We start from the raw sequence: 55,268 nt of genomic DNA on the forward strand, positions 1-55,268 counted from the left end.
CGGCCCGACAGCGTGTGCTGTCGGGCCGGTTTGTCATCGGGCGGTGGCGAGATCAGAACGCGACGCTGACCCCGGCGTAGGCGCCGTCGGCGATGCTGCGGTCGCGCTGGCTGTCCTTGCGCTTCACTTCGAACACGCGGTAGCCGGCTTCGACGCCGACCAGTTTCAGCGGACTCCAGCGCAGGCCGACCATGCTGTCGCTGACCGACTTCACGCTGCCGCTGGCGGCCGACGACGGCGCGTAGAAGCCCTGCGCGAACAGCTCGGTGCTGGCCGGCAGGTCGATGGTCAGGCGGCCGCCGACCATGGCGGCGCTGGCGTAACCGGCCGACTCCAGGTAGGCGAGCTTGCCGCCCAGGTCCAGGCGCAGCAGCGCCGGCACCGGCAGGCCGAACATCACGCCGACGGCGCTGGCCTGCGGCTTGTCGCCCTGCGGCGCGGCCTTGCGCGCCACGATGTGGTCGAGGCTGATGCCGGGGCCGAGGCCGGTCGGCATGCGGGTGAGGAAGTCGTAGTCGCTGCCGCGGGCGAGGGTGGTATCGCCGGCAACGGCGGACAGCGGCAGGCAGGCGGCCAGCCCCAGCAGGACGGGTTTCAGCATGATGTTCTCCGGAAAAGGGGGGGCGATGTTACGCCTGTCCGGCGCCGCCTTCCAGCTCGGTGATGCGCTGCAGCAGGCTGGCGACGGTCTGTTCCAGCGCGCTGACCCGCTCGGCGAGGCTGTCGTCGCCGCTGGCGGGCATTGCGGCGGCGGCGGGCTGTGCCACCGGATGCAGGGTGTGCACCCAGCGCGCCTCGCGTTCGCCCGGCTGCCGTGCCAGCTTCAGCACCAGCGGCGGGTACTTGTCGGCCAGCGCATTCAGCGCGGTGTCGACCTCCTCGACGCTGCCAAAGCTGTACAGGCGGCCGGCGCGGGTGCGCAGCTCGGCGGCGGTCTGCGCGCCGCGCAGCATCAGCAGCGCCAGTGCGGCCAACCTTGCGCCGTCGATGTTCCACGCGTAGTTGAGGCGGTGCTCGTACTTGGCGACGCGGCTGCCGGCCGGCAGGCGCTCGTTGACCAGCTTGGCGGCGAGCAGGCTGTCCAGCGTGGCGCTCAGGTCGGCCTCGCTCAGCTGCAGTACCGGCTCGCGGCTGGTCAGCTGGTTGCAGGCGGCCAGCAGCGCGTTGAGGGTCAGCGGATAGCTGTCCGGGGTCAGTGCCTGTTTCTCGATCAGCGCGCCGAGGACGCGTACCGCGTGCGGTTCCAGTGTCAGGGTGTCCATTTTGTTCTCCTTGTGGCCATGGCTGCGGCCATCATCGCATCTTATGGTGGCACTGCGGCAGTCTTGACAGCCCGCGGCGCATTGCGCACCCTTGCCGCCCGATTGCCTGTTTGTGGAGTGCGCCTGATGCAACGTGTTGATTTGTTACTGGTCGAGCTGGGTCTGGCGCCATCGCGCACCGCGGCGCAGGCGCTGATCGCCGCCGGGCGGGTCAGCGTCGAGGACGGCGGCCAGTTGCGCGACATCGGCAAGGCCAGCCAGAAGCTGCCGGCCGACAGCCGTTTCGTGATCGTGCCGGACGAAGCCGACCGCTACGTGTCGCGCGGCGGGCTGAAGATGGCCGGCGCGCTGGCGCAAGCCGGCTTGCGGATCGATGGCTGGACGGCGCTGGATGTCGGGCAGTCCACCGGCGGCTTTTCCGATTGCCTGCTGCAGGCCGGTGCGCGGCGAGTGGTGGGGGTCGATGTCGGCCACGACCAGCTGGCGCCAAGGTTGGCCGCCGATCCGCGCATCGTCGCCTTCGAGGGCGTCAATGCCCGCGCGCTGGACCATGCGGCGCTGCTGGCGGCCAACGACGGCGCGCCGTTCGACCTGATGGTGTGCGACGTGTCCTTCATCTCGCTGGCGCTGGTGTACCCGTCGGCGCTGCCGCTGATCCGGCCGGGCGGCTACCTGCTGAGCCTGGTCAAGCCGCAGTTCGAGGTTGGCCGCGAAGGGCTGGGCCACGGCGGCATCGTGCGCGACGCGCAGCTGTACGCCGGGGTGGAGCAGAAGATCAGCGCGCTGGTGGCGGAGCTCGGCTTCCGGCGCCTGGGCTGGTTCGACAGCCCGATCAAGGGCGGCGACGGCAACCGCGAGTTCTTCATCTTCGCGCAGCGCCATCCCGCCTGAGCGCTCAGCCTATGCTCGGCAGCGGGTTGTCGTCGTCTTCCGGATTGCGCACCACCAGCAGCGGCAGCGTGGTCTTGCGCATGATGTCTTCGGCAAAGCTGCCCATCAGCAGGTGACGCCAGCCGCGGTGACCGTGGGTGCCGATCACCAGCAGGTCGCTGGCGATCTGGGTGGCGCAGTCGACCAGTGCCTGCGTCATGCTGCTGCCGCCTTCCGGTGCCTCCAGCAGGAAGCTGTCCGTCTGGCTTACCCCCATCTGCCGCGCGTAGTCGGCGGCCTCGTCGAGGATGGCCTGGCCGCGGCCGCGCGCCTCCGCCTGCAGCGCGCCGCTGTCGAGCAGGCCGACGCTTTCGATGGCGAAATCGTGCAGCGACACCACATGCACCAGGGACAGGCGGGCCTTGCTGGCGGCGGCAAGACGGACCGCCTCGATCAGGGCCGGGCGGGCGTTATGGCTGCCGTCCAGGGCAACCGTCAGATGCTGGTACATGCACTTCTCCTTTGCGGGTGAGCGTTCGGTTCTAGGCGGCAGTGTAGCGCGCCGGTCATGTCATTGGAATGGCTGGTGCGGCGACTGGGCGGCGCTGGCAAGACCGGCTCTCATGCCATTTATAGGTGTTTTCACGGATAGGTTGGCCAGCGATTGCAGATTAGAATTCTGTCATTATTACAGGAGGATATGCCGTGTTCGCTTGGTTCGCTCTCTCTGCATTATTGGTGTTTGCTGCCCTGTACTGGTTGTTCTTCGTCAAGCCGGCGCAGCAGCGCGCCAGCGCCAAGGCCGCCGCCCGTGCCGGCACCGTGCGCCGTGCGGTGTACGCGCAGACACAGCCGCTGCAGCACGATGTCCACCTCACTGGCCCGGCCTACGGCGCGCTGCTGCGGCTGGCGCGCGGCGACCGGCAGAAGGTCGAATTCTGGATCATCGAAGTGCAGCGCCAGATGCCGGGCCATTCGCGCAGCGACGCCATCGCGCTGCTGGCCGAGCGCACCGCGGTGCCGATGGCCGCCACCGCGTAAGCGCACTCCCCGTCTCGATCAGCACAGGCCACGGCATTGCCGTGGCCTGTGTCGTTTCCCGTCGCCGTCAGGCCAGCACGGACAGGTAGCGGCGCTCCCACGGCGTGATCTCGCCGTGAAAATGCTGCAACTCCACTTCCTTCACCGCGGCATAGGCCAGGCTGAACGCCTCGCCGAACAGGCGGCTGACGCTGTCCGCACCCTGCATCGCCGCCAGCGCCACGTCCAGCGTGTGGGGCAGCAACTCGCAGTCATCCTGCTTGAACACGTTGCCCTGTGCCGGCGCGCTCGGCTGCAGGCCGTCCTCGATGCCGAGCAGGCCGGCGCCGAGACTGGCCGCCAGCGCCAGGTAGGGGTTTGCGTCGCAACCGGGCAGGCGGTTTTCCACCCGTCGCGCCTCCGGGCCGCCCTGCGGGATGCGCAGCCCGACCGAGCGGTTGTCCAGCCCCCAGGACACGTTGACCGGCGCCGCCAGCCCCTTGACGAAGCGGCGGTAGGAATTGGGGCTCGGGCAGAACAGCGGCATCATCTTCGGCAGGTGCTGCTGCAGGCCGGCGATGAAGTGGTGGAACAGCGCGCTCTCGTTGCCGTGGCGGTCGCTGAACACGTTGCGGCCGTCGTGGTCGACGATGCTCTGGTGCAGGTGCATCGAGCTGCCCGGCTGGCCGGCCAGCGGTTTGGCCATGCACACCACGTTCAGGCCGTGGCGGTGGCCGGTTTCCTTGAGCAGGGTCTTGAACAAAAAGGTCTGGTCGGCGAGCGCCAGCGCGTCGCCGTGCTTGAGGTTGATCTCGAACTGGCTGGGGCCCATCTCGTGCACCCAGGTATCGGTGGCGATGCCGAGCTGCTCGCAGCCGCGGTAGACGTCGTCGAAGAACGCCTCCAGGTCGTTGAGGGTGGTGAAGCCGAACGAGTCGAAGCCGAGCTCGCGCCGGCCGCTGCGCAGCGCCGGCGTCTGGAACGGCTGCGCCGGATCAGGGTTGGCCGCAAAGATGTAGAACTCCAGCTCCGGCGCCACCACCGGCTGCAGCCCGCGCGCGGCGTAGCCGGCCAGCACCCGCTTCAGCGCCGAGCGCGGCGCGAACGGGGTCAGTTCGCCGTCCGGATCGACGCAGTCGCACAGCACCAGCGCGCGCGGCGTGCCGGCCCACGGCACCGGGCGCAGCGTGGACAGGTCCGGGTGCAGTGTGGCGTCGGGGTCGTTCTCGCCGTAGAAGCGGTAGTCGGGGAATTCGCCGACGCAGCTCTGGATCGCCACCCCGCGCGCGATGCGCAGCGTCTGGCCGCCGATGAAGGCCTCGCGCGGCAGCGTCTTGCCGCGGGCAAAACCGCTGACATCGGCGAAGCACAGCTCCACGTCACGACAGCCGCGCTCGCGCAGCCACTGGCTCTGTTCGGTATTGGGTACGACTGGGTGCATGCACGACTCCTGAACGGGATGGCGGGGCGCAAGCGCGGTGCCAACGGGCCAGACGATTATGCCTGTGCGGTAGGGCAGGGCAAGCATTTTGTTCCGCATGGCGGGACATTGTTTCGGTTTATGGAAATAAACTGCGCATGGCTGCCAAAAACGGGGTTTGCCCTGCCGGCTTGTCCACAGCCCCCTGTTTTCACTGTAGCACCGGGGCGGGAGGGTGCCTGCCGGTCGCGACCGGCCCGCCGGTGTCGGCAAGTGCTTGTCCCTAAAGCGCTTCCTGGTGCGTGGCGGCACCGGGGGGCTGGCGGCTGGCGCCGGCGGCGGGGTGCCTGTGGCTCGTGACCAGCCTTGTGCACAAGTTATCCACAGCGGGCTGTGGGTGAGTCGCGCTGCCGGCCGCGGTGCGGGGCAAGGAACGGCGGACAAGACAATGCGCCGCGGGCAGGGCTGCCGGCGGCGCATCGGGGATAGGACAGGCTGGGGCTTACTGGCGGATCTGGCCGTCGCCGAGCACGATCCACTTCTGGCTGGTGAGGCCGTGCAGGCCGACCGGGCCGCGGGCATGGATCTTGTCGGTGGAGATGCCGATCTCGGCGCCGAGACCGTACTCGAAGCCGTCGGCGAAGCGGGTGCTGGCGTTCACCATCACGCTGGCGGAGTCCACCTCGCGCAGGAAGCGGCGCGCGCGGCCGTAGTCGTCGGTGACGATGGCGTCGGTGTGGTGGCTGCCGTAGTGGTTGATGTGCTCGATGGCGTCGTCGATGCCGCCCACCACCTTGATCGCCAGCACCGGCGCCAGGTATTCGGTTTCCCAGTCGGCCTCGGTGGCGGCGACCACCTTGTCACCGAGGATGCCCTGGGTGCGCTCGCAGCCGCGCAGCTCGACGCCCTTCTCCCAGTACGCTGCGGCCAACCTTGGCAGGATGAACTCGGCAAACGCGGTGTGCACCAGCAGCGTTTCCATGGTGTTGCAGGTGCCGTAGCGGTGGGTCTTGGCGTTCAGCGCGATATTGAACGCCTTGTCCGGGTTGGCGGTGTCGTCGATGTAGACGTGGCAGTTGCCGTCCAGGTGCTTGATCACCGGCACCCGCGCCTCGCGGCTGATGCGCTCAATCAGGCCCTTGCCGCCGCGCGGCACGATCACGTCGACGAACTCGCTCATGGTGATCAGCTCGCCCACCGCGGCGCGGTCGGTGGTTTCCAGTACCTGCACCGCGTGCAGCGGCAGGTCGGCCACGCGCAGTCCCTCGTGCACGCAGGCGGCGATGGCCTGGTTGCTGTGGAAGGCCTCCGAGCCGCCGCGCAGGATCACCGCGTTGCCCGATTTCAGGCACAGGCCGGCGGCGTCGGCGGTCACGTTCGGCCGTGCCTCGTAGATGATGCCGACCACGCCCAGCGGCACGCGCATCTTGCCCAGCTGGATGCCGGACGGGCGGTAGGTGAAGTCGTCCATCTCGCCCACCGGGTCCGGCAGTGCGGCGATCTGGCGCAGGCCCTCGGCCATGCCGCGCACGGTTTTTTCCGGCAGCGTCAGGCGGTCGATCAGCGCCTCTTCCAGTCCGTTCTGGCGCGCGTTTTCCAGATCCACCATGTTGGCCGCAACCAGCCGCTCCAGATCGCGCTCGATGGCGTCGGCGATGGCCAGCAGCGCCTTGTTCTTCTGGTTGGTGTCGGCACGGGCGATGGCGCGGCTGGCCTTGCGCGCGGCCTGGCCGACGACGTTCATGTAGTGTTTGATGTCCATGGCTTTGTCCTGTCCTGCGGGCGTTTTCCTAGCGTGACAGCGTACCGCATCTGCCCCGCTTTCGGCCAGTGTCGCGCAAGGCCAGACGCCGCCGTGGCGGCAGGGCATGAGGCGGACGGCGGCGCCGGCTCGGCATTTCCGCAACGTCCAATTTCACGGCCACCGCCGGCAGCGGACACGCGCATTGACCTTGCCCGGCAAAGGGCTTAATTTGTCTGACAAGCAACCGCTTGGTTGCTTGACGCCAGACCGCGCGCCAGACGCGGCAGACACAAGAGAGACCCGACATGACCTCGTACCACGACTTCCATCGTCGCTCCATCGACGACCCGGCCGGCTTCTGGGCGGAGCAGGCGCAACGCATCCACTGGCACAAGCCTTTCGACCAGGCACTGCAGTACGACCGGCCGCCGTTCCGCGACTGGTTCGCCGGCGGCGAGACCAACCTCTGCTACAACGCCGTCGACCGCCACCTGGCCGAGCGCGGCGAGCAGGCGGCGCTGGCCTACGTGTCCAGCGAGACCGGCATCGAGACCAGCTACAGCTACCGCGAGCTGCACGCCGAAGTGGCGCGCTTCGCCGCCATCCTGCAGGCGCAGGGCGTGGAAAAGGGCGACCGTGTGCTGATCTACATGCCGATGATCCCGGAGGCGATCTTCGCGATGCTGGCCACGGTGCGCCTGGGTGCCATCCACTCGGTGGTGTTCGGCGGCTTCGCCTCCGCCAGCCTCGCCACCCGCATCGAGGACGCCACGCCCAAGGTGATGGTGACCGCCGACGCCGGCCTGCGCGGCGGCAAGGTGATCGCCTACAAGCCGCTGGTGGACGAGGCGCTGGCGCTGGCCGGTAGCAGCGCGCCGGGCAAGGTGATCGTGGTCAACCGGGGCCTGGCCGAGGCGCCGATGATGAAGCCGGGGCGCGACCTCGACTATGCCGCGCTGGTGGATGCGCACCAGGACGAGCGCGCCGGGGTGACGTGGGTGGAGTCCAACCACCCCAGCTACATCCTGTACACCTCCGGCACCACCGGCAAACCCAAGGGCGTGCAGCGCGACACCGGCGGCTACGCGGTGGCGCTGGCGGCGAGCATGGACTACATCTACGGTGGCAAGCCGGGCGAGTGCTACTTCTCCACCTCCGACATCGGCTGGGTGGTCGGCCACTCCTACATCGTGTACGGCCCGCTGCTGAACGGCATGACCACGCTGGTGTACGAGGGCCTGCCGATCCGCCCCGACGCCGGCATCTGGTGGCAGCTGGTGGAAAAGTACAAGGTGACGGTGATGTTCTCGGCGCCGACCGCCGTCCGCGTGCTGAAGAAGCAGGACCCGGCCTGGCTGCACAAGTACGACCTCTCCAGCCTGCGCGCGCTGTTCCTGGCCGGCGAGCCGCTGGACGAGCCGACCGCCACCTGGATCGCCGGTGAGCTGAACATCCCGGTGCTGGACAACTACTGGCAGACCGAGACCGGCTGGCCGATGCTGACGCTGTGCAACGGCGTGGAGCCCAAACCGGTGAAATACGGCAGCCCCGGCCTGCCGGTGTACGGCTTCAACGTCAAGCTGTTCAACGAGGCCACCGGCGAGGAAGTCGGCCCCGGCGAGAAGGGCGTGATCGGGGTGATCCCGCCGCTGCCACCGGGCTGCATGAGCACCATCTGGCAGCAGGACCAGCGCTTCGTCGACACCTACTTCAGCCTGTTCCCGGACAAGCTGGTGTACTCCAGCTTCGACTGGGGCATCAAGGATCAGGACGGCTACTTCACCATCCTCGGCCGCACCGACGACGTGATCAACGTCGCCGGCCATCGCCTCGGCACCCGCGAGATCGAGGAAGCGGTCAGCAGCCATAGCGCCATCGCCGAGGTGGCGGTGGTGGGGGTGGAAGACAGCCTCAAGGGCCAGGTGCCGAAGGCGTTCGCGGTGGTGAAGAACCCGGCGCTGCTGGACGATCCGGCGCAGCGTGCGGCGCTGGAGAAGGAAGTCATCGCGCAGGTGGCGGCGCAGCTGGGCGCGATCGCCAACCCGGCGCGGGTGTACTTCGTGAACCAGCTGCCCAAGACCCGCTCCGGCAAGGTGCTGCGCCGCTCGATCCAGGCGCTGGCCGAGGGCCGCGACCCGGGCGACCTGACCACGCTCGACGACCCGGCCGGCATCGAGCAGATCCGGCAGAGCATCGAACAGGCCTGAGCCGGCAGACCGGCGAGCCGCGACGAGTGGCCATACCGGCCGCGGTCGCAGCTTTTTGCTGCCCGGCGCCGGCCGTTTCTGCCGCGTGCGGCCAACGTTGGCCGCACAGCGGCGGCAAAACAGCGGATAATCGTTGCCCGATTCCCATTTTCCAGATTGCCACCATGTCCGACGACACCATCCGCCTTTCCAAACGCATGACCGAACTCGGCCTGTGCTCCCGTCGCGAGGCCGACGAATTCATCGAGCAGGGCCTGGTCACGGTCGATGGCGTGGTGGTCGACGTGCTCGGCAGCCGCGTGCGCCCGGATCAGCGCATCGAGCTGGCCGCGCGCGCGCTGAACGAGCAGGCCGAGCGCGTCACCCTGCTGTTGCACAAGCCGGTCGGCTACGTCAGCGGCGCGGCGGAGATGGCCGGCGAGCGCCCGGCGTGGCAGCTGATCAAGGCCGACACCCTGTCGCCGTCCGACCGCTCCGGCTACACCTTCCTGCGCAAGCACCAGCTGCACCTGGCCGCCGCCGGGCGGCTGGACGTCGATGCCTCCGGCCTGCTGGTGCTGACCCAGGACGGCCGCGTGGCGCGCAAGCTGCTGTCCGGCGACTGCGAGCAGGAACTGCTGGTGTGGATAGACCGCCCGCTGGACGACGCCGGCCTCGCCGCGCTGAAGGCCGGCGTCAACAGCGACGGCGACAGGCTGACCGCGCTGCGCGTCAGCCGCCAGAGCGACAGCCAGCTGTGCTTCGTGCTGCGCGACATGCAGCGCCGCCACATCCAGCGCATGTGCGCCGCGGTCGGGCTGCAGGTGAAGGCGGTGCGCCGCATCCGCATCGGCCGCGTGCGGCTGGGCGATCTGCAGCAGGGGCAGTGGCGCTACCTGGGCGAGAACGAGAAATTCTGACGCGGCGCCGCGCGCCGGCTGCATGACAAAACCCCCTGCGTGGCAGGGGGTTTTTGCTGGGTGCTTCGCGGTGGCGGGTACCGGAAGCAGCAGGGTTGGCCGCAACGCCGCTGCGGCCAACCTTGTGCGCGATCAGCTCAGTCCTTGCGTGCCAGGCGGTCTTCCTCGAACACGGCGAAGGTCTTCTTCGCCGGCTCCACCACTTCCCAGATGCCCTCGAAGCCTTCCGGGATCACGAAGTGCTGGCCGGCGACGATCTCGACCATGCCGCCGTTGTCGTCGTGCATGCGCACGCGGCCTTCCAGCAGGGTGCAGAACTCGCACTCGGTGTACTTCACCCGCCACGCGCCGACGCCGCCGGACCACAGGCCGGCGTGGAACTGGCCGGTCGGATCGCTGTAGTGCATCTCGACGGTCTGCTGGCACTCGCCGGCCAGGCGACGCTCCTGCGGTGCGGAAAACGAATCCGGGGTGATGTCCTGCTGATGGAACAGGACGATATCTTTGGCGCTGGACATGGCACGCTCCTCTGTAGTCTTATTTTCTACAACGTGTTGATTATGTTTGACACTTTGGCACAGCCGCGCCGCGGCGGCAAGCCGCGGCGCCCGATTGTGATCAAATTTGCCGGGAGCCTCAGCGCCAGTCGCCGCGCAATTCCGTTACCGTCTGCTGCAGCGCGGCGGCGCTGACCTCGCTGGCGGCCAGCGCCGGCGCCGCCTTCAGCGCGATGCGCGACCAGAAGCGGCGCGGCCAGCTCAGCATCGCCTTGCCGTAGCGGCGCGAGAAGAAGCTGCCCCACATGCCGCACAGCGCCAGCGGCACCACCGGCACCGGCGTGCGCGCCACGATCTCCTCGATGCCGGGGCGGAACGGGTTGATCTCGCCGTCGTAGGTGATCTTGCCCTCCGGGAAGATGCACACCACCTCGCCCTCAGCCAGCGCGGCGGCCACCTCGTCGAAGGCGCGCGCCTTGGCGTGCGGGTCTTCCTTGGCCGGCGCGATCGGGATCGCGCGCGCGGTGCGGAACACGAAGCCGAGCAGCGGCGTCTTGAAGATGTGGTGATCCATCACGAAGCGGATCGGGCGTCGCACCGCGCCGGCGAGGATCAGCGCGTCCATGAAGCTGACGTGGTTGCAGACCAGCACGCAGGGGCCGTGCTCCGGAATCTGCTCCAGGCCGTGGTGGCGCACGCGGTACAGGGTGTGGGTCAGCAGCCAGATCACGAAGCGCATCAGGAATTCCGGCAGCAGGCTGTAGATGTAGGCGGCCACCACCAGGTTCAGCAGCGCGGCGACCAGCAGCACCGTCGGGATGCCGACGCCGTTGGCGGCCAGCACCGCGGCAAACGCCGCCGACAGCACCATGAACAGCGAGTTGAGGATGTTGTTGGCGGCAATGGCGCGCGAGCGGAATTCCGGCGCCGAGCGCGACTGCACCAGTGCGTACAGCGGCACGATGTAGAAGCCGCCGAACACGCCGATCAGCGCGAAATCGGCCATCAGCCGCCAGTTGCCGGCGCCGGCGACGAAGGCCAGCCAGTTAAGCGTCGCGGCCGGGTGCGGCGGGGTGGCGAAGTACAGGTCGATGCCGAACAGGCACAGCCCCAGCGAGCCGAAGGGCACCAGCCCCAGCTCCACCTTGCGCCCGGACAGCTTCTCGCACAGCATCGAGCCGATGCCGACGCCGATCGAAAACAGCGTCATCAGCAGCGTGTACACGGTGGCGTCGCCGCCGAGCACGTCGGAGGCGTAGGTCGGCAGCTTGGACAGGTAGATGGCGCCGAGGAACCAGAACCAGGAGATGCCCAAGAGGCTCAGCCACACCGGCCGGCTCTGTCTGGCCTGCCTGATGATCTGCCAGGTCTGGCGCGCCAGGTTCCAGTCTATCGGCAGCGCGGCGGCGGTCGGCGGCGCCGGCGGCATCGCCCGCGCCGCGGCCAGGCCGGCCAGCGCGCAGCCCAAGAGCGCCAGCACGATGCTGACGCGGCTGTCGTCGGCATTGATCAGCACGGTGCCGGCCACCTGGCCGAGGATGATGGACACGAAGGTGCCCATCTCGATCAGGCCGTTGCCGCCGACCAGCTCGCTAGGGCGCAGGTACTGCGGCAGCACGCTGAATTTCAGTGGCCCGAACAGCGTGGAGTGCATGCCCATTAAAAAAATGGTGGACATCAGGATCACGCCGTCGTGGCGCCAGAAGCCCAGCGCCGCCAGCAGCATGATGGCGATCTCCATCTGCTTCACCAGCCGCGCGATGGCGGCCTTGTCGTACTTCTCGCACAGCTGGCCGGCGGTGGCGGAAAACAGGAAAAACGGCAGGATGAACAGCGCCGCCGCCAGCTGGATCATCAGCTCCGGCGCCAGCCCCAGCATCTGCATGCCGTGGAAGTTGATCAGTACGATCACCGCGTTTTTCAGCAGGTTGTCGTTGAAGGCGCCGAAAAACTGGGTGACGAACAGCGGCAGGAAGCGCCGGGTGCGGAACAGGTCGAACTGGTTGGGGTGGTGCGGCATGGTGCGGCGGGTCTCGGGTAGGCAATGACAGCATGGTAAGGCAGTCGCCGCGTTGCGGCCAACCTTTGCCGCCACCTGGCGGTGGCGGCCGCGGCTCACAGCGCGGGCGCGGGGAAGGCGATATCCGGCACCCGCCCGGCGATCAGGTCGGCCAGCAGCCGGCCGGAGCCGCAGGCCATGGTCCAGCCCAGCGTGCCGTGGCCGGTGTTCAGCCACAGCCCGCGGTAGCGGCTGGCGCCGATGAAGGGCACGCTCGACGGCGTCACCGGCCGCAGCCCGCACCAGAACTGCGGCGGCGCGCTGTCGCGCAGATCGGGGAACAGCTGGCGCGTGCGTCGCAGCAGCGCGTCGCAGCGCACCGGGTTGAGCGCGAGGTCGAAGCCGGCAAATTCGGCGGTGCCGGCGATGCGCAGGCGCTGCCCCAGCCGCGAGAACACCAGTTTGTACTGGTCGTCGGTGAGACTGGTCACCGGCGCGACGCTGTCGTGGGGCAGCGTCAGCGTGGCGGAGTAGCCCTTGGCCGGAATGACGGGCAAGGACAGCCCCAGCGGCCGCAGCAGCAGCGGGCTGTAGCTGCCCAGCGCCAGCACGAAGGCGTCGGCGGTGAGGCGCTCGCCGCTGGCGGTGTGCGCGGCGACGATGCGGTCGCCGTCGCGCTCCAGGCGGCGGATGACGGTATCGAGGCGGAAGCTAACGCCTCCGCGCCGGCAGAAGTCCGCCAGCTGGCTGCTGAAGCGCTGCGCGTCGCCGGATTCGTCCTCGGCGGAGAAGTCGCCGCCCACCAGCCGGCTGCGGGCGCTGGCCAGCGCCGGCTCGATCGCCACGCACTCGTCCGCCGTCAGCGGACGGCGGTCGCAGCCGTAGTCGCGCATGATGTCGGCGGCGTGCAGCGCCTGCTCGAACTCCTTCGCGTCGGTGTACAGGTGCAGGATGCCGCGCTGCAGCTGGTCGTAGTGCAGGCCGCCCTGCGGCGCGAGCTCCGCGCGCAGCGCCTGCAGGCAGCTGCGGCTGTACTGCGCCAGCGTGGTGATCGGGCCGATGTTGGCGCGGGTGCGCCGCGCGCGGCACTCCAGCAGGAAGCGCCAGCTCCAGCGCCACAGCGCCGGATCGGCACGCAGGCGCAGCAGCAGCGGCGCGTCCTCCTGCCCCAGCCACTGCCAGATCTTGCGCGGCGTGGCCGGGTTGGCCCACGGCTCGGCGTGCGACACCGCGATCTGGCCGCCGTTGGCAAAGCTGGTTTCCTGCGCGGCGGCACCCTGGCGGTCGATGACGGTGACCTCGTGCCCGTCGCGGGACAGATACCAGGCACTGGCGACGCCGACCACGCCGGCACCGAGGACGACGATCTTCATGAACGTTCCGGAGTGTAGAAGTGAAGAAAAGCCCGGCAAGCGGGCCGGGCTATGGTAACGGGGGCGCGCACTGGCGGCCAGCGCCTTGCGGCCAACCTTGTCACCAGCGCAAGCTTGGCCGCAAGCGCTTAGTCCATCAGCTGGCGGTACAGGTAGACCAGCACCCGCGCCAGCTCCTCGGCGGTCTGCTCCTGGCCGGTATTGCCGCCGTGGCCGCCGCCACTGGTTTCGAGGAACAGCACCTGGTGGCCGAAGGACTGCAGGCGCGCCACCATCTTGCGCGCGTGCGCCGGATGCACGCGGTCGTCCTTGCTGCTGGTGGTGAACAGCGCCAGCGGGTAGCGCGCGTCGGCGCGCACGTGGTGGTAGGGCGAGTACGCCGCCAGCGCCGCGCGCTCGTCCTCGTCCTGCGGGTCGCCGTACTCGTCGATCCAGCTGGCGCCGGCCAACAGCTCGGTGTAGCGCAGCATGTCCAGCAGCGGCACCTCGCACACCACCGCGTTGAACAGCTCCGGGCGCTGCACCATGCAGGCGCCGACCAGCAGGCCGCCGTTGCTGCCGCCTTCGATGCCGAGGCGCCGCGCGCTGGTGATGCCGCGCGCGATCAGGTCTTCCGCCACCGCGATGAAGTCGTCGAAGCTCACCTGGCGGTTGATGCCCTGCGCCGCCTGGTGCCAGGCGGGGCCGAACTCGCCGCCGCCGCGGATGTTGGCGACCACGAACACGCCGCCCTTTTCCAGCCACTGCGGGCCGAAGTTGTCCATGTAGTAGGGCATCATCGGCACTTCGAAACCGCCGTAGCCGTACAGCAGCGTCGGCGCGCTGCCGTCACGGGCGAGGTCGCCGCGATGGACGATGAAGTAGGGGATCTCGGTGCCGTCTGCGGCGGTCGCGTGCAGCTGCTCGGCCACATAACCGGTCGCGTCGAAGGCCAGCGGCTGCGAGCGCAGCACCTCCGGCTCACCGCCTGCCAGCAGGTCCAGCCGGTACAGCGCGGCCGGGGTCAGGAAATCGCTGTAGCTGTAGTACAAGAGGTCGCTCTGCCACGGCTGGTCGGCGAACTCGATCACGCCGCCGGTGGGCAGCGGGTTGGCGTGCGGCAGCCAGTCGTCGCCCTGCCGGCGTAGCGTCACGAGGCGGCTCTTCACGTTGTCGATCACGATGATGGCCAGCAAGTGCAATGTGGCCTCCCCCATCTCCACCGACTGCCGTGCGCCGGGCACGAACAGCTCGGCGATGCGGCCAACCTTGCCGCTGGCCGCGTCGCAGGCCACCGCCAGCAGGCTGCCGGCGGCGTAGTTTTGTCCATTAACCGTCCAGTCCTCGGCCAGTTTCACGATCAGGTCGCCGTGGCTGTAGGCCTCGATCTCGGCGCGCGGCGGCAGCGGCAGGGGCGTGAGCGCAAGGTTGGCCGCAACGTGATGGTAGGTCTTGCTGTAGAAGCTGTCGGAGGCCTCGATCATGTCGAACGGCGTGCCGTCGGCATCGAGAAAACGCCACGCCGCCGCCATCATCGCCTCGTCGTCCAGCCGCAGCAGGCAGCGCGCCTCGTCCCAACCCTGGCCGCGCGCTAGCAGCCACACCTCGCGCGGGTAGCCGGCGCGGGTCAGCTGCGCCTCCTCCCACGCCGGGCACACGAACACGCTGTCCAGGTCGCGCCACGCGATGTGGTTCTTGCCGTAGGGGAAGCTGAAACCGCCGGCGACGAAGGCCTGCGCCTCGACGTCGTACTCGCGGCTGACGGTGGCGTCGGAGCCGCCCGGCGTCAGGCTCAGCAGCGCGCGCGCCGGCTGCTCGGTGTAGTGCGCAACGCCGTCCAGATACCAGTCCACCTCTTCCGCCGCCGCCAGCGCGTCGATGTCCAGCACCGTCTGCCAGTCCTGCGAATTGGCGCGGTAGGCGTCCAGCGTGCAGCGGCGGTAGATGCCGCGCGGATGCTCGCCGTCCTGGTGGAAGTTGTACAGCCAGCCGTCGTATTCGGCAAAGAACGGGATCTGCCGCGTATCGCGCAGGTTGGCGAGGATGCTGTCTTTCAGCGCGTCAAAGCGCGGGTCGCTGTCGAGCAGGGTCTGGGTGGCGGCGTTCTGGCGCGCCACCCATTCCAGCGCGGTGGTGTCGTCGAGGCTTTCCAGCCACTGGAAGTCATCGGAAGTGTGATCGGTCATGTCGGGGCAGGCAAAGGTTGGCCGCAAGGGCAGCGATGGCCGGATTGTGCGGCAGAAGGGGACGGCGGTCACGCATCATCGCGTGCAGCCAGCGCCGCCCTGAGGTGGTCGATCCATAACCGCATCGCCAGCGGCAGGTGGCGACCGCTGGGGTAATACAGATGCAGCCCCGGCATCGGCGGGCACCAGTCGTCCAGTAGGCGGATGACGCGGCCTTCAGCCAGCGCCTTCGCGGCATAGCCTTCGAAGACCAGCGCGATGCCCAGCCCGGCGGCGGCCGCTTCCACCATCAGCGGCTGCTCGCCCAGTATCAGCTGGCCGTCGGGCTGGATCTGCAGCGCCTCGCCATCCTTTGCCAGTTCCCACGCATACAGTGCGCCGTTGCCGAAACGCTGGCGGATGCAGTTGTGCTGCGCCAGCTCGGCCGGGTGTTGCGGCGTACCGTGCTGTGCCAGATAGCCGGGGTTGGCAATCACGGCAAAGCGCATCGGCGGGCCGACGCGTACCGCCACCATGTCGGCCGCCAGCGTCTCGCCAAAGCGCATGCCGGCGTCGAAGCCGCCGCCGACGATGTCCACCAGCTTGTCATCGCAGACCAGGTCCAGGCTGATGTGCGGATAGCGCTGCAAAAAGGCCGGCAGCAGCGGCATCAGCAGCAGGTAGGCGGCGGTGCGCGGCACGTTCAGCCGCAGCTGGCCCTGCGGTTGGGCGCGGTAGTCGTTGACCGACTCCAGCGCGCCGTCGATCTGCGACAGCGCCGGCGTCAGCTGCGCCAGCAGTGCCTCGCCGGCCTCGGTGGCGGTGACGCTGCGCGTGGTCCGGTGCAGCAGCCGCAGCTGCAGCCGCGCCTCCAGCTGGCGCAGGCTGTGGCTGAGGGCGGACGGGGTGACGCCCAGCTCCAGCGCCGCCGCGCGGAAGCTGCGGTGGCGTGCCACACAGGCAAAGGCAAACAGTTCGGCAAGTGGCGGGATCATTGGTGAATAAAACTCATCAAACTATGAAAGATAAGGTGGATTGTTGCATGGAATCCGGCGCCGTAGGCTGCGTGTTCCCGCTGCCCGAGGCAGCCAGACCCCCTGGCCAAGGAATATCGTGATGCCGCCACTTGCCTATCAAGTCATTGCCCAGCTGGAAACCAATCCGGAGGTCGTGCCGCACGACGCGCTGCAGGCGTTGCAGCAGCTGTGCTGGCATGCACGGCGCGAACCCGGCTGCCTGCGCTTCGAGCTGCAGCAGGATCGCAAGCAGCCGCGGCAGTTTTTTCTGATCGAAAGCTTTCGTGACGAGGCGGCTTTTGCGGCCCATCACGCCGCCGAACATACCTGCGCCTATCAGGCGCGGGGGCTGACGCGGCTGGTGCAGCATTGGGTGACGCATGCGGCACCGCCGATGCCGCCTGCCGTGGAGGCAGATTCGGCGTACCGGCGCGGTTGGGCGCGCTTGCAGCAGGTGGATGGCCAGGCCGGCGAGCGTGTGATCGCGGCCCTGCAGGACGTGGCGCCCGACCTGGCGCAGTACACCATCGCCTTCCCGTTCGGCGAGGTCTATCAGGACGAGGTACTGACGCTGAAGGAGCGCGAGATCGCGACCGTGGCGGCGCTGGCGGCGCTGGGCTACGCCACGCCGCAGCTGAAGGTGCACCTGCACGGCGCGCTGAATGTGGGCTGCAGCCGCGACGAGGTGATCGCCATCCTGACGCAGATGGCGGTGTACGCCGGCTTCCCGGCCGCCATCAACGGCGTGCTGGCGGCCAAGGAGGTGTTTGCCGAGCGTGACATGGTTAATGCGTGATCATCCAGCGTGGTCTGCTTGTGAGACAGAAGGAGGGGGCCGTCTTGCGGGATGTGGCGGCGGGGCGGGCTCCTTCTTGATGCGCTCGCAGGTCGGCCTGGGCAATTGTTTTAGCGATGTTTCAGGGGGGGACCGCTGCTTGTGAAAAAGCCGCCTTATCTCGTGGCTTCCGGAGTCGGGAAAAACCAGCAGAGGCCACCGGGTACTCCGGGTGGTCGCTGGCAGATATTCTTCGGGCGGGGCTGGCCAATGGAAGTCATCAAACGCTAGTCGTGCTGGATGCTTCCTCCTCCGCTCTTGGCACGGCTAGCTCTTTCTCTTGTTGAATGAGTCCAAGCAGCCCCGGAAAGCATTGTTCAATATCGCTACGCCTTAGTTGGGCCATGCGACTGTTACCACGGTCAACCTGACGGATAAGGCCGGCTTCTCTCAGGACGCGAAAATGATGTGACCGGGTAGCCTTGCTCAGTTGCAAGCCGAACGATGTGCAATGCCGCTCGGCTCCTTCCTCGTCTTCCAGTAACGCTTTGATCACACGACGGCGTGTCGGATCAGCCAAGGCTGTCAACACTTTTCCCAGTTCAATTTCACCCAGTTCTGGATGGCCTTGATCGTCAGGCATATCACTCCTCTGCATAAATCTGTTTGACATATTTGTGATTGGCAAGATATAACGCGAACGTTCGATAAAATACGAACCTTCTAGAGTAATCGAACCATGCGTCCATGATGACAGAATCATCAATAAGATCAATCGAATCAGGAGTTGAGGTTAGCCCATGAAGAATCATTCCATCCATGACACGCTCAGTTCGGCGTACGAAAACACTGTGCCACGACGTATGGTGCATCGCGCGGTAGCCGGCGAAGTCTTTCTGACCGGCGCTGCTCGTTGTGATGAGCTGCACTTTCAGTGCGCGGTCCAATTGCCACGTGCTCATAGCCATTGAAACGGGATGACTTCATGAATCAGTCCATTGTCGACAAAGGCCTGCTGCTCGTCATACTGCTCGCAATCTTTGTCGTTCCCAGTTCGATATCTGGTACTGCGGTCGCGCTACCGGCGATTGGGATTGATACCCGTGCTTCGCTGACAAGCCTGCAATGGGTCGTTAATGCCTTCAACCTGACTTTTGCCTGCTTTACCTTGGCCTGGGGGGCGCTGGCCGATACCTTTGGCCGTAAGCGCTGCTTTCTGATGGGGGCCGCCCTCTATACCTTAGCCTCGCTGCTGTCAGCCATTGCCGATAGTCCGCTGGTTCTGGATTTTGCCCGGGCTGTGGCTGGCATTGGTGCGGCAGCCATCTTTTCGTGCGGTATTGCGATTCTGTCTACTCACTTCGACGGCGCTGCACGCATGCGAGCGTTCTCCCTCTTCGGTACGGTAGCGGGACTCGGTGTGAGCCTTGGTCCGACACTCTCCGGCCTGATGCTCGACGGTTTCGGCTGGCGCGCAATATTCTGGGGTCATGCCGTGGCCCTGATGCTGGTATTACTGGGTAGTCCATTCATTCATCGGGACATGACGAACGATCGAGCGTCCTCGCGATTCGATACTTTGGGCGCCACGTTGTTCATCCTCGCTTTGCTTGCCCTGATGATGGCCATCGTGCAGGGCTCGCAATGGGGGTGGCGCAGCAATGGCGTATATGTGCTGATCGTCGCCTTTATCGGGCTGCTCATGGTCTTTGTCCGGCGGGAAATGCATCACGGCCATCCCATACTTGATTTGTCCCTGTTGGCCAACAGGATTTTCGTTGGCATGGCATTGGTGACAGTGGCCGCCTCTTTCGGATTTGTCACCCTGTTAACCTATCTGCCCAGCTATCTGAGCACTGTGCTGCATTTGACGGCTACCCAGGCAGGGTTGAGCATGTTGCTGCTCACCATGCCGATGCTGGTCTGCCCGATGTTGGCCGGGAAGCTGGTAATGCGTGGCGTCTCCTCTGCCAGCGTTCTCAATGCCAGCCTGCTTTGCCTGCTGGGCGGGATCTTGTTGCTTGTCATGGCAAGCTATCCGGGGGTGCCCCTGTGGCAATTGGCCGCACCATTGCTTCTGGTGGGGGCGGGGATGGGGCTGTCTGCCGGTCTTGTGGATGGCATGGCTCTCAAGGCGGTCGCTGAAGAAAAGGCCGGCATGGCGGCCGGTTTGCTCAACACCTTCCGCTTGGGGAGTGAGGCGATTGCGGTGGCACTCTATGGCTCACTGCTCACTACCCTGCTCGGAGAGCGTTTACGGGCCTCCCTGGCCATTTGGGTAAGTGATGGCGATATCCTGAGCCGAGTGGTCAATGCTGTGGCGGCAGGCAACCTTGATGTACCTTTGCCCGTAGTGGCTGCGGGGAAAAGTGAATGGGTGAAAAACCTGCTGATAAGCGGATACGACGACGCATTCCACGGTGTTTTGTGGGTCCTTGCTGCCATTATCCTTATCCTTGCGATTCTGATCGCATGGCTTATCAGGCCGCATAAGGTATTGGTAGCGGTGACTCAGCCGCAGTAAGTAAACCGGTCGGGCTGCTCCGATTTGGTCTGCCCGGTTCCTTGAGCCACCCTCGGTTTGCTGGAGACGTCAATGGCAGCCTTCAATTGCGAAGCTGCCATTGACCATTTTAGAGGCGAGCGGTTGCTTTGGCCGGGGTGTTGCCGTTGGAGACCGACAGCTCTCCGACCGTGCCCAGCCCTGTCTGCGGCCAACCTTGGCCGTGTGCCGGGCTGGCCGCTCGGCACCTGTGCCGCCAGGCCCACGCCCATTCGTGGACGGCAGGGCGTGAAGCGGCCACTGTTGCCGACAGTATATGTTCCAGATTAACTATATTGTAGAATTCTCTACTTTATTTTAGAGTGCGTTCATGACCACATGGATTGCCCTCATCACCAGCCTCCCCACGGAAAACGCGACGGCGCGCATGCGTGCCTGGCGTAGCGTCAAGGCGTCGGGTGCCGCCGTCCTCCGGGATGGCGTCTATCTCATGCCGGAACGTGAGGACTGCCGCCGCACACTGGATGCCGTGGCCGCCGACATTCGGGCGGCGGAAGGGAGTGCCCTGGTCGTCAGGCTGGAAGAGCCCGACGCTGGCCACTTCGCGGCCCTGTTCGACCGCGGCGCCGACTTTGCCAGCCTGCTGCAGGACATCGCCTCGGCGCAGGACCGGCTCAGCCCGGATGCGGCCAACGAGGTGGTGAAGCAGGCCCGCAAGCTGCGCAAGGCCTTTGCCGGCCTGGCCGCGATTGACTTCTTCCCCGGCGAAGCCCAGAGGCAGGCCGACGCCGCGTTACGCGAGCTTGAGCAGCAGGCCGCCTGGGCCTTGTCGCCCGATGAGCCGCGCCCGGTCTCCGGGGCCATGACCCGCTTGCGCATCGCGGACTACCAGGGGCGCATCTGGGCGACGCGCCGTCGCCCGTGGATTGACCGGCTGGCCTGTGCCTGGCTGATCCGCCGCTTCATCGACCCGCAGGCCTCGCTGCTGTGGCTGGCCTCGCTGCACGACTGTCCGGCGGAGGCGCTAGGCTTCGACTTCGATGGCGCCACGTTCAGCCATGTCGGCGCGCGGGTGACATTCGAGGTGCTGCTCGGCCGTTTCGGCCTGGAGACGCCGGCCTTGCAGCGTCTGGGCACCCTGGTGCACTTCCTCGACGTCGGCGGGGTACAGCCGCCGGAGGCGGCGGGCATCGAAAGCGCGCTCGCCGGGATGCGCGACACCATCACCGATGACGACCAGTTGCTTGCCCTGGCAAGCCACCTCCTTGACGGCCTGCTGGCCTCCTTCGAGAAGGACCCGAAAGCATGACCCGGACCGCCGCTGTAAACGCCGATACCCCTGATACCACGCCGGCAGAGGTCAGCCTCTGGCAGGCGTTTCTTTTCTGGCTGAAGCTCGGCTTCATCAGCTTCGGCGGCCCTGCCGGGCAGATTGCCATCATGCACCAGGAGCTGGTCGAGCGCCGGCGCTGGATTTCCGAGCGCCGCTTCCTGCATGCGCTCAACTACTGCATGGTGTTGCCCGGACCCGAGGCGCAGCAGCTGGCCACCTATATCGGCTGGCTGATGCACCGTACCCGGGGCGGCCTCATCGCCGGCGGCCTGTTCGTGCTGCCGTCGCTGTTCATCCTGATCGGCCTGTCGTGGGTGTATATCGCCTTTGGCGAGATGCCGCTGGTCGCCGGCCTGTTCTACGGCATCAAGCCGGCGGTCACCGCCATCGTCGTTCAGGCGGCGCATCGCATCGGCGCGCGCGCGCTGAAGAACAAGGTGCTCTGGGCCGTCGCGGCGGCGGCCTTCGTTGCCATCTTCGCGCTCGATGTGCCGTTCCCGGCCATCGTTGCCGCCGCTGCGGCTATCGGCTACGTCGGCGGGCGGATGGCCCCGGACCGATTCAGGGCCGGGGGCGGACACGGCCAGGGCGACAAGTCTTTTGGCCGCGCCTTGATCGACGACGACACCCCCGCACCGGCACACGCGCTGTTTTCCTGGAACAGGCTGGCCAGGGGGGCGCTGATCGGTGGCCTGCTGTGGCTGGTGCCGATGGGGCTGCTGACGGCCGGCTACGGCTGGGACCATACCCTGACGCAGATGGGGTGGTTCTTTACCAAGGCGGCGCTGCTGACCTTTGGCGGGGCCTATGCGGTGCTGCCCTACGTGTATCAGGGGGCGGTCGGTCATTATGGCTGGCTGACGCCGACGCAGATGATAGACGGCCTGGCGCTCGGGGAAACCACGCCGGGACCGCTGATCATGGTCGTCACCTTCGTCGGTTTCGTCGGGGGCTACGTCAAGGCGGTGTTCGGCGCGGACAGCCTGTTCCTGGCCGGCGCCGTCGCGGCCACCCTGGTGACGTGGTTCACCTTCCTGCCGTCGTTCATCTTGATCCTGATGGGTGGCCCGTTCATCGAGACGACGCACAACGACCTGAAGTTCACCGCGCCGCTGACCGCCATCACCGCGGCCGTGGTCGGCGTCATCCTGAACCTGGCGCTGTTCTTCGGTTACCACGTCCTCTGGCCGCAAGGCTTCGAAGGCGCGTTCGAGTGGGGCTCGGCCGTCATCGCGCTCGGTGCCGGGCTGGCCCTGTTCCGCTTCAAGGCCAACGTCATCCACGTCATCGCGACGTGTGCCCTTATCGGGTTTGTGGTGAAGACCCTGCTCTGAGGCCAGGCGGCTGCCCAGCCGCTTCAGCCGGCGTGCCGCCCGTCACGGCGGCGACCTTGATGGCCCTCTGCGGCCAACGTTGGCCGCAGGCCTCAGCCGTACACCTTCCAGAAAAACGCCAGCGTCAGCACACTGCCCAGCGCCACCACCACGCGCTTGAGCCAGATCGCCGGCAGGCGGCGGGCGAGGCGGGCGCCGGCGATGCCGCCGACGATGGTGCCGGCCAGCATCACCAGTGCCGCCGGCCAGTCGACGATGCCGGCGACGATGAAGGTCACCACCGCCACGCCGGAGATCACGACCGACAGCCAGGTTTTCAGCGCGTTCATGCGCGTCAGCGTGTCCAGCGCGAACAGGCTGTACAGCGCCAGCATCATGATGCCCATGCCGCCGCCGAAGAAGCCGCCGTACACCGAAACCAGCAGCTGGCCGGCGAGCAGGCCGCTACGGCTGCGGCCAACGTTGGCCGCGTGCCGGCCCATCCAGCGGGTGAGGGTGCCGCTGAAGGCGAACATGGCGGTGGCGAGCAGGATCAGCCACGGGATCAGCACGTCGAACAGCCGTGGCGACACCACCGTCACCAGATAGCCGCCGGCCAGCCCGCCGGCGAGGCTGGCCACGCTCATGCCGGCAAACTGGCGCTGGCCGCGCAGCTCGCGGCGGAAGGCGAGGCTGCTGGCGACGTAGCCCGGCCACTGCGACACCGAGCTGGTGGCGTTGGCGACGATGGGCGGCAGGCCGGCGGCGACCAGCGCCGGGAAGGTGATCAGCGTGCCGCCACCGGCCACCGCGTTGAGCGCGCCGGCGGCAAACGCCGCCGCGAACAGCGCCAGCGCGAGGGTCAGCGTCATGCCGCCAGCACGCCGGCGAACACGGCGACGATGCGGTCGATGTCGGCACGGCCGATCTGCCAGTGCGTGACCAGGCGCATCAGGCCGTGCTCGGGGCCGTTGGCCTTGATGCCGGCATCAAGCAGCGCCGCCATCAGCTGGCCGCTGTCCAGCGTTTCCGGCAGGCGGAACCACACCATGTTGATGTGCACGTCGTCCAGGTTGACGCTGAGGCCGGGCAGGGCGGCCAGTTGCTCGGCCAGATAGCGCGCGTTGGCATGGTCTTCCGGCAGGCGGGCCACCATCTCGGTCAGCGCCAGGATGCCCGGCGCGGCCAGCACGCCGGCCTGGCGCAGGCCGCCGCCCAGCAGCTTGCGATGCTTGCGCGCGCGGGCGATGAAGGCGGCCGGGCCGGCGAGGATGGAGCCGACCGGTGCGGCCAACCCCTTGGACAGGCAGCACATCACCGTGTCGCTGTAGCGGGTGATGTCGCGCACGTCGCAACCGAGGTGCACGGCGGCGTTGAACACGCGCGCGCCGTCCAGGTGTACCGGCACGCCGTGCTGCTGCGCCACCTCCCATACCGCCGCCATGGCATCCAGCGGAATGACGCGACCGTTGCTGTGCGCGTTCTCGACGCAGATCAGGCCGGTGCGCGGCCAGTGGATGTCCTCGCCGTCGCGGATGCGCTTTTCCACCTCGTCGGCGCGCAACACGCCGTCGGCGCTGGCGATGGTGCGCAGCTGCACGCCGGCGATCACCGCCGCGCCGCCGGTTTCGTGCCACACGATGTGGCAGTCGTCGCCGAGGATCACCTCGTCGCCGCGCTGGCAGTGGGTGTACAGCGCCAGCTGGTTGCCGAAGTTGCCGGAGGGCACGAACAGCGCGGCTTCCTTGCCGAGAATGCCTGCGGCCAACGTTTCCAGCTCGCGCACGGTGGGGTCGTCGCCGTAGACGTCGTCGCCGACCACGGAGTCGAACATGGCCTGGCGCATGGCGAGGGTGGGCTGGGTTACGGTGTCGCTGCGGACGTCAAGCACGGACATGGCGGGCTCCAAATGACACACGGCAGCCGTGGGGCTGCCGTGTCGGGGTTGATCGGCAATGACACGATTGTGCCAGCCGTCATCGAGCCTGTAGAGGCCTATTTCGGATCAGTGTGTTCCGCGCGGGGTCAGCGAACGTGGTAGGCGGCCTTGATGGCGTCGGCCTGTTGCCGGGCGGCCGCCAGCGCGCTGCCGGGCATGCTGATGTCGGCGCCGCAGCTGCAGCGCAGCGGCTGGTCGGGGGCCATGCTGGCCAGGTGCTGGCGGGTCTGGTGGCTGCACTGCGGGCAGGCAATCACCACCGTGGCCTTGTAGTGCTTGTCCAGATCGATGTCAAAACGCGGCAACTTCATGCGCAATCTCCCGGTTGTCGGCGCCGCCTGCAGGACGCGGGTGGCAGAATTTCTATGGTAGATCAACGGTTTGTGTTGGCAAGGACGGATTGCGCCGGCGGCGGCCGCCTTGGCAGCAGGGGGGCGTTTTCGGTATGCTTGGCCGTTTTTTCCTGATGAATGTCGAGCGAAGATGAGTGCCGATCTGGAACGCCGCTTTGGCGGTATTGCCCGTTTGTATGGTGACGCGGCCTTGCAGCGTTTTGCTGCGGCCAGGGTGTGCGTGATCGGCGTCGGCGGCGTCGGCTCGTGGGCGGTGGAGGCGCTGGCGCGCAGCGGCATCGGCCAGCTGACGCTGATCGACCTCGACAATATCGCCGAGTCCAACACCAACCGCCAGCTGCCGGCGCTGGACCCGTACTACGGCATGGCCAAGGTCACCGCGCTGGCCGAACGCGTGCGCGCCATCAACCCGGCCTGCGTGGTGACCGAGGTGGAGGACTTCGTCACCGAGGAGAATCTGGAGCAGCTCTTGGGGCAGGGCTACGACTACATCATCGACTGCATCGACAGCCTGAAGATCAAGACCGCGATCACGGCCTGGTGCGTGCGGCGGCGGCAGAAGTTCGTGGTTTCCGGTGGCGCCGGCGGCCAGATGGACCCGTCGCGCATCGCGCTGGCGGATCTGTCGCAGGTGACGGAAGACCCGCTGCTGTCCAAGCTGCGCTACAACCTGCGCCGCCATCACGGCTTTGCCCGCGAGCCGGGCAAGAAGCTGGGGGTGCCGTGCGTGTATTCCACCGAGCCGCTGGTGTATCCGCAGGCGGCGGCCTGCGAGGTGGACGAGGCGCGCGGGCCGCAGGGGCTGTCCTGCGCCGGCTTTGGCGCCAGCATGGTGGTGACGGCCAGCTTCGGCCTGTTCGCCGCGTCGCAGGTGCTGAACCAGCTGGCGCGCACCGCCAGGCGTTAGGGCAGCCGGTACTTGTCGCGGTAGAACTGCTGGATGCGCTCGTACTCGCCGCTGCCTTTCAGCTGCTGCAGCGCGGCGTCGAAGTCCTGGCGCAGGCGCTCGCGGCGAAAGCCGACGTGGCGCGGCGAGCTGGGGAACAGCGGGTAGCTGATGACAGGCTGGCTGCGGTTGTTGAGGTCGCGCTGCGTCGGATTGGCGTGGAAGATCAGCTCGTCGCCGATCACCACGTCGACGCGGCGGTTGAACAGCATCCTGTTCTGGATGTCCTGGTCGCCCTGCTCGGCGTAGCCGGGCGCGCGCTCCACCGTGCGGCGGAACTCGTCGCCGAGCAGGCGGCGCGCGTTCTGGAACGCCACCACGCGGTACTGCGCCAGCTGCGACAGCTCGGTCAGCACGATGCCGCTGCCCTGCAGCACGATGGCGCGGTTGCGGTAGTGCAGCAGCGGCTGCGAATAGAACACCCCTTCCAGCGATCCCGGCACCAGCGACAGCATCGCGTCGACCCGGCCGCTGTCCAGCATCGCCAGCCCGCGCGCCTGCGGCAGCTGCACCACCAGCGGCTGGTGGCCGGCCCGCCGCAGCGTGGCCAGCGCCAGTGTCACCTCCAGCCCGCTCTTGCCCCCCGCCTCGACATACGGCGGTTTGGCGAGGCCGACGGCCAGGCGCACGATGTCGGCGTGCGCGCCGGCGGCGAACAGGCAGCAGATCAGGAGCAGGCGCAGCATGCGGTACCGTTCTGTCATTGGCGGGGCGTAGTCTCCAGACTAGATCAAAAGCAAAATGACAGCTAACTGATCGTTACATCTTGAAGCGCGCCAGCGACAGGTTCAGCAGGCGTGCGGTCTGTTCCAGGCTGCCGGCCTCGTCCGACAGCTGCTGGCTGGTCTGGCCCTGCTGCGTGCTTTGCTGGTCCAGCTGCTGCATGCCGTGGTGCATCTGCTGCAGGTCGTTGCGGATGGACTGCTGCTCGCTGACGATCTGGCCGAAGCGGCTCTCCAGCGACGCCAGCACCTGCCGCGTCTGTTCCAGCGCCTGCTCCATCGCGGTGGAGGCGCCGGACAGGGTGGCGGCCTCGTCGGCCTGGTGGGTGATGATGCCGGCGGTGTCGTGGATGGTGTTCAGCAGTTTGGCGACGAAGCTGTCGGTCTCCGACAGCGTGTTCTGCGTCTGGCCGGCCAGCTTGCGCACCTCGTCGGCGACCACGGCGAAGCCGCGCCCGGCCTCGCCGGCGCGTGCCGCCTCGATCGCCGCGTTCAGCGCCAGCAGGTTGGTCTGCTCCGAGATGCCGGCGATGCGCTGCAGGATCTGGGTGATGTGCTGCACGTCGCTGGACAGCGCGTCAAAGCGCTGCGCCAGCTCGCGGTTGGCGGCGACGTGGTCCTGCATGTCCCGCGCCATTACCCCGACCTGGCTGCGCGACTGCTGCAGCTGCTGCTGCACCGCTTCCATGTGCTGCTGCACCTCGTCGATGGTGTGGCGGCTGTTTTCCGCCAGGCCGTGGATGCGTTCGCTGCGCTGCGCCAGCTGGCTCAGCTGTTCGCGGCTGCTGCTGCTGGAGCTTTGCGTGTCGTGCGCGTTCTGGCGCACGTTTTCGGCGCTGTGGAAGGTGTCGCGGGCGTGGTTGGCGACGTCGAGCAGGGTGTCGCGGAAACGCTGGCACAGCAGGTTGAAGCTGTGCGCGATCTGCGCGATCTCGTCGCGGCCCTGCGGGCGCAGCGGTGCGTTCAGCTGGCACTCCTCGGCGTGCAGCGCGATGTGGCTGGAGATGCGCAGGATGGCGCGCGAGACCAGGCCGGACAGCCACCACGCGATCAGGGTGCCGACCAGCAGGCTCAGGCCGCCGATGAGCAGGGTTTCCTTCAGCACCTGCTGACGCGAGGCCAGCGCGTCGGAAAGCAGGATGTCGGCGGCGATCACTACCTGCTGGCCGCCTATGCTCTGCGGGATGAACACCGAGCGGAAGGTGCCGTACTTGTCGGTGTATTCGTCGAATTCGATGCGGTTCTGCTGGAAGCTGCGCTTCAGGCCCTCGCTGGGCTCGTACTCTTCCAGGTGGTGGCCGAAGGAGTTCTCCTTCAGCTCCTTCTCGCCGGCGCCGTCGGCGAGATAGACGATCTTGCCGTCCTTTTGCCACAACAGGTACAGGTAGACCACGTTGAACTGTTTGGCATAGTCGTCCAGCTTGCGGGCGTTGCTGACCATCTGCGCCTGGCTGACGCTGCCGGGCGTGAACATGCTGGCGAGGAAGGCGTCGCCGAGCAGGGCCGGCACCGCGCGCGCGCTGGCGTTGAGGCGGGTGTCGATCAGCGCCATCGCCTGTTCGCTGCTGCGCAGGTAGGTGTGGGTGCAGAACGCCAGCACCGTGACGATGTTCAGGAGCAGGAACAGGCAGGCCAGCTTGGTGCGCAGGCTGATGTCGTGCAGTAGTTTCATGGGGTCGCCATCCTTGTTATTGCGGTGGGGAAGATGCCGTGCCGGCTGTTTTTTTTCATGACTTATAGATCAGAGACGCGATATTGCCACTTTTCTGATTTGTCACCGTGTTTTTCGAGTGAAATGACATTTCTTATGTTGTATGAAATGACGGTGGCGCGCGGCGGCCGCCCCGGCGGGACAAAGCCTGGCTGCAGGATGGCGTGCCGCCGGGCGGCGCCGGCGCACGCGGCCAACATATCCGGCACTGGCCCGCTCTGGTAATCTTGTGGTCATTGCGTTTCACTTTGCAGATTGCCCGCTCATGAATTCCCGAAAGATCCGCCTTTACCTGGCCTCCGGCAGCCCGCGCCGCCGCGAGATCCTCGAACAACTTGGTTTCCAGCTGGAGCGCGTGCACGCCGACGTCGACGAGACGGTGCAGCCGGGCGAGGACGCCGTCGGCTACACCCGGCGTCTGGCTGCGGAAAAGGCCGCCGCCGGCTGGAGCGTGGCGATGGCGCTGGGGCTGCCGTCGCGGCCGCTGCTGTCGGCCGACACCACCGTGGTGCTGGACGGCGAGATCTTCGGCAAGCCGACCGGTGCCGACGATGCCTTCCGCATGCTGCGCGCCTTTTCCGGCCGCACCCACCAGGTGCTGACCAGCGTGGCGATCCGCGAGGGCGAGCGCACCGAGATCGCCACCAGCTGCACCGACGTCACCTTCAAGCCGCTGAGCGACGCCGAGATCGAGCGCTACCTCGATACCGGCGAGCCGTTCGACAAGGCCGGCGCCTACGGCATCCAGGGCAAGGCCTCGGTGTTCGTGCAGCATATCGCCGGCAGCTTCACCGGCGTCGTCGGCCTGCCCGTCTTTGAAACCGCGCAACTGCTGGCGGCCTTTGACATCACCCTGCCCTGAGCGCGAGAGGCCACCATGCTGCAACAACCGATCCCCCTGCCACGCGACCTGCCGCGTCCGAAAGAGCAGATCCTGGTCAACATCACGCCGCAGGAAACCCGCGTCGCGGTGCTGGAAGACGCCATCGTGCAGGAGCTGCACATCGAGCGTTCCGCCAGCCGCGGCATCGTCGGCAACATCTATCTGGGCCAGGTCAAGCGCGTGCTGCCGGGCATGCAGAGCGCCTTCATCGAGATCGGCTTCGAGCGTGCCGCCTTCCTGCACATCGCCGACGTGCTGGAACAGCGCCAGCATCCGAGCGAGCCGCAGCGCATCGAGAAGATGCTGTTCGAGGGCCAGACCGTGCTGGTGCAGGTGATCAAGGACCCGATCGGCACCAAGGGCGCGCGGCTGTCGACGCAGATCAGCCTCGCCGGCCGTTTCCTCGTGCACCTGCCGCAGGAAGAGCACATCGGCATCTCGCAGAAGATCGAGGTCGAGGCCGAGCGCCTGTCGCTGAAGGCGCGGCTGGAAAAGCTGCTGCCGGACGGCGCGCCGCGCGGCTACATCATCCGCACCAGCGCCGAGACCGCGACCGACGAAGAGCTGCGCGCCGACGTCGAGTACCTGTCCAAGCTGTGGTCCGACATCCGCCACAAGTCGCAGCACCTGCCGGCGCGCAGCCTGCTGTACGACGACCTGCCGCTGGCGGTGCGTGTGCTGCGCGACATGGTCAGCGACCACACCGAGAAGGTGATCGTCGACTCCACCGAGAACTACGGCAAGATGGTCGAGTTCGCGGAGAACTACGTGCAGTCGGCGGTGGACAAGATCGAGCGTTACAGCGGCGAGCGGCCGCTGTTCGAGCTGCACGGCATCGAGACCGAGATCGAGAAGGCGCTGTCGCGCCGCGTCAACCTGAAGTTCGGTGGCTACCTGATCATCGACCAGACCGAGGCGATGACCACCATCGACGTCAACACCGGCGGTTTCGTCGGCAACCGCAACTTCGACGAGACCATCTACAAGACCAACCTGGAGGCGACGCTGGCGCTGGCGCGTCAGCTGCGGCTGCGCAACCTCGGCGGCATCATCATCGTCGACTTCATCGACATGGATAACGCCGAGCACCGCGAGGCGGTGCTGGCCGAGCTGGCCAAGGCGCTGGCGCGCGACCGCACCCGCGTGACGCTGAACGGCTTCACCAGCCTGGGCTTGGTGGAGGTGACGCGCAAGCGCACCCGCGAGAGCCTGGCGCACGTGCTGTGCGAGTCGTGTCCGGTGTGTCAGGGCCGCGGCGAGATCAAGACCGCGCAGACGGTGTGTTACGAGATCCAGCGCGAGATCGTGCGCGAGACGCGCCGCTTCGAGGCCAAGGGCTTCCGCATCCTGGCGTCGCAGAGCGTGATCGACATGCTGCTGGACGAGGAATCGCAGAGCCTGGCGATGCTGATCGACTTCATCGGCAAGCCGATCTCGCTGTCGGTGGAGGCCACCTACAGCCAGGAACAGTTCGACGTGGTGTTGTTGTAAGTGGCGCTGTTGTAAAGCGCAGGGCCGCCGCTACGCTGGAAGCGAGGGGCGGCAACAGAAAGGCAGTAGAAATGAGCGAAGTAAACCGCGATCCCTTGTGGCTCGCCATCCTGCAGGAAACCGAGCAGGCGGTGCGTGACGAACCGCTGCTGGCCAGCTTCCTGCACATGACCGTATTGCGGCACGGCACGCTGGAAGACGTGCTGGCCTTCCACCTGTCCAGCAAGCTGGCCAGCCCGGTGATGGACGCCCGTGCGCTGCTGGAGCTGTTCCGCGAGGCGCTGGCCGCCGACCCGCAGATCAGCCGCGCGATGCGCGCCGACATCAGCGCCTGCTACGACCGCGATCCGGCCTGCGACCGCTACTCCACGCCGCTCTTGTACTTCAAGGGCTTCCATGCGCTGCAGAGCCAGCGCATCACCCACTGGCTGTGGCAGCAGGACAGGAAGACGCTGGCGTATTTCCTGCAGAACCGCATCTCCGAGGTCATGAGCGCGGACATTCACCCGGCGGCGCGCATCGGCGAGGGCGTGATGCTGGACCACGGCACCGGCGTGGTGGTCGGCGAGACCGCGGTGATCGGCAACAACGTGTCCATCCTGCACGGCGTGACGCTGGGCGGCTCCGGCAAGGAACGCGGCGACCGTCACCCGAAGATCGGCGACGGCGTGATGCTGGGCGCCGGCGCCTCGGTGCTGGGCAATATCCGCGTCGGCGACTGCGCCAAGGTCGGTGCCGGCAGCGTGGTGCTGGACGACGTGCCGGCGCACACCACGGTGGCCGGTGTGCCGGCCAAGGTGGTGGCGCAGCTTTGTCCGGGCACGCCGGCACTAGACATGGACCAGCGCGTGTAAGCGCCTGTTCACGATCTGCTGCGACTTGATCGCAACGGGGGCGATACCGCGTTGAAAGCAGCTTCGGCATGCTTGTTTATATCCAAGTCAACTCCGCTTCCTCAGCTGTTTTCGCCTTGTCTCGCTCTAGCTCGCGAGATCATGAACACGCTCTAAGCGCCGCGCGCCATCACCCCGAACGGCAAGCCAGGCGGCTTGCCGTTTTTGTTGCCTTGCGCGCCCAGGGTTGGCCGCAAGGCGGTGGCAGCCTTTTGCGCGGCGTGGCTTGTTTTCGGCGTGCTATTTTTATGGCATGAATGCTGCAAAATGCGGCGTGACGGGCAACGTAAATGACGTTGGTAAATTAAATGGGGTGCTTTCGTGCGCGGGCGCTGCTGTGTAGAATCGGCCGCCGTGTCCCGTCCCGATATTGCCTGACGGTCACTTTCAGCAAGGGAACCCTTCCCATGAACGTACGCGTTGTAGACTACCGCGCCGCCGATGCGGCCGAGCAATTCACCCGCAGCCTGCACGAAACCGGCTTCGGCGTGCTGGTCAACCATCCCATCCCGCAAGCGTTGGTCGAGACCATCTACCGCGACTGGCTGGCCTTCTTCGACAGCGAGCAGAAGCACGACTACGCGTTCTCGGTCGAGAAGCAGGACGGCTACTTCTCCAGCGCGATCTCGGAAACCGCCAAGGGCGCGACGCAGAAGGACATCAAGGAGTACTTCCACGTCTACCCGTGGGGCCGCATCCCGGCGTCGCTCAAGGCCGACGCGATGCGCTACTACGACACCGCCAACGCGCTGGCGGCCGAGCTGCTGTCGTGGGTGGAGCGGTACACGCCGCCCGCCATCGCCGCCGGCTACAGCGAGCCGCTGTCCGGCATGATCCGGGGCAGCAACAAGACGCTGCTGCGCGTGCTGCGCTACCCGCCGCTGACCGGCCAGGAGCCGGAAGGCTCGCTGCGCGCCGCCGCCCACGGCGACATCAACCTGCTCACCATCCTGCCGGCGGCCAACGAGCCGGGGCTGCAGGTGCAGGACATGGACGGCAACTGGATCGACGTGCCGTGCGACTTCGGCATGCTGATCATCAACATCGGCGACATGCTGCAGGAGGCGTCGCAGGGCTACTACCCGTCCACCCAGCACCGCGTGGTGAACCCCACCGGCGAGGGCGCGAGCAAGAGCCGGGTGTCGCTGCCCCTGTTCCTGCACCCGCGCGACGAGGTGGTGCTGTCCGCGCGCTATACCGCCGGTGCCTACCTCGACGAGCGTCTGCGCGAGCTGGGCGTGAAGCAGTAATCCCTTGGCGGCCAGGGTTGGCCGCAGACGATGGGCAAGCCGGAGGGCAGATCGCGAGGTCTGCCCTTTTGCATTCTATTGGCTATCGATTGGCTAAAAACATTCAATTTTAGCTATGCAATGATAGTGACTATCATTGCGGAAAGATTGATAGCCGCAGCAGGAGCCCGTCATGCTCAAGACCGTCACCTTCGCCATCTGCCACTTCAGCGTGGCGTTCTCGGTCGCCTGGCTGCTGACCGGCAGCCTGGGCATCGCCAGCCTGCTGGCCCTGGTGGAGCCGCTGGTGAATACCGTCGCCTACTACTTCCACGAGAAGGCCTGGGACGGCATCCGCGCGCGGCGGCAGCGCGTGCAGGATCACGCCAGCGCCGGGCGGCACGGCTTTTTTCACGCCCATTGAGCGGGGCGCTAGCGACAAGGTTGGCCGCAATGCGTTGCGGCCAAGCTTGTGCGGGCGGGTGGTGGTGTAGAATCGGCGTTTTGCGCGTCACCTCAAAGCCTGCCCCATGAATAACGATCTGCTCGCCGGTCTCAATCCCGAACAACTCTCCGCCGTCACCTGGCCCGCCAAGAGCGCGCTGGTGCTGGCCGGCGCCGGCAGCGGCAAGACGCGGGTGCTGACCACGCGCATCGCCTGGCTGCTGCAGACCGGGCAGACCAGCCCGGCCGGCATCCTGGCGGTGACCTTTACCAACAAGGCCGCGCGCGAGATGCAGACGCGGCTGGCGGCGATGATCCCGGTCAACGTCAAGACGATGTGGATCGGCACCTTCCACGGCCTGTGCAACCGCTTCCTGCGCGTGCACTACCGCGACGCCGGCCTGCCGCAGACCTTCCAGATTCTCGATTCCGGCGACCAGTCGTCGGCGATCAAGCGCCTGCTGAAGAGCCTCGACATCTCCGACGAGAAATTCCCGCCCAAGGCGGTGCAGCAGTTCATCAACAGCCAGAAGGAATCCGGCGTGCGCGCCGGCGAGCTGTCGGCGCACGACCCCTACACCCGCAAGCTGATCGAGCTGTACGCCGCCTACGACGCGCAGTGCCAGCGCGAGGGCGTGGTCGACTTCGCCGAGCTGCTGCTGCGCAGCTACGAGGTGCTCAGCCGCAACGCCGCGCTGTCCGAGCACTATCGCAACCGCTTCCGCTTCGTGCTGGTCGACGAGTTCCAGGACACCAACCGCCTGCAGTACGCGTGGCTGAAGCTCTTGGCCGGGCCGGACAACGCGCTGTTCGCGGTCGGCGACGACGACCAGTCGATCTACGCCTTCCGCGGCGCCGAGGTCGGCAATATGCGCGCGCTGCTGTCCGACTACGGCGTCAGCGGCCCGATCCGGCTGGAGCAGAACTACCGCTCCGCCGGCACCATCCTGGACGCCGCCAACGCGCTGATCGAGCGCAACGACGGCCGCCTCGGCAAGAGCCTGTGGACCGACGCCGGCCCCGGCGACAAGATCCGCCTGTTCGAGGCCTACTCCGACGGCGAGGAGGCGCAGTTCATCGTCGACGAGGTCAGGGCACTCGCCCGCGACGGCTGGAATCTGGCCGACATGGCGGTGCTGTACCGCTCCAACGCGCAGTCGCGCATCCTGGAACACGTGCTGGTGCAGAGCAGCGTCGCCTACCGCATCTACGGCGGGCTGCGCTTCTTCGAGCGGCAGGAGATCAAGCACGCGCTGGCCTACCTGCGGCTGGTGGCCAATCCGGAGGACGACAACGCGCTGTTGCGCGTGATCAACGTGCCGGCGCGCGGCATCGGCGCGCGCAGCGTGGAAAACCTGCAGACCGCCAGCCGCGAGCAGGGCGTCAGCCTGTGGCAGGCGCTGTGCGGCGCCGGCGGCGGCCGCACCGCCGGCAAGCTGGCCGAGTTCGTGCGCCTGATCGACAGCCTGCGCCAGCGCTGCGAGGCGCTGACGCTGGCGGAAACCATCAGCCTGATCATCGACGCCTCCGGCCTGCGCGCGATGTACGAGGCCGACAAGAAGGACGGCGAGGAGCGCCTCGCCAACCTCGACGAACTGGTCAACGCCGCGCTGGGCTTCATGCCGCAGGAGCCGGCGATGGCGGTGATCGAATTCCTGACCCAGGCCAGCCTGGAGGCCGGCGACCACCAGGCCGACGCCGGCGCCGATGCGCTGCAGCTAATGACGGTGCACGCGGCCAAGGGGCTGGAGTTCGACGCGGTGTTCGTCGGCGGGCTGGAAGAGGGCCTGTTCCCGCACGAGAACAGCATGAACGACAGCAAGGGGCTGGAGGAGGAACGGCGGCTGATGTACGTGGCGATGACGCGCGCGCGCAAGCGGCTGTACCTGTCCTGCGCGCAAAGCCGCATGCTGCACGGCCAGAGCCGCTACCCGATCCGTTCGCGCTTTGTCGACGAGCTGCCGGCCGAGCTGTTGCAGACTTTGTCTGCTACCGTGAAAAAGACGGCCGCGCCTATGCGCGACGCCTACGCGCAGGGCCGCATCGCGGCGGCGCCGCTTGCGGCCAACCTTGGCGGCTGGAAGATGGGGCAGGGTCTGCACCATACCAAGTTCGGCGACGGCGTGGTGATCAACGCCGAGGGCGCCGGCGACGACGTGCGCCTGCAGATCAATTTTGCCGAGCACGGCATCAAATGGCTGGACTTGCGTTACGCCAAAGACAAACTCAGCGCGCAGTAAGCGCGGTCCGCCCCGGCGGAAAAGGGGAATTCAGAGCATGAGCGAGCAGCCTATCCAATCCTCGACCTTCAACGCCATCACCAGCGTACAGAAAAGCCGGCACCACAAGGAGTACAGCAATCCTTACGCCAAGAAGCAGTTCCTGATCGTCGACAGCGTGCCGGAGATGCAGCGCGCGCTGGCGATGACGCTGGCCTCGTTCGGCGCCGAGAAGGTGGAGTACGCCGGCAAGGCCGGCGACGCGCTGGTGAAGCTGATGCGCTACGACTTCGACGTGGTGCTGTGCGACTTCGACCTCGGCAACGGCAACGACGGCCTGTACCTGCTGGAAGAGGCGAAGGAACGCAACCTGCTGAAGCAGTCCTGCGTGTTCATGATCGTCAGCGGCGAGCGCCGCGCGGCCAAGGTGATCTCCGCCGCCGAGCTGGTGCCGGACGACTACCTGCTGAAGCCGTTCACCGGCGAGGTGCTGGCCGAGCGGCTGGAGCGCGCGATGCGCCGCCGCGACGCCTTCCGCTTCGTCGACGAGGCGCTGATGAACCACGAGTACCTGGCTGCCATCGACGCCTGCAACAAGAAGATCGCCGAGCGCAGCGAGTTCACCCTCGACTTCATGAAGCTGAAGGGCAGCCTGAGCCTGAAGATCGGCGACTACGACAGCGCGCGCGCGCTGTACCAGCAGGTGCTGAAGATCCGCGAGCTGCCGTGGGCGCAGCTGGGGATGGCCAAGTCGCTGGCCTCGCTGAAGCAGGTGGAGCCGGCGCTGGCGATGTTCCACCACATCGTGACGGAAAACGAGCACGTGATGGAGGCCTACGACTGGCTGGCGCGGCTGTACCAGGGCAACCACGAGCTGGACAAGGCACAGGAAACCCTCAAGCGCGCCACCGAGCTGTCGCCGGCGACGGTGCGCCGCCACAAGGCGCTGGCCGAGGTGGCGCTGGAAAACGGCGACCTGGCGCAGGCGAAGGACGCCTACGGCACCACGCTGGAACTGTCCAAGGCCAGCTGGCACCGCAACCCGGTGCTGTACGCGACGCTGGCGCGCACGCAGCTGGCCTGCGGCGAGAAGGGCGAGGCGATGAAGACGCTGGCCTCGCTGCGCCGCGACTACAAGTACAAGCCGGAAGGCGAGTGGATGGCCGACGTGCTCGACAGCCAGATCCAGCAGCACAGCGGCAACAAGCAGCAGGCGGAAAAGCTGCTGCAGTCCGCCGCCGAGCGCCTGCCGCAGCTGGAGCAGCTGTCGGCCGAGGAAAAGATGGAGTTCGCGCGCACCTGCTACGCGCAGGGGCAGAAGGCGATGGGCGACGGCGTCGCCGGCCAGCTGATCCGCAACAACCACGACAACGAGCAGCTGCTGCAGCGCTTGTCGAGCATGTTCGACCAGCTGGGCATGGCCGACGCCGGTGCCGACCTGATCATGCACAACGTGCAGGGCATGGTCGACCTCAACAACAAGGCGGTGCGCGAGGCGCAGGCCGGTGAGCACGACAAGGCGATCGCCATGTTCCGGCAGGCGCTGCAGGAGATGCCGGACAGCATCCAGCTGATGCTGAACCTGGTCAACGCCGTCATCGCCCAGGTGCACCTCAAGGGCTGGCATGAAAGCCACGTGCGCCAGGCCTACGACTACCTGCAGAAGGTGCGGCAGATGGCGCCGACCAACAACAAGCTGCAGAAGCTGATGCAGGCGTGGCGGCTGCTGATCGAGCAGCACGACAAGCGGGAGTTCCTGCTCTGAGCGCGCCGCTGGCCAGGGTTGGCCGCAGCGTGCAGCTGGCCCTGCTGCTGCTGGGCTGGCTGGCGCTGGTGCTCAGCAGCGGCTTTCTGGCGCTGGAGGCCAGCCGCGCCGACGCCGAGCAGGCGCTGCAGCGGCAGGCGCAGCAGCAGTCGGCGCTGCTGACGCGCGACCTCTTGCAGCTGCACCAGCACCTGCTGGAGCTGGCGCAGCAGTTCGCCGACACGCCCGGCGAGCAGATCCCGGCCTGGCAGGCCGGCATGGTGCTGCAGCGCTTTCCGGCGCTGGAGCGGGTGGCGCTGCTGCGCGACAGCGAGGACGGCCTGCTGGTGACGCAGGTGGTGCCGCTGCGGCTGGGGGCCGGCGTGGTGCCGTGGCAGGATCTGGCGCGGCAGCCGGCGGTGGCGGCCAACCTTGGCCGCCTGCGCCAGGGCCAGCCGCAGGTGCAGATGCTGCAGGGCGAGGGCGAGCAGGCGCAGCTGCTGAGCATCTATCCGCTGGCGCGCGCCGGCGACCGGCGTTTCATCGCGCTGTGGCTGCGGCCGCAGCGCTGGCTGCCGCCGCTGGCGGAGGCGGAGGCCGACCGCGCGCTGCAGCTGATGGGCGATCCGCATCCGGCGGTGGCGTGGCCGGGGATGCTGCAGGTGCGCGAGGTGGTGATCGTCGGCGAGCAGCGCTACTGGCTCAGCCTGCAGCGGCCGCTGCGCGGCAGCGATTTCCGCATTTCGCTGTGGCTGCCGCTGCTGCTGGTGTGGTTGCTGCTGCTGGGCCTGCTGCTGGTCGGCGCGGTGTTCCGCGGGCGGCTGGCGCGCGGCCTTTCCCTCGCCGACAGCTGAAAACGGCGCGGTTTTGCAGTACAATCGGGCCATCATTTTCCGGGGTCATACCATGTACCAGTCCGAATTCACCCAATTCATGAACGATTTCCTGGCGAAAAACCCGCAGGTGGAGAGCGAACGCCGCGAGCTGCGCCTGACCTGGTGGGATCGCAAGCTGGACCTGGAGGACCTGCGTCGCTGGAACGCGTCCAAGGTGCCGCAGAAGCCGTACGTGTACCAGCCGGACTGAGCAGCACGCCCGCCGTATCGCCGACCAACGCCCGCAAGGGCGTTGTGCTTTTCTGGAGTAAAGCATGACCCGCACGACCATCGCCGTTGACGACCGGCTTGCCGCCTACCTGCTGCAGATCGGCGTCACCGAGCACCCGGTGCAGACCGCGCTGCGCGAGTTCACCGCCACCCACCGCATGGCCAAGATGCAGATTTCGCCGGAGCAGGGGCAGTTCCTCGCCTGGCTGGTCAAGCTGCTCGGCGTGCGCCGCTACCTGGAGATCGGTGTCTTCACCGGCTACAGCGCGCTGACCGTGGCGCTGGCCATGGGCGAGCAGGGCAGCACCGTGGCCTGCGACATGAGCACCGAGTTCACCACCATCGCCCGCGACTACTGGCGCCAGGCCGGGGTCGAGGACAGCATCGCGCTCTACGTGCAGCCGGCGGTGCAGACGCTGCAGATGCTGCTGGACGACGGCCAGGCCGGCAGCTTCGACCTCGCCTTCATCGACGCCGACAAGACCAGCTACCCGCAGTACTATGAAGCCTGCCTGCAGCTGGTGCGCCCCGGCGGCGTGATCGCGGTCGACAACATCTTCCTCGGCGGCCGCGTGGTGGAGCCGCAGCCGGAGGACCCGCCCAGCGTGCGGGCGATGCAGGCCTTCAATGCCAGCCTGAAACACGACCCGCGGGTGGTGATGTCGGTGCTGCCGATCGGCGACGGCATGACCCTGCTCACCCGCCGCTGATGCCGGCGCCGCGGAACCGATGCGGTGCCGCGGCGGTCTGTCCTTATCCGATGTTTGCCGGCCCGCCGTGCCGGCCGCCCCTTCTAGCCACAGGAATGCCCGATGCTGCAGCGACGCCCGCGCCGAATGATGAACCAGATGAACGTCGTGCCCTATATCGACGTGATGCTGGTGCTGCTGGTGATCTTCATGGTGACGGCGCCGATGTTCACCCCCGGCGTGATCGAGGTGCCCAGCGTCACCCGCGCGGCGCAGGTGGACAGCACGCCGCTGGAAATCAGCATCGAGGCCGACGGCCGCTACCTGCTGGGCGAGGGCGGCAAGCGCGCGCCTGCGGCCAACCTTGACGCGCTGGTGGCCGAGGTCAAGGCGCGGCTGCGCGACAACCGCCCGGTGGTGGTCACCGCGCACCGCGATCTCAAGTACAGCGAAGTGGTGAAGGTGGCCGACCGCCTGCACCAGGCCGGCATCACCCGCGTCGCGCTGACGGTACGGCAGGGCAACTGATGTCGCCGCAGACGGGCGCCATCGGTTACGGCGCGTGGGGCATGTCGCTGCTGCTGCATCTGGCGGTGCTGCTGCCGCTGTGGTGGCTGTACGCGCCGGCGCCGGTGTACACGCCGCCACCGCTGGCGCTGGAACTGTGGGCCGGCGGTGCACCGGCGGCGCCGACCCCGGCGCTGAAAGTGCGTGCCGCCCCGCCGGCGGCGACGGTGGCGGAAGCCGCCACCCCCTTGCTGGCCGATGCCGACATCAAGCTGAAGGCCAGCCGCCCGCTGCCGCAGTACAAGGTGCCGCCGGTGGCCGCGGAAAAGCCGCAGCCCAAACCCAAACCGGCGGAAAAAGTGCCGGAGAAGGTGACGGCCAAGGCCGGCAAAGCGGTGCCTGAGTCGGCCAAGGCGAGCGTGCCCGCCGCCAAACCGGCCGCGAAGGCGGGCGCCAAGCCGGCGCCGGCCGCGGACAACGACCTGCTGGCGGAGCTGGACCTGCCGCCCGGCCCCGGCAACGCCAAGCAGAGCCAGCGCGGCGGCCAGGGCGGCGTCGCCGGCGGCAGCAGCCACGGCGTGGCCGACGCCAAGGCGCTGTACGCGCAGACGCTGAGCAACCGCGTGCGCCCCTACGTGATCATCCCCGACGCGCTGAAAGGCAACCCGGAGGTGGTGCTGCAGATCGAGATCCTGCCGTCGCTGGAAGTGCGCCAGATCCGCCTGCTGCGCAGCAGCGGCAACCCGCAGTACGACGAGGCGGTGCAGGCCGCCGTGCGCGAGATGCGCCGCTTCCCGCCGCTGCCCAAGGGCGCGGCGTTCGCCGACTACCGGCGCGTGACCATGTCTTTCCGTCCTAAGGAGTAATGCCTTGTCTGCCACCGTCTCCGGCTTCTGGCCGCGCCTGTTTGCCCTGCTGCTGCTGAGCATGACCGCTGCGGCCAACCTTGCCCGCGCCGACCTCAGCGTGGAAGTGATCGGTGGCGGCACCAACCGCTACCCGGTGGCGATCGTGCCGCTGCAGGGCGAGAGCCTGCTGCCGGAGGCGATCACCGCGACGGTGAAGAGCGATCTGGCGATGACCGGCGCCTTCAGCCTGCTGGAGACCGCCGCCGGCGACGCGCTGGCGGCGCCGGCGCAGCTGAACGCCGCGGCGTGGCAGCAGCGCGGTGCGCGCGCGGTGGTGTACGGCAAGCTGCTCAGCCTCGGCGGCGGCCGGGTGCGGCTGACGTTCTGGGCCGACACCGTCAGCCCGCGCGAGCAGAAGCTGAGCGCGGAATTCGACCTGGCGCCGGAGCAGCTGCGCGACATGGCGCACCGCATGGCGGACATGGTGTACGAGGCGCTGCTGGGCGAGAAGAGCCTGTTCTCCAGCCGCATCGCCTTCATCACCCAGAGCGGCAAGGAGTACCGGCTGCAGATCGCCGACATGGACGGCCGTCGCGCGCAGACGGTGCTGCGCTCGCGCCAGCCCATCATGTCGCCGGCGTGGAGCCCGGACGGCACGCGCCTGGCCTACGTCTCCTTCGAGCAGCAAAAGCCGGTGATCTACGTGCAGGACCTGGTCAGCGGCCAGCGTCGCGTGCTGGCCAACTTCCGCGGCAGCAACTCGGCGCCGGTGTGGAGCCCGGACGGGCGGCGTCTGGCGGTGGTGTTGACCACCAGCGGCAACTCGCAGGTCTACCTGATCAATGCCGACGGCGGCGGCCTGCAGCGTTTTTCCTATAGCGACGCCATCGACACCGAGCCGGCGTTCAGCCCGGACGGGCGCCAGATCGTGTTCGTGTCCGACCGCAGCGGCAGCCCGCAGCTGTACGTGCAGGCGCTGGACGGCGGCCGCAACGCCCGCCGCGTCACCTTCGAGGGGAACTATAACGTGTCGCCGACGTTCTCTCCTGATGGGCGCCAGATCGCCTACGTCCGGCGCGAAGGCGGCCGTTTCAAGGTGATGCTGCTCGATCTGGCCAGCGGCGACAACCGCCTGATCAGCAACAGCGCCTTCGACGAGTCGCCAAGCTTCGCCCCCAACGGCAAGATGGTGCTGTACGCCAGCGAGGAAGGCGGCCGCAGCGTGCTGTACGCCGCCGCCACCGCCTATCCCGGCCGCGTGCGGCTGGGCACCCTCGGCGGCCAGGTGCAGGATCCGGCCTGGGGACCATTCAATCCTTGATGTGGTGCCGGCGCTGCGCGCATCATGTTGCCAGTTCATCCATCCCATCCGATGCAGGAGAGCCGAATGAAGAAATCACCGTTTATCGTCGCCATCGCGGCGGCGCTCTTGGCCGCGTGTGCCAGTACCCCGGCGCCGGTCGTCAGCAACCCGCCGGCCGCCACCGTGCCGAGCGCACCGAGCGTGGCTACCGTCGATGTCACCGGCAGCGAGCCGGTGCTGCAGGGCGGCAAGGTCAGCGCCGCGCAACTGGCTGCGGCGGTGAAGGCGGCGCCGGATCAGCGCAGTGCGCAGGCGCTGCTCAACGGCCACAGCGTGTACTTCGACTTCGACCAGTTCGTGGTCAAGGACGACCAGCGCGGTGTGGTGGAAGGCAATGCCGCCTTCCTCAACCGTTTCAGCAGCAAGGTGCTGGTGCAGGGCAATACCGACGCCCGCGGCAGCCGCGAGTACAACCTGGCGCTGGGTCAGCGCCGTGCCGAAAGCGTGAAGCAGTCGCTGGAAGTGCTGGGCGTGAAGCCGGCGCAGATCGAGGCCGTCAGCTTCGGCAAGGAAAAACCGCGTGCCGAGGGGGACAGCGAGGCGGCCCATGCCGAAAACCGTCGCGCCGACTTCGTCTACCCGCAGTAATGTGTTGACCGCCAGCGGGATGGCGTCACGCCATCCCGCGCTGTTTTTCAGGATGCCACCATGAATTTGCCCCGCCTGTTGCCCGTCGCCACCCTCAGCCTGCTGCTGGGGGCCTGTGCCACCACCGGCGATATCGAACAGACCCGCCGCGAGCTGGACGCTGCCAGGCAGCAGACCAGCGCGCGCCTGACCGAGGTCGAGGCGCGGTTGTCCAACGAGCGGCTGCTGGACCTGGTCAAGGAAGTGGCCTCCCTGCGTACCGAAATGGCGGCGCTGCGTGGTCAGAACGAGGTGCTGCAGCACCAGCAGGGCGAAACGCTGAAACGGCAGAACGACCTGTACGCCGACCTCGACCTGCGCCTGGGCAAGCTGGAGCAGTCGGCCAGCAGCCCGGCGGTGAGCGGCGAGGCGGAGGCTGCCGCGGCCCCGGCGGCGCCGCTGGTCAGCCCGGCGCAGGACGCGCTGAACAAGGCGCTGGCGACGCTGCGCAACCGCGAGTTTGCCCGCGCGGTGCCGGAGCTGAAGGCGGTGATGGACAAGTTCCCGGCCAACAGCGAGGCGCAGGAAGCCAGCTACTGGCTGGGCGTGGCCCACACCTACCTGAAGCAGTACGACGCCGCCATCGACATCCACCGCCGCTTTGCCGAGCAGTCTCCGGCGCACGTGCGGGCGCCGGAGGCGCTGCGGCTGATGGCGGAAAACCAGATCGAGCTGCAGCAGAAGGACCAGGCCAAGCTCACCCTGCGCAAGCTGATCAAGCTGTACCCGAACAGCGCGGCGGCGACGAAGGCGCGCGAGCGGCTGGCAAAACTGTAACGCGGCGGCCTGTCGGCGCGCCGAAAACGTCAAAAGCGGCCGCCGGCCGCTTTTTTTGTGGCGCCGGCGCGCGTGCGCTCTGCAAGTCAGCTCGGCAAGCCCTTGCCGAATCAGGTAAAATCGCGTTTTTCCCCTCCTTGATGGAACCCGCCTCCATGATCGAAGTTGGCATCGTGATGGGTAGCAACAGCGACTGGGAAGTCATGCAGAACGCCGCGCGCGTGCTGAAGGACTTCGGTGTCGCGTTCGAAACCCGCGTCGTCTCCGCGCACCGCACCCCCGACCTGCTGTTCCAGTACGCCGAAGAAGCCGAAGCGCGTGGCCTGAAGGCCATCATCGCCGGCGCCGGCGGTGCCGCGCACCTGCCGGGCATGCTGGCCGCCAAGACCCACGTTCCGGTGCTGGGTGTGCCGGTGCCGTCCAAATACCTGCGCGGCGAAGACTCGCTGCTGTCCATCGTGCAGATGCCCAAGGGCATTCCGGTGGCGACCTTCGCCATCGGCGAAGCCGGTGCCGCCAATGCCGCGCTGTTCGCGGTGGCGCAACTGGCTACCACCCGTCCGGAACTGGCCGACAAGCTGAAGGCCTTCCGCAAGCAGCAGGAACAGACCGTGCTGGCGATGAGCCTGCCGGAGGTGGACTGACATGGCGGCCATCCTGCCCCCGGCGATGCTGGGCATACTCGGCGGCGGCCAGCTGGGCCGCATGTTCGTCACCGCCGCCAAGCGCATGGGCTACCGCGTGACCGTGCTGGACCCGGACGCCAACGCGCCGGCCGCCGACTTTGCCGACGTGCACCTCATCGCGCCGTTCAATGACGCCGCCGCGCTGCAAACGTTGGCCGCAAGCTGCGCCGCGGTGACCACCGAATTCGAGAACGTCAACGCCGACGCGATGCGCCAGCTGGCGAAGAGCACCCGCGTGTCGCCGTCCGGCGACTGCGTGGCCATCGCCCAGGACCGCATCGCCGAGAAGAGCTGGATCAACAAGGCCGGCCTGCCGACCGCGCCGTATCTGGCCATCGAGAGCGTCGCCGACATCCAGGTCGAGCTGGAGCCCTACCTGCCGGGCATCCTCAAGACCGCGCGTCTGGGTTACGACGGCAAGGGCCAGGTGCGCGTGAAGACCGCGGACGAGGCCCGCGCCGCCTACGCCGACCTCGGCGGCCAGGCCTGCGTGCTGGAAAAGATGCTGGACCTGAAGCTGGAAGTGTCCGCCATCGTCACCCGTACCAGCAGTGCGCAGGTGGCGGTGTTCCCGGTGTCGGAGAACATCCACAAGCACGGCATCCTCGACGAATCCATCGTGCCGGCACGCATCGCGCCGGAACTGGCCGCCCGGGCGCAGGATTACGCGGTGAAGCTGGCTGAGGCGCTGGACTACGTCGGCGTGCTGGCGGTGGAATTCTTCGTGCTCGCCGACGACAGCCTGGTGGTGAACGAGATCGCGCCGCGGCCGCACAACTCCGGCCACTACACCATCGACGCCTGCGTCACCGACCAGTACCAGCAGCAGGTGCGCGCCATGTGCGGCCTGCTGCCGGGCAAGACCGAGCTCTTGTCGCCGGTGGTGATGGTCAACCTGCTGGGCGACGTGTGGCGCGAGGATGGCGGCGAACCGCTGTGGGACGTGCTGATGGAAGCACCGAACGCCCACCTGCACTTGTACGGCAAGAAAGAGGCGCGTGCCGGCCGCAAGATGGGGCACTTCACCGTGCTCGCGGCCAACGTCGACGACGCGCTGGACCAGGCGCGCGCGCTGAAGGATACCCTGTAAGAAATCAGGCGGTGCGGATAAGGCATCGCCTTTCTCAATGAGTCGATGCATGACGCTGCAAGGTTTGAACCACCTGACGCTGGCGGTAGGCGATCTGGAGCGTGCCTGGCAGTTCTATACCGATGTACTGGGCGCGAAACCAGAGGCTCGCTGGGCTGCTGGTGGCTACCTGACGCTGGGGGGACTGTGGTTGTGCCTGTCGCTGGATGACTGGCAAGGCCAGCCGCAGGCTGGTTATACCCACTATGCATTTGGTGTGGAGGCCGCGCAGTTTCCTGCCTGGGTAAGCCGGTTGCAAGCTGCGGGTGTGCCTAGCTGGCGTGACAACCGCAGCGAGGGCGAGTCGTTTTATTTTCTCGACCCGGATGGCCACCAACTGGAGCTACACGTGGGCTCGCTAGCCAGCCGTCTGGCAGCATGCAGGATACGTCCCTATCAGGACATGCAGTTTTTTGATTGAAGGAATTACCATGACCGCTAGCAATACCACTCTCACCAGCCTGAAGAAAATCTACTCCGGCAAGGTGCGCGACCTGTACGAGATCGACGACAAGCGCATGCTGATGATCGCCTCCGACCGCCTGTCGGCGTTCGACGTGATCCTGGACGACCCGATCCCGGGCAAGGGCCAGATCCTGACCGCGATCTCCAACTTCTGGTTCGAGACGCTGAAGGACGTGGTGCCCAACCACCTGACCGGCGACAAGCCGGAAGACGTGGTGTCGGCGGCGGACCTGCCGCTGGTGGCCGGCCGCGGCGTGGTGGCCAAGCGCCTGAAGCCGGTGATGATCGAAGCCGTGGTGCGCGGCTATCTGGCCGGCTCCGGCTGGAAGGAATACCAGAAGTCCGGCACCGTGTGCGGCATCGCGCTGCCGGCCGGGTTGAAGGAATCCAGCAAGCTGCCGGAGCCGATCTTCACCCCGTCCACCAAGGCGGCGGTGGGCGATCACGACGAGAACATCACCTACGCGCAGTGCGAGGCCATCGTCGGCGCCGAGCTGGCGGCCAAGGTGCGCGACACCGCCATCCTGCTGTACAAGACCGCGGCCGAGTTCGCCGCCAAGCGCGGCATCATCATCTGCGACACCAAGTTCGAGTTCGGCCTGGACGAAGACGGCACCCTGGTGCTGATGGACGAGGCGCTGACGCCGGACTCCAGCCGCTTCTGGCCGGCCGACAGCTACGCCGAGGGCAGCACCCCGCCGTCCTTCGACAAGCAGTTCGTGCGCGACTGGCTGGAAGCCTCCGGCTGGAACAAGCAGGCGCCGGCCCCGGCCGTGCCGCTGGACGTGCGCGAGAAGACCGCCGCCAAGTACCGCGAAGCGCTGGAGCGCCTGACCGGCCAGGCCTGAGCCTGATCGCTTGCCGCCTAACGCCCGTACCCCTCCGGTACGGGCGTTTGTCCATGCCGCCTGCGCCACGGATGCGGCGCGGCGCCGGCAGTGGCATACTGACGCACTTTCGTGCGGCCTGCGGCCAACCTTGTTCCCATTCCTTGCGTTTTCCGGAGTACTGACATGCCAACCACCCAGCCATCGCTCAGCACCGCGCGTCTGCACCTGTTGCCGGCGGAGAGTGCGTGGGCGCGTGCCATGCTGGATTACCAGGTGCGCAACCGCGAGCACTTCGCACCCTGGGATCCGACCCCGGGCGGGATGTTCTACACCGAGCTGTTCTGGGCGATGCGCATGCGCCAGCGCGAGATGGACTGGAAGGACAGCCGCGGCGCGCTGTTCCTGGTGATGCCGGAGAAGGAAGCCGGCCGCGTGATCGGCACCGTCAGCCTGTCCAATATCAACCGCGGCGTGTTCCAGGGCTGCCACCTGGGCTACAACATCGACCACGCGCACCAGGGCCAGGGCCTGATGCGCGAGGCGGTGGAGGCGGTGATCGCCTTTGCCTTCGGCACGCTGAAGCTGCACCGGGTGCAGGCCAACTACCAGCCGGAGAACGAGCGCAGCGCCGCGCTCCTGAAGCGGCTGGGCTTCCAGATCGAGGGCCACGCCCGCGACTACCTGTTCCTCAACGGCGCCTGGCGCGATCACGTGCTGACCTCGCTGATCAACCGCAACTACGACCACACCCCGCTGCAGGCCTGAGCCGCGGCGCGAAACTTCCCCCTCTCTGCCCTGTCCAGCTGACGCCGCCGTCAGCCGGACGGCGGACACCCTGACCCGGCGAAAGGAGAGCCATGACATTGGATCCGGTAGTACTGTTTTTCCTGCTGGGGCTGTTCGCAGCCCTGGCCCGTTCCGACCTGAAACTGCCGCCGGCGCTGTACGAGACGCTGTCGGTGTTCCTGCTGCTGGCCATCGGCCTGAAGGGCGGCGTGGCACTGGCGAAGACCGGCAGCCCGCAGGTCTTGCTGCAGGTGCTGCTGGTGATCCTGCTGGGCACGCTGCTGACGCTGCTCGCCTTCGCCGTCCTGCGCTGGCGGCTGAACCGTGCCGACGCGGCGGCCACCGCCGCCCACTACGGCTCGGTCAGCGTGGTGACCTTCGCGGTCGCCGCCAGCTTCCTCGCGCGGCAGGGCATCGAGGCCGAGCCGCAGCTGACGCTGTTCCTGGCGGTGATGGAGATGCCGGCGCTGGTGGTCGGCGTGCTGCTGGCGCGGCTGGGCGAGCGGCAGCAGCTGCGCTGGGGGCAGCTGGCGCACGAGGTCTTCCTCGGCAAGAGCATGGTGCTGCTGCTGGGCGGGCTGGTGATAGGCTGGCTGGCCGGGCCGGCGGGCATAGGCAGCCTGTCGCCGCTGTACGTCGACCTGTTCAAGCCGGTGCTGTCGCTGTTCCTGCTGGAGATGGGGCTGCTGACGGCGGCCAAGCTCGGCGGCCTGCGCCGCCAGGGCAGCTTCGTGGTGCTGTTCGGGCTGCTGGTGCCGCTTGGTTTTGCCTGCATCGGCCTTGGCAGCGCCTACGCGATGGGGCTGTCGGCGGGCGGTGCCTTGCTGCTGGCGACCCTGTGCGCCTCGTCGTCCTATATCGCCGCCCCGGCCGCGATGCGTATCGCGGTGCCGGAGGCCAATCCGGCGCTGTCGCTGGCGGCCAGCCTGGGGGTGACCTTCCCGTTCAACCTGCTGCTCGGTATCCCTTTGTACTGGATGCTGACACAATGGCTGTATGCCTGAGGAGCGCGTCATGACCTTTCATGCCAAGAAACTGTTGACCATCGTGACCGAGGCGGTGCTGGAAGCGCCGCTGGTGAAGGTGCTGCAGCAGCTCGGTGCCCACGGCTATACCGTCAGCGATGCCCGCGGTGGCGGCAGCCACGGCGTGCAGGGCGGCGGCTGGTCGTTCGAGGGCAATATCCGCGTCGACGTGGTGTGCGATGCGGCGGTGGCGGAGGCGATCGCCGCGCACTGCCAGCAGGCCTACCTGCCGCACTACGGCCTGATCCTCTACGTGTCCGATGTCGGCGTGCTGCGTGCCGACAAGTTCTGATCCTGCCTTGCAGGGGGTGCGATGAAGCCTTTCCAGCTGACGGCCAGCGATGGCCACGTGATCCACGGTGTGTCGTGGCCGACGCAGCAGGCGCCGCGCGGCGTGCTGGTGATCGCGCACGGCATGAGCGAGCACGCCGAGCGCTACGACGTGCTGGCCGGGCGCCTGGCCGCCGCCGGTTACTGGGTCTACGCCCACAACCACCGCGGCCACGGCCGCGAGGCGCCGCTGCCGGGCTGGTTCGCCGCGCGCGACGGCTGGTCGCTGGTGGTCGACGACCTGCGCGAGGTGGTCGATCACGCCGCGGCGGCGCATCCGCAGACGCCGCTGGTGCTGTACGGCCACAGCATGGGCAGCTTCGTGGCGCGCGCCTTTTTCCTGCGCTACGGCCAGCGCCTGTCCGGCATGGTGCTGTCCGCCACCGGCTATCGCCAGCGCCTGCTGGCGCGGCTGATGCGCGGCGTGGCCAGGTTGGCCGCAAGGCTGGGCGGCGCCGCCAGCCCCAGCCGGCTGATGACGGCGCTGGTGTTCGGCAGCTTCAATCTCGGCTTCATGCCGACGCGCACCACGCTGGACTGGCTGTCGCGCGATGCGGCGCAGGTGGACGCCTATATCGCCGATCCGCTGTGCGGCCAGTTTCCGACGCCGCAACTGTGGATAGACCTGTTCGGCGGCATCATCGCGCTGGAGCAGGGCGAGGCCGCCGCGCGCGGCCTGCACGATTGTCCGGTGTGGCTGCAGGCCGGCAGCCGCGATCCGGTCAGCCTCGGCCGGTTCGGCCTGGGCCAGCTGGCGCGGCGCTACCGCAAGGCCGGGCTGCGCGACGTGACGGTGACGGTGTATCCGGGCGGCCGCCACGAGATGCACCACGAGACCAACCGCGCCGAGTTCGAGGCCGACCTGCTGGCCTGGCTCAACCGCGTCTGCCGCTAGGAGCGTGTTCATGATCTCGCGAGCTCATGCGAGACAAGGCGAAAATGGCTGAGGAAGCGGCGTTTAGCTGGATGTAAACCAGCATGCCGAAGCCGTACTCACCGAGACGTTTCACAAAGCGCAGCAGATCGTGCGCAGGTTCTCAGCCAAATAGTACCAAGCCCCAGACCAGCAGCAGGTTGACGAGGCCGAGCAGCTGCGCCGCGCTGCCCATGTCCTTGGCGCGCTTGGCCAGCGGGTGGCGTTCCAGCGAGGTGTGGTCCACCGCCGCCTCGATCGCGGAATTGAGCAGCTCGATGATCAGCGTGGCGATGGAGCTGGCTACCAGCAGCGCGCGTGCCAGCGGTGTGGCGTCGACCACGAACAGCGCCAGCGGCACCAGCAGCAGCGCCAGCAGCGACAGCTGGCGGAAGGCGTCCTCGTGGCGGAAGGCGGCGCACAGGCCGTCCAGCGAGTAGCCGAAGGCGTTCAGCAGGCGGCGTACGCCGGTCTTGCCCTTGAACGGGCTTTCTTGATGCGGTGTCATCCGTTTCCTGTTTCGGTAATGCTGTCCGGCGCCACGCGCCAGTTCAGCCGTGTGGCCAGCGCGGGGTTCAGCCACGCGCGGCCCTGTCCGTCGATCAGCAGCCAGCCGGCCACGCCCAGCGCGCGCGCATGGCGTGCGGCCAAGCCTGGTCCGTCCAGATACAGCGGTTTGCTGGCGACGTCGGAGCGCAGCCCGGCGTCGCTTGCCGGCGCGATCAGCACCGTCGCCGACTGCAAGTGGCAGTCGCTGTTGCCGTCGCGCGGGTCGATCAGGTGGCAGTGGCGGCGACCGTCGCGCAGCACGTAGCGCTGGTAGTCGCCGGAGGTGCCGATCGCCTCGCCGTCGTGCAGCGGCAGCGTCGCCATCGCCTCGTTGCGGCGCGGGTGGCGGATGCCGACCTGCCACGGCGTGCCGTCGGCCTTCTGCCCCAGCGCCATGATATTGCCGCCAATATTAAGCAAGGCTGAACGGATGCCGGCGGCCTGCAATTGCCGCCGCGCGCGATCCAGCGCCCAGCCCTTGGCCATGCCGCCGACGTCGACCTGCACCGTAGTCTTGTCGCTGCGTACCTCGCCGTCGGCGCCGATGGTGAGGTCGCGCAGCCGCGGCCGATTCGCCACCAGCGCCTGCAGCGCCGTCATGTCCACGGCGGTGCTCGCCGGCGTGTCCTGGTGAAAGCCCCACAGCGCCACCAGCCGGCCGATCGCCGGCGAGAACAGTCCGTCGCTGCGCGCCTCCAGCGCCTGGCCGCTGCGCAGCAGCGCCAGTAGCTCCGGCGACGGCCGGTAGGGCTGGCCGGCGGCGAGCGCGCGGTTCAGGCGGCCGGCGTCGCTGTCCGGCTGCCACGGGTGCAGCAGCCGGTGCAGGCGGTCCAGCTCGGCCAGCACCGCGGCGGCGGCCTGCTGCGCCTGCACCGGCGTGGCGGCGTTGAGCTTCAGCTCGACGCGGGTGCCGAACACGTAGCTTTCCTGCTGCCACGGCGGCGGCGCTTCGCCGCAGGCGGCGAGAGCAGACACGACAAGGGCGGCCAGCGCCGCCCTTGTACCGGGAAAGGTTGGCTGCATCAGCGCCGTTCCGTCACCGCGCGCTCCAGCGCATCGATGAACAGGCCGGCGACGTCGATGTCGCTGTGGTTCATGATTTCACGGAAACATGTCGGGCTGGTGACGTTGACCTCGGTCAGGTAGTTGCCGATCACGTCCAGCCCGGCCAGCAGGATGCCGCGCCGTTTCAGCTCCGGCGCCAGCCCCTCGGCGATCTCGCGGTCGCGCGTGCTCAGCGGCCGCACTTCGCCGCGGCCGCCGGCGGCGAGGTTGCCGCGGTTGTCGCCGCCCTGCGGGATGCGCGCCAGGCAGTAGTCGACCGGCACGCCGTCGATCACCAGGATGCGCTTGTCGCCGTCGCGGATTTCCGGGATGTAGCGCTGCGCCATGATGGTGCGCTTGCCCTGTTCGGACAGGGTCTCGATGATCACGTTCAGGTTCGGGTCGTCCGGCCGCGCGCGGAAGATGCTGCTGCCGCCCATGCCGTCCAGCGGCTTGAGGATGGCGTCGTGGTGCTGGCGCACGAAGGCCAGCAGCCGCGACGGCTGCGAGGTGACCAGCGTCGGCGCGGTGAACTCGGCGAAGTTGAGGATGGCCAGCTTCTCGTTGAAGTCGCGCAGCGCCTGGCCCTTGTTGAACACGCGCGCGCCCTCGGCCTCGGCCAGCGTCAGCAGCTGGGTGGCGTACAGGTACTCGAGGTCGAACGGCGGGTCCTTGCGCATCACCACCGCGCTGAACGCGTTCAGCGGCAGGCGCTGGCCGTCGCTGGCGCGGAACCAGTCCTTGCCGTCCTTGCCGGTGAGGCTGACGCTGACGACGTCGGCCTGGATGCGGCCGCCCTCGATGGCGATGTCGCGCGCCTCGCAGAAGTAGATCGCGTGCTGGCGTGCCGCCGCCGCTTCCATCATCGCGAAGGTGCTGTCTTTCTTGATCTTGAAGCCGGCCAGCGGGTCGGCAATGAACAGGATTTTCATACGGGCCTCACTCGGCGTCAGGGTCGGTATCTTCCAGCTCCAGCGCGGCGGCCAGCATCGCCAGGCGCGCGATCACGCCGTAGGCGTAGAAGCGGTTGGGGGCGTCGTTCGGCGCCGCCTTGTGGTCGGGCAGGCAGTGCTCTTCGAACGACAGCGGCACGAACTGCATGCCCGGGGCGTTGAGGTTCTCGTCGACGCCGCGCCCGGTGTGCACGCGGTAGAAGCCGCCGATCACGTAGCGGTCCATCATGTACACCACCGGCTCGGCGACGCCGTCGTTGACGCACTCGAAGGTGTACACGCCTTCCTGCACGATGACCTCGGACACTTCCAGGCCTTCCTTCACCACCGCCATCTTGTTGCGCGCCTTGCGGTTGAGGCCGCGCACCTCATCGCCGCTCTTCACGCTCATGATGCCCATGCCGTAGGTGCCGGCGTCGGCCTTCACGATCACGTAGGGCTCGTGGCTGATGCCGTATTCGCGGTACTTGACGCGGATCTTGTCCAGCATCTGGTCCACCAGCGCGGCAAGCTGGTCCTCGCCCTGGCGCGACTGGAAGTCGAGGCCCTTGGCGGCGAAGAAGTAGGGATTGATCAGCCACGGGTCGATCGACAGCATCTGCGCGAAGTCGGCGACCACCCTGTCGTAGGCGGCAAAGTGATTGGTCTTGCGCCGCACCGCCCAGCCGGCGTGCAGCGGCGGCAGCAGGTTCTGCTCGATGTTCTTCAGGATGTCGGGCAGGCCGGCGGACAGGTCGTTGTTGAGCAGCACGATGCAGGGGCTGAAGCCGTCGGCCAGCACCACGCGGTTGCCGCGCCGCTCCAGCGGCTCGACGGTGATGATGTCGCCACCCGCGGCAGTCAGCTGCGTCGGCTCGGTGATTTCCGGGTTCAGCGAGCCCAGGCGCACCTTCAGGCCGGCCTGCTGGAAGATATGCACCAGCGCCGCCACGTTCTGCAGGTAGTAGGTATTGCGGGTGTGGTTTTCCGGGATCAGCAGGATGCTCTTGGCCTCGGGACAGGCGCGCTCCACCGCGCTCTGCGCCGCCTGCACCGCCAGCGGCAGGAAGTCCGGATTCAGGTTGTTGAAGCCGCCGGGGAAGAGGTTCATGTCCACCGGCGCCAGCTTGAAACCGCTGTTGCGCAGGTCCACCGAGCCGTAGAACGGGGCGGCGTGGTTGTTCCACTGCTTGCGGAACCAGTGCTCGATGTGCGGCTGTGCCGCCAGGATGCGGCTCTCCAGTTCCAGCAATGGTCCGGTGAGTGCCGTGGTCAGGTGCGGTACAGTCATGAATCCCTCTCTTGCCCGTCAATCGAATGAGTCAGTTTAACTCTAGGATGGTGGGGTCGCGACGGGGCTTATTCAAGTCAGAATGCAAACAGGCCGGCCAGCGCCGTCGTCTGCGGCGCTTGCCGGCCTGCCATCGCGCCGCTGGATCGGATTCAGCGCGGGCGGCTTACAGCGGCCACGGTTCGTTATAGGCCTGCTGGTACAGCGCGCGCAGTTTTTCCCAGTCGAAAAAGTGGTTCTGCGGGCCGTGGCTGGTGACCTTGATCGCACCGATGACGTTGGCGAGGCGGCCGGTGGTTTTCCAGTCCAGCCCCTGGCGGATGCCGTACAGCAGGCCGGCGCGGAAGGCGTCGCCGCAGCCCATCGGGTCGATGGGCTTGATCGGCATCTGCACCCGCGGGATCAGGTGGATGGTGTCGTCGGCGTAGATCTCGGCGCCCTTGGAGCCGCGGGTGACGATCAGCGCCTCGACCTTGCCGGCCAGCACCTCCACCGGCAGCCCGGCGCGTTCGCGCATCAGCTCGCTCTCGTAGTCGTTGATGGCGACGTAGGTCGCCAGCTCCACGATCTCGTTCAGTTCCTCGCGCGACAACAGCGGCAGCTCCTGGCCGGGGTCGAAGACGAACGGGATGCCGGCCTCGTGCAGCTCGCGGGTGTGCTGCAGGAAGGCGGCGTGGCCGCCGGGCGAGACAATCGCCACCTCGATGCGCTGTGGCACGTCGGCGATGTGGTTGACGGTGGCGTGGTCCATCGCGCCGGGGTGGAAGGCCATCAGCTGGTTGCCGTCCCTGTCGGCGATGCCGAAGCACTGCGAGGTGTACTGGCCGCGGATGGTGCGGATGAAGCGGTCGTCGACGCCGGCGCGCTTCAGGTGCTGGCGGTAGGGCTCGAAGTCTTCGCCCACCGCGCCCATCACCAGCGGCGTCTCGCCGAGCAGGCACAGGCTGTAGGCGATGTTGCCGGCCGGGCCGCCGAACTCGCGGCGCATGGTCGGCACCTTGAAGGTGGTCGAGATCTTGTGCAGCTGATCGGGCAGAATATGGTTGTCGAAGCGGTCTTCGAAATGGAACAGCGTGTCGTAGGCAAGCGCCCCGCAGACGAGAATGGACATGGCTCGCGCGTAAACTGATGAGGAATCGACCATTCTACCATGAAGCCGCGACCGCGCCGCGCTGAACTGTGGCGTACTGGCAGCGATCTAACGCCATCTGGCGCATTACTACGGAATAAACTGAATGTCTGTAACACGCATGATTTCGCGCCGCCTGCTGCTGGGCGGCCTGTTGCTGGCGCCGCTGTGCGCCGTGGCCGGCGGCCTGCTGGACGGCGCGGTGCTGACCGGGCTGAACGGCAAGCCGGCCGCGTTCGCCCGCTACCAGGGCAGGACCACGGTGGTGAACTTCTGGGCCACCTGGTGCGCGCCGTGCCGCAAGGAGATGCCGCTCTTGTCAGCGCTGGCGCCAAGGTTGGCCGCACGCCAGGTGCGCTTCGTCGGCATCGCTCTGGACCAGCCGGGCGAGGTGGCGGCCTACCTGAAGCAGCTGCCGGTCAGCTATCCGGTGCTGCTGAGCGACGGCGAGGGCATCGCGCTGATGCGCGCGCTGGGCAACCGCAGCGGCGGGCTGCCGTTCACCGTGGTGCTAGACGAACAGGGCCGGCCGCTGGCGCGCATCGCCGGGCTGGTGAGCGAGGCTGAGCTGATGAAGGCGCTGCCGCTGCGCTGACGGCGTTGCGGCCAACCCTGGGCCGATGGCGCTGGCGTGGCTGTGCCGACGCTACTGCTCAGATCATCACCTCGGCGGCACTCTTGGCCGCGGCCGCCGCGGCCGCCGCGGTCGCCGGCGCATCCAGCAGCAGGCGCACCTGCTGCTGCAACTCGTCGCGCAGCCGCTGCAGCTGGCTCACGGTGTGCTCGTCGGCGTCCTGCAGCTCGAACTGGTGCCAGGTCAGCACCCGCTCGTTGAGGGTGTACAGCTGCTGGTGCAGCTGGCCGATGCGGCGGTACAGCGGGTGCTGGCCGAAGTAGGCGCTGCCGGCACCGTGGTACCAGTTGTCGAAGTCGCGGTAGCTGTTGCCGTGCTCCTGCGGCGGCAGCTCGCGCGCGCCTTGCCGCAGGCAGTCGATCAGGCGGTTGCTGGCCTGGCGGTGCGCCAGCTCCAGGTTGAACAACCGGGTGTCGTCGCCGGTCCAGCGCCGCTTGCTGGCCAGCTGCCAGGCGGCGGCGCCCTGCCACTGCTGCGCCCAGCCCGGCAGCGCGTCCGCCGGCATCGGCCGCGCGATGCCGAAGCCCTGCGCGTGGTCGCAGCCGATGTGCAAGAGCAGGCTGCCATGCTCGATGCTCTCCACGCCCTCGGCCACCACCGAGCGGTTGAACGCCTCCGACAGCCCGATGATGCCCTGCACGATGGCGAGGTCGTCGCCG

Annotated in this window: 54 protein-coding genes and 1 pseudogene (1 of these 55 only partly in view); 33 read left to right on the forward strand and 22 right to left on the reverse strand. The window is 67.5% G+C overall.

Annotated elements, in window-relative coordinates; genetic code table 11:
- Positions 1–52: 52 nt before the first annotated feature.
- Positions 53–601 (reverse strand): YfaZ family outer membrane protein, encoded by a 549-nt coding sequence (locus IE100_RS06750; protein WP_189373329.1) that lies wholly within the window; start codon positions 599–601, stop codon positions 53–55.
- A 28-nt stretch (positions 602–629) separates the two neighbouring features.
- Positions 630–1,262: a YceH family protein gene (locus IE100_RS06755; protein WP_189373330.1), complete on the reverse strand. Its 633-nt coding sequence runs from the start codon at positions 1,260–1,262 to the stop codon at positions 630–632.
- Positions 1,263–1,388: 126 nt separating this feature from the next.
- Between IE100_RS06755 and IE100_RS06760 the strand changes: the two genes are divergently transcribed.
- Positions 1,389–2,153 carry a TlyA family RNA methyltransferase gene (locus IE100_RS06760; protein ID WP_189373331.1) on the forward strand — a complete coding sequence of 255 codons (765 nt, stop codon included), beginning with the start codon at positions 1,389–1,391 and terminating at the stop codon, positions 2,151–2,153.
- Between the two features lie 4 nt (positions 2,154–2,157).
- Here the strand turns inward: IE100_RS06760 and IE100_RS06765 are convergent, their stop codons facing one another.
- Complete coding sequence (locus IE100_RS06765) at positions 2,158–2,643, reverse strand: universal stress protein (protein WP_189373332.1); 486 nt, start codon at positions 2,641–2,643, stop codon at positions 2,158–2,160.
- Between the two features lie 194 nt (positions 2,644–2,837).
- Between IE100_RS06765 and IE100_RS06770 the strand changes: the two genes are divergently transcribed.
- Entirely contained in the window at positions 2,838–3,173 is a 336-nt protein-coding gene (locus IE100_RS06770) for a hypothetical protein (RefSeq protein ID WP_189373333.1), read from the forward strand.
- A gap of 67 nt (positions 3,174–3,240) precedes the next feature.
- Here the strand turns inward: IE100_RS06770 and IE100_RS06775 are convergent, their stop codons facing one another.
- Both IE100_RS06775 and IE100_RS06780 read right to left on the reverse strand, forming a co-directional pair.
- Positions 3,241–4,593 (reverse strand): glutamine synthetase family protein, encoded by a 1,353-nt coding sequence (locus IE100_RS06775; RefSeq protein ID WP_189373334.1) that lies wholly within the window; start codon positions 4,591–4,593, stop codon positions 3,241–3,243.
- Between the two features lie 481 nt (positions 4,594–5,074).
- Positions 5,075–6,334 carry a glutamate-5-semialdehyde dehydrogenase gene (locus IE100_RS06780; protein ID WP_189373335.1) on the reverse strand — a complete coding sequence of 420 codons (1,260 nt, stop codon included), beginning with the start codon at positions 6,332–6,334 and terminating at the stop codon, positions 5,075–5,077.
- A 275-nt stretch (positions 6,335–6,609) separates the two neighbouring features.
- Between IE100_RS06780 and IE100_RS06785 the strand changes: the two are divergent.
- Together IE100_RS06785 and IE100_RS06790 are read left to right on the forward strand one after the other, a co-directional pair.
- Positions 6,610–8,523: pseudogene (locus tag IE100_RS06785) on the forward strand (propionate--CoA ligase); the annotation flags it as partial.
- A gap of 164 nt (positions 8,524–8,687) precedes the next feature.
- Entirely contained in the window at positions 8,688–9,422 is a 735-nt protein-coding gene (locus IE100_RS06790; protein ID WP_189373337.1) for a pseudouridine synthase, read from the forward strand.
- A 137-nt stretch (positions 9,423–9,559) separates the two neighbouring features.
- Here the strand turns inward: IE100_RS06790 and IE100_RS06795 are convergent, their stop codons facing one another.
- The 5 genes from IE100_RS06795 to IE100_RS06815 all read right to left on the reverse strand — a co-directional run bounded on the left by IE100_RS06795 (position 9,560) and on the right by IE100_RS06815 (position 16,430).
- Entirely contained in the window at positions 9,560–9,940 is a 381-nt protein-coding gene (locus IE100_RS06795) for a cupin domain-containing protein (RefSeq protein ID WP_189373338.1), read from the reverse strand.
- Positions 9,941–10,058: 118 nt separating this feature from the next.
- Positions 10,059–11,939, reverse strand: a complete 1,881-nt coding sequence (locus IE100_RS06800; protein ID WP_189373339.1) for an MFS transporter — start codon at positions 11,937–11,939, stop codon at positions 10,059–10,061.
- A gap of 95 nt (positions 11,940–12,034) precedes the next feature.
- Entirely contained in the window at positions 12,035–13,291 is a 1,257-nt protein-coding gene (locus IE100_RS06805) for a D-amino acid dehydrogenase (protein WP_189373340.1), read from the reverse strand.
- Between the two features lie 128 nt (positions 13,292–13,419).
- A complete protein-coding gene (locus tag IE100_RS06810; protein WP_189373341.1) occupies positions 13,420–15,456 on the reverse strand; it encodes a prolyl oligopeptidase family serine peptidase in 2,037 nt (678 codons plus the stop codon).
- 68 nt (positions 15,457–15,524) lie between these two features.
- Positions 15,525–16,430, reverse strand: a complete 906-nt coding sequence (locus tag IE100_RS06815; RefSeq protein WP_189373342.1) for a LysR family transcriptional regulator — start codon at positions 16,428–16,430, stop codon at positions 15,525–15,527.
- 121 nt (positions 16,431–16,551) lie between these two features.
- On the opposite strand from IE100_RS06815, the gene IE100_RS06820 reads away from it, so the two are divergent.
- Positions 16,552–17,247 carry a carboxymuconolactone decarboxylase family protein gene (locus tag IE100_RS06820; RefSeq protein WP_189373343.1) on the forward strand — a complete coding sequence of 232 codons (696 nt, stop codon included), beginning with the start codon at positions 16,552–16,554 and terminating at the stop codon, positions 17,245–17,247.
- A gap of 259 nt (positions 17,248–17,506) precedes the next feature.
- Here IE100_RS06820 and IE100_RS06825 read toward each other — a convergent pair whose 3' ends face one another.
- The gene (locus IE100_RS06825; protein WP_189373344.1) at positions 17,507–17,869 is read right to left on the reverse strand and encodes an ArsR/SmtB family transcription factor; all 363 of its coding nucleotides are present in this window, start codon (positions 17,867–17,869) and stop codon (positions 17,507–17,509) included.
- A gap of 342 nt (positions 17,870–18,211) precedes the next feature.
- On the opposite strand from IE100_RS06825, the gene IE100_RS06830 reads away from it, so the two are divergent.
- The 3 genes from IE100_RS06830 to chrA all read left to right on the forward strand — a co-directional run bounded on the left by IE100_RS06830 (position 18,212) and on the right by chrA (position 22,396).
- Complete coding sequence (locus tag IE100_RS06830; protein ID WP_189373345.1) at positions 18,212–19,750, forward strand: MFS transporter; 1,539 nt, start codon at positions 18,212–18,214, stop codon at positions 19,748–19,750.
- 349 nt (positions 19,751–20,099) lie between these two features.
- Positions 20,100–21,038, forward strand: coding sequence for a chromate resistance protein ChrB domain-containing protein (locus IE100_RS06835; protein WP_189373346.1), 939 nt, complete (start codon positions 20,100–20,102; stop codon positions 21,036–21,038).
- Entirely contained in the window at positions 21,035–22,396 is a 1,362-nt protein-coding gene (gene chrA / locus IE100_RS06840; protein ID WP_189373347.1) for a chromate efflux transporter, read from the forward strand. The genes IE100_RS06835 and chrA overlap by 4 nt, the downstream gene beginning before the upstream one ends.
- 92 nt (positions 22,397–22,488) lie before the next feature.
- On the opposite strand, the gene IE100_RS06845 is transcribed toward chrA, so the two are convergent.
- The 3 genes from IE100_RS06845 to IE100_RS06855 all read right to left on the reverse strand — a co-directional run bounded on the left by IE100_RS06845 (position 22,489) and on the right by IE100_RS06855 (position 24,625).
- Positions 22,489–23,247, reverse strand: a complete 759-nt coding sequence (locus IE100_RS06845) for a sulfite exporter TauE/SafE family protein (protein ID WP_189373348.1) — start codon at positions 23,245–23,247, stop codon at positions 22,489–22,491.
- Complete coding sequence (gene ltaE, locus IE100_RS06850; RefSeq protein ID WP_189373349.1) at positions 23,244–24,272, reverse strand: low-specificity L-threonine aldolase; 1,029 nt, start codon at positions 24,270–24,272, stop codon at positions 23,244–23,246. Before ltaE ends, IE100_RS06845 begins: the two co-directional genes overlap by 4 nt.
- Positions 24,273–24,400: 128 nt before the next feature.
- Positions 24,401–24,625, reverse strand: coding sequence for a hypothetical protein (locus tag IE100_RS06855; protein ID WP_189373350.1), 225 nt, complete (start codon positions 24,623–24,625; stop codon positions 24,401–24,403).
- 172 nt (positions 24,626–24,797) lie between these two features.
- On the opposite strand from IE100_RS06855, the gene IE100_RS06860 reads away from it, so the two are divergent.
- A complete protein-coding gene (locus IE100_RS06860) occupies positions 24,798–25,574 on the forward strand; it encodes a tRNA threonylcarbamoyladenosine dehydratase (protein ID WP_189373351.1) in 777 nt (258 codons plus the stop codon).
- Here the strand turns inward: IE100_RS06860 and IE100_RS06865 are convergent.
- Together IE100_RS06865 and IE100_RS06870 are read right to left on the reverse strand one after the other, a co-directional pair.
- Positions 25,571–26,299, reverse strand: coding sequence for a substrate-binding periplasmic protein (locus IE100_RS06865; protein ID WP_189373352.1), 729 nt, complete (start codon positions 26,297–26,299; stop codon positions 25,571–25,573). The two genes, IE100_RS06860 and IE100_RS06865, sit on opposite strands and share 4 nt — an antisense overlap.
- Positions 26,300–26,372: 73 nt before the next feature.
- Positions 26,373–28,007, reverse strand: a complete 1,635-nt coding sequence (locus IE100_RS06870; RefSeq protein ID WP_189373353.1) for a methyl-accepting chemotaxis protein — start codon at positions 28,005–28,007, stop codon at positions 26,373–26,375.
- A 304-nt stretch (positions 28,008–28,311) separates the two neighbouring features.
- Here IE100_RS06870 and IE100_RS06875 point away from each other — a divergent pair, with 304 nt between their 5' ends.
- The 23 genes from IE100_RS06875 (at position 28,312) to IE100_RS06985 (ending at position 49,012) form a co-directional block, all read left to right on the forward strand.
- The gene (locus tag IE100_RS06875; protein WP_189373354.1) at positions 28,312–28,908 is read left to right on the forward strand and encodes a Maf family protein; all 597 of its coding nucleotides are present in this window, start codon (positions 28,312–28,314) and stop codon (positions 28,906–28,908) included.
- Between the two features lie 15 nt (positions 28,909–28,923).
- A complete protein-coding gene (gene rng, locus IE100_RS06880; protein ID WP_189373355.1) occupies positions 28,924–30,420 on the forward strand; it encodes a ribonuclease G in 1,497 nt (498 codons plus the stop codon).
- 71 nt (positions 30,421–30,491) lie between these two features.
- Complete coding sequence (gene cysE, locus IE100_RS06885) at positions 30,492–31,274, forward strand: serine O-acetyltransferase (protein ID WP_189373356.1); 783 nt, start codon at positions 30,492–30,494, stop codon at positions 31,272–31,274.
- A gap of 446 nt (positions 31,275–31,720) precedes the next feature.
- The gene (locus tag IE100_RS06890) at positions 31,721–32,563 is read left to right on the forward strand and encodes an isopenicillin N synthase family dioxygenase (RefSeq protein WP_189373357.1); all 843 of its coding nucleotides are present in this window, start codon (positions 31,721–31,723) and stop codon (positions 32,561–32,563) included.
- Between the two features lie 172 nt (positions 32,564–32,735).
- Positions 32,736–32,966 (forward strand): DUF2061 domain-containing protein, encoded by a 231-nt coding sequence (locus IE100_RS06895; RefSeq protein ID WP_189373358.1) that lies wholly within the window; start codon positions 32,736–32,738, stop codon positions 32,964–32,966.
- Positions 32,967–33,072: 106 nt separating this feature from the next.
- Positions 33,073–35,226 (forward strand): UvrD-helicase domain-containing protein, encoded by a 2,154-nt coding sequence (locus IE100_RS06900; protein ID WP_189373359.1) that lies wholly within the window; start codon positions 33,073–33,075, stop codon positions 35,224–35,226.
- Between the two features lie 37 nt (positions 35,227–35,263).
- Complete coding sequence (locus tag IE100_RS06905) at positions 35,264–36,970, forward strand: response regulator (protein WP_189373360.1); 1,707 nt, start codon at positions 35,264–35,266, stop codon at positions 36,968–36,970.
- A gap of 29 nt (positions 36,971–36,999) precedes the next feature.
- A complete protein-coding gene (locus IE100_RS06910) occupies positions 37,000–37,803 on the forward strand; it encodes a hypothetical protein (RefSeq protein WP_189373361.1) in 804 nt (267 codons plus the stop codon).
- 52 nt (positions 37,804–37,855) lie between these two features.
- Positions 37,856–38,035 carry a DUF3460 family protein gene (locus tag IE100_RS06915; RefSeq protein WP_047966672.1) on the forward strand — a complete coding sequence of 60 codons (180 nt, stop codon included), beginning with the start codon at positions 37,856–37,858 and terminating at the stop codon, positions 38,033–38,035.
- A 64-nt stretch (positions 38,036–38,099) separates the two neighbouring features.
- Positions 38,100–38,765, forward strand: a complete 666-nt coding sequence (locus tag IE100_RS06920; protein WP_189373362.1) for a class I SAM-dependent methyltransferase — start codon at positions 38,100–38,102, stop codon at positions 38,763–38,765.
- Positions 38,766–38,867: 102 nt separating this feature from the next.
- The gene (locus tag IE100_RS06925; RefSeq protein WP_189352810.1) at positions 38,868–39,272 is read left to right on the forward strand and encodes an ExbD/TolR family protein; all 405 of its coding nucleotides are present in this window, start codon (positions 38,868–38,870) and stop codon (positions 39,270–39,272) included.
- The gene (gene tolA, locus IE100_RS06930) at positions 39,272–40,117 is read left to right on the forward strand and encodes a cell envelope integrity protein TolA (RefSeq protein WP_189373363.1); all 846 of its coding nucleotides are present in this window, start codon (positions 39,272–39,274) and stop codon (positions 40,115–40,117) included. Before IE100_RS06925 ends, tolA begins: the two co-directional genes overlap by 1 nt.
- Positions 40,118–40,121: 4 nt before the next feature.
- A complete protein-coding gene (gene tolB, locus IE100_RS06935; RefSeq protein WP_229800266.1) occupies positions 40,122–41,420 on the forward strand; it encodes a Tol-Pal system beta propeller repeat protein TolB in 1,299 nt (432 codons plus the stop codon).
- A gap of 66 nt (positions 41,421–41,486) precedes the next feature.
- The gene (locus tag IE100_RS06940; RefSeq protein WP_189373364.1) at positions 41,487–42,050 is read left to right on the forward strand and encodes an OmpA family protein; all 564 of its coding nucleotides are present in this window, start codon (positions 41,487–41,489) and stop codon (positions 42,048–42,050) included.
- Positions 42,051–42,110: 60 nt separating this feature from the next.
- Positions 42,111–42,866, forward strand: a complete 756-nt coding sequence (locus IE100_RS06945; protein ID WP_189373365.1) for a YbgF trimerization domain-containing protein — start codon at positions 42,111–42,113, stop codon at positions 42,864–42,866.
- A gap of 155 nt (positions 42,867–43,021) precedes the next feature.
- Positions 43,022–43,510, forward strand: coding sequence for a 5-(carboxyamino)imidazole ribonucleotide mutase (gene purE, locus IE100_RS06950; protein ID WP_189373366.1), 489 nt, complete (start codon positions 43,022–43,024; stop codon positions 43,508–43,510).
- A gap of 1 nt (position 43,511) precedes the next feature.
- Entirely contained in the window at positions 43,512–44,642 is a 1,131-nt protein-coding gene (locus IE100_RS06955; protein ID WP_189373367.1) for a 5-(carboxyamino)imidazole ribonucleotide synthase, read from the forward strand.
- A 49-nt stretch (positions 44,643–44,691) separates the two neighbouring features.
- Positions 44,692–45,102, forward strand: a complete 411-nt coding sequence (fos, locus tag IE100_RS06960) for a fosfomycin resistance glutathione transferase (protein WP_189373368.1) — start codon at positions 44,692–44,694, stop codon at positions 45,100–45,102.
- 10 nt (positions 45,103–45,112) lie between these two features.
- Positions 45,113–45,994, forward strand: coding sequence for a phosphoribosylaminoimidazolesuccinocarboxamide synthase (locus tag IE100_RS06965; RefSeq protein ID WP_189373369.1), 882 nt, complete (start codon positions 45,113–45,115; stop codon positions 45,992–45,994).
- Between the two features lie 165 nt (positions 45,995–46,159).
- Complete coding sequence (locus IE100_RS06970) at positions 46,160–46,741, forward strand: GNAT family N-acetyltransferase (RefSeq protein ID WP_189352803.1); 582 nt, start codon at positions 46,160–46,162, stop codon at positions 46,739–46,741.
- Between the two features lie 92 nt (positions 46,742–46,833).
- On the forward strand, positions 46,834–47,766 hold the full coding sequence (locus tag IE100_RS06975; protein WP_189373370.1) for a sodium-dependent bicarbonate transport family permease: 933 nt from the start codon (positions 46,834–46,836) through the stop codon (positions 47,764–47,766).
- Between the two features lie 10 nt (positions 47,767–47,776).
- Positions 47,777–48,079, forward strand: coding sequence for a P-II family nitrogen regulator (locus IE100_RS06980; protein WP_189373371.1), 303 nt, complete (start codon positions 47,777–47,779; stop codon positions 48,077–48,079).
- A gap of 21 nt (positions 48,080–48,100) precedes the next feature.
- Complete coding sequence (locus tag IE100_RS06985) at positions 48,101–49,012, forward strand: alpha/beta hydrolase (RefSeq protein ID WP_189373372.1); 912 nt, start codon at positions 48,101–48,103, stop codon at positions 49,010–49,012.
- Positions 49,013–49,154: 142 nt separating this feature from the next.
- Here the strand turns inward: IE100_RS06985 and IE100_RS06990 are convergent, their stop codons facing one another.
- From IE100_RS06990 to IE100_RS07010, 5 genes are all read right to left on the reverse strand, one after another.
- On the reverse strand, positions 49,155–49,538 hold the full coding sequence (locus IE100_RS06990; RefSeq protein ID WP_189373373.1) for a diacylglycerol kinase: 384 nt from the start codon (positions 49,536–49,538) through the stop codon (positions 49,155–49,157).
- Positions 49,535–50,554, reverse strand: coding sequence for an FAD:protein FMN transferase (locus tag IE100_RS06995; RefSeq protein ID WP_229800267.1), 1,020 nt, complete (start codon positions 50,552–50,554; stop codon positions 49,535–49,537). Before IE100_RS06995 ends, IE100_RS06990 begins: the two co-directional genes overlap by 4 nt.
- A 47-nt stretch (positions 50,555–50,601) precedes the next feature.
- Positions 50,602–51,555, reverse strand: a complete 954-nt coding sequence (gene gshB, locus IE100_RS07000) for a glutathione synthase (RefSeq protein WP_189373375.1) — start codon at positions 51,553–51,555, stop codon at positions 50,602–50,604.
- A 7-nt stretch (positions 51,556–51,562) separates the two neighbouring features.
- Positions 51,563–52,846, reverse strand: coding sequence for a glutamate--cysteine ligase (gene gshA, locus IE100_RS07005; RefSeq protein ID WP_189373376.1), 1,284 nt, complete (start codon positions 52,844–52,846; stop codon positions 51,563–51,565).
- A 166-nt stretch (positions 52,847–53,012) separates the two neighbouring features.
- Positions 53,013–53,957: a carbohydrate kinase family protein gene (locus tag IE100_RS07010; protein WP_189373377.1), complete on the reverse strand. Its 945-nt coding sequence runs from the start codon at positions 53,955–53,957 to the stop codon at positions 53,013–53,015.
- A 124-nt stretch (positions 53,958–54,081) separates the two neighbouring features.
- Between IE100_RS07010 and IE100_RS07015 the strand changes: the two genes are divergently transcribed.
- Positions 54,082–54,570 carry a TlpA disulfide reductase family protein gene (locus IE100_RS07015; protein ID WP_189373378.1) on the forward strand — a complete coding sequence of 163 codons (489 nt, stop codon included), beginning with the start codon at positions 54,082–54,084 and terminating at the stop codon, positions 54,568–54,570.
- A 58-nt stretch (positions 54,571–54,628) separates the two neighbouring features.
- Here the strand turns inward: IE100_RS07015 and IE100_RS07020 are convergent, their stop codons facing one another.
- Positions 54,629–55,268 carry the end of a bifunctional diguanylate cyclase/phosphodiesterase gene (locus tag IE100_RS07020; protein ID WP_189373379.1) on the reverse strand. Its footprint extends 2,522 nt past the window's final position, so the window shows 640 of its 3,162 coding nt (coding positions 2,523–3,162); its start codon lies beyond the right edge, outside the window; the stop codon is at positions 54,629–54,631.

Origin of the sequence: Vogesella alkaliphila (assembly GCF_014652475.1) — a bacterium.
In the GTDB taxonomy this organism is placed as follows: domain Bacteria; phylum Pseudomonadota; class Gammaproteobacteria; order Burkholderiales; family Chromobacteriaceae; genus Vogesella; species Vogesella alkaliphila.

What these genes read in the sequence shown, in the direction of transcription:
- IE100_RS06750 (WP_189373329.1), bottom strand. Translation starts at nt 601, where the DNA reads ATGCTGAAACCCGTCCTGCTGGGGCTGGCCGCCTGCCTGCCGCTGTCC.
- IE100_RS06755 (WP_189373330.1), bottom strand. Translation starts at nt 1,262, where the DNA reads ATGGACACCCTGACACTGGAACCGCACGCGGTACGCGTCCTCGGCGCG.
- IE100_RS06760 (WP_189373331.1), top strand. Translation starts at nt 1,389, where the DNA reads ATGCAACGTGTTGATTTGTTACTGGTCGAGCTGGGTCTGGCGCCATCG.
- IE100_RS06765 (WP_189373332.1), bottom strand. Translation starts at nt 2,643, where the DNA reads ATGTACCAGCATCTGACGGTTGCCCTGGACGGCAGCCATAACGCCCGC.
- IE100_RS06775 (WP_189373334.1), bottom strand. Translation starts at nt 4,593, where the DNA reads ATGCACCCAGTCGTACCCAATACCGAACAGAGCCAGTGGCTGCGCGAG.
- IE100_RS06780 (WP_189373335.1), bottom strand. Translation starts at nt 6,334, where the DNA reads ATGGACATCAAACACTACATGAACGTCGTCGGCCAGGCCGCGCGCAAG.
- IE100_RS06790 (WP_189373337.1), top strand. Translation starts at nt 8,688, where the DNA reads ATGTCCGACGACACCATCCGCCTTTCCAAACGCATGACCGAACTCGGC.
- IE100_RS06795 (WP_189373338.1), bottom strand. Translation starts at nt 9,940, where the DNA reads ATGTCCAGCGCCAAAGATATCGTCCTGTTCCATCAGCAGGACATCACC.
- IE100_RS06800 (WP_189373339.1), bottom strand. Translation starts at nt 11,939, where the DNA reads ATGCCGCACCACCCCAACCAGTTCGACCTGTTCCGCACCCGGCGCTTC.
- IE100_RS06805 (WP_189373340.1), bottom strand. Translation starts at nt 13,291, where the DNA reads ATGAAGATCGTCGTCCTCGGTGCCGGCGTGGTCGGCGTCGCCAGTGCC.
- IE100_RS06810 (WP_189373341.1), bottom strand. Translation starts at nt 15,456, where the DNA reads ATGACCGATCACACTTCCGATGACTTCCAGTGGCTGGAAAGCCTCGAC.
- IE100_RS06815 (WP_189373342.1), bottom strand. Translation starts at nt 16,430, where the DNA reads ATGATCCCGCCACTTGCCGAACTGTTTGCCTTTGCCTGTGTGGCACGC.
- IE100_RS06820 (WP_189373343.1), top strand. Translation starts at nt 16,552, where the DNA reads ATGCCGCCACTTGCCTATCAAGTCATTGCCCAGCTGGAAACCAATCCG.
- IE100_RS06825 (WP_189373344.1), bottom strand. Translation starts at nt 17,869, where the DNA reads ATGCCTGACGATCAAGGCCATCCAGAACTGGGTGAAATTGAACTGGGA.
- IE100_RS06830 (WP_189373345.1), top strand. Translation starts at nt 18,212, where the DNA reads ATGAATCAGTCCATTGTCGACAAAGGCCTGCTGCTCGTCATACTGCTC.
- IE100_RS06835 (WP_189373346.1), top strand. Translation starts at nt 20,100, where the DNA reads ATGACCACATGGATTGCCCTCATCACCAGCCTCCCCACGGAAAACGCG.
- chrA (WP_189373347.1), top strand. Translation starts at nt 21,035, where the DNA reads ATGACCCGGACCGCCGCTGTAAACGCCGATACCCCTGATACCACGCCG.
- IE100_RS06845 (WP_189373348.1), bottom strand. Translation starts at nt 23,247, where the DNA reads ATGACGCTGACCCTCGCGCTGGCGCTGTTCGCGGCGGCGTTTGCCGCC.
- ltaE (WP_189373349.1), bottom strand. Translation starts at nt 24,272, where the DNA reads ATGTCCGTGCTTGACGTCCGCAGCGACACCGTAACCCAGCCCACCCTC.
- IE100_RS06855 (WP_189373350.1), bottom strand. Translation starts at nt 24,625, where the DNA reads ATGAAGTTGCCGCGTTTTGACATCGATCTGGACAAGCACTACAAGGCC.
- IE100_RS06860 (WP_189373351.1), top strand. Translation starts at nt 24,798, where the DNA reads ATGAGTGCCGATCTGGAACGCCGCTTTGGCGGTATTGCCCGTTTGTAT.
- IE100_RS06865 (WP_189373352.1), bottom strand. Translation starts at nt 26,299, where the DNA reads ATGCTGCGCCTGCTCCTGATCTGCTGCCTGTTCGCCGCCGGCGCGCAC.
- IE100_RS06870 (WP_189373353.1), bottom strand. Translation starts at nt 28,007, where the DNA reads ATGAAACTACTGCACGACATCAGCCTGCGCACCAAGCTGGCCTGCCTG.
- IE100_RS06875 (WP_189373354.1), top strand. Translation starts at nt 28,312, where the DNA reads ATGAATTCCCGAAAGATCCGCCTTTACCTGGCCTCCGGCAGCCCGCGC.
- rng (WP_189373355.1), top strand. Translation starts at nt 28,924, where the DNA reads ATGCTGCAACAACCGATCCCCCTGCCACGCGACCTGCCGCGTCCGAAA.
- cysE (WP_189373356.1), top strand. Translation starts at nt 30,492, where the DNA reads ATGAGCGAAGTAAACCGCGATCCCTTGTGGCTCGCCATCCTGCAGGAA.
- IE100_RS06890 (WP_189373357.1), top strand. Translation starts at nt 31,721, where the DNA reads ATGAACGTACGCGTTGTAGACTACCGCGCCGCCGATGCGGCCGAGCAA.
- IE100_RS06895 (WP_189373358.1), top strand. Translation starts at nt 32,736, where the DNA reads ATGCTCAAGACCGTCACCTTCGCCATCTGCCACTTCAGCGTGGCGTTC.
- IE100_RS06900 (WP_189373359.1), top strand. Translation starts at nt 33,073, where the DNA reads ATGAATAACGATCTGCTCGCCGGTCTCAATCCCGAACAACTCTCCGCC.
- IE100_RS06905 (WP_189373360.1), top strand. Translation starts at nt 35,264, where the DNA reads ATGAGCGAGCAGCCTATCCAATCCTCGACCTTCAACGCCATCACCAGC.
- IE100_RS06915 (WP_047966672.1), top strand. Translation starts at nt 37,856, where the DNA reads ATGTACCAGTCCGAATTCACCCAATTCATGAACGATTTCCTGGCGAAA.
- IE100_RS06920 (WP_189373362.1), top strand. Translation starts at nt 38,100, where the DNA reads ATGACCCGCACGACCATCGCCGTTGACGACCGGCTTGCCGCCTACCTG.
- IE100_RS06925 (WP_189352810.1), top strand. Translation starts at nt 38,868, where the DNA reads ATGCTGCAGCGACGCCCGCGCCGAATGATGAACCAGATGAACGTCGTG.
- tolA (WP_189373363.1), top strand. Translation starts at nt 39,272, where the DNA reads ATGTCGCCGCAGACGGGCGCCATCGGTTACGGCGCGTGGGGCATGTCG.
- IE100_RS06940 (WP_189373364.1), top strand. Translation starts at nt 41,487, where the DNA reads ATGAAGAAATCACCGTTTATCGTCGCCATCGCGGCGGCGCTCTTGGCC.
- IE100_RS06945 (WP_189373365.1), top strand. Translation starts at nt 42,111, where the DNA reads ATGAATTTGCCCCGCCTGTTGCCCGTCGCCACCCTCAGCCTGCTGCTG.
- purE (WP_189373366.1), top strand. Translation starts at nt 43,022, where the DNA reads ATGATCGAAGTTGGCATCGTGATGGGTAGCAACAGCGACTGGGAAGTC.
- IE100_RS06955 (WP_189373367.1), top strand. Translation starts at nt 43,512, where the DNA reads ATGGCGGCCATCCTGCCCCCGGCGATGCTGGGCATACTCGGCGGCGGC.
- fos (WP_189373368.1), top strand. Translation starts at nt 44,692, where the DNA reads ATGACGCTGCAAGGTTTGAACCACCTGACGCTGGCGGTAGGCGATCTG.
- IE100_RS06965 (WP_189373369.1), top strand. Translation starts at nt 45,113, where the DNA reads ATGACCGCTAGCAATACCACTCTCACCAGCCTGAAGAAAATCTACTCC.
- IE100_RS06970 (WP_189352803.1), top strand. Translation starts at nt 46,160, where the DNA reads ATGCCAACCACCCAGCCATCGCTCAGCACCGCGCGTCTGCACCTGTTG.
- IE100_RS06975 (WP_189373370.1), top strand. Translation starts at nt 46,834, where the DNA reads ATGACATTGGATCCGGTAGTACTGTTTTTCCTGCTGGGGCTGTTCGCA.
- IE100_RS06980 (WP_189373371.1), top strand. Translation starts at nt 47,777, where the DNA reads ATGACCTTTCATGCCAAGAAACTGTTGACCATCGTGACCGAGGCGGTG.
- IE100_RS06985 (WP_189373372.1), top strand. Translation starts at nt 48,101, where the DNA reads ATGAAGCCTTTCCAGCTGACGGCCAGCGATGGCCACGTGATCCACGGT.
- IE100_RS06990 (WP_189373373.1), bottom strand. Translation starts at nt 49,538, where the DNA reads ATGACACCGCATCAAGAAAGCCCGTTCAAGGGCAAGACCGGCGTACGC.
- gshB (WP_189373375.1), bottom strand. Translation starts at nt 51,555, where the DNA reads ATGAAAATCCTGTTCATTGCCGACCCGCTGGCCGGCTTCAAGATCAAG.
- gshA (WP_189373376.1), bottom strand. Translation starts at nt 52,846, where the DNA reads ATGACTGTACCGCACCTGACCACGGCACTCACCGGACCATTGCTGGAA.
- IE100_RS07010 (WP_189373377.1), bottom strand. Translation starts at nt 53,957, where the DNA reads ATGTCCATTCTCGTCTGCGGGGCGCTTGCCTACGACACGCTGTTCCAT.
- IE100_RS07015 (WP_189373378.1), top strand. Translation starts at nt 54,082, where the DNA reads ATGTCTGTAACACGCATGATTTCGCGCCGCCTGCTGCTGGGCGGCCTG.